Below are 45,888 nucleotides of genomic sequence, written 5' to 3' on the forward strand. Positions count from 1 at the left end.
TCGACGGCGCAGCTCGGCGGGATAGGGAGACTTACCTGGCATGGACTCGATCCTCTCAAGAGATCAAGTCTCCACCGAACCCGGGACGATTCACTGTGGAGTGGACTGCAAGAGACGCGCTCACCCCTGCTACCGGCGTCCCTGCCAGAAGGACTGCACCGGCCACGCGGATAAGTGCCCGAAACGGACGAGCGGCGGCCTGATCTTCCGGCAGCGCAAGGGCAAGAGCAGGCTCACCCTCCAGTGCCCGCCGGCGCTCCTGGCGCTCCTCAAGGCGCACAAGAAGGCCCAAGCCGCGGAACGCTTGAAGGCAGGAGATCAGTGGGTGGATCACGATCTGGTCTTCAACCCAACTGGGCGCCCCGATCGAACGCACAGAGGACTGGAAGCAGTGGAAGTCCATCCTCAAGCAGGCCGGCGTACGGGACGTCCGGGTCCACGACGCCCGGCACACCGCCGCAACGCTGCCTATCGAGCAGGGCGTCCACATCCGCGTCGTCCAAGAGATTCTCTGCCACACGCGGATGACCACACCGAGCGGTACACGCACGTGGCCACCTTCCAGATGAAGGACGCCAGCGACCGCATGGACACCGCGGCTCTGGGGCTGATGGGCCAACTGCACCCCGAACTGCAACCCACAAGCCCGCAGAGATCGAAAAAGGCCCTCCCCCGAAGATCGGGGAAGGGCCTTTGACCTGGCGGAGGATCGGGGATTTGAACCCCGGATGGTGTTGCCACCAAACCGCATTAGCAGCTCGGATCCTGCCCGTCCCGATCGGTTCAACCTGGACCTACGAACGCGGCTGGTCCGCCTGGAACGGCGTGGGACGCTGCTGGATTGCAACTAGAACTGCAACTAGGGACCAGTCACCACGGGCGGCATTACCTCGATGATGCGGGCTGTTCCGCTGGGCGGTCGCATCTCGTGCATAGTGATCACGTCACTCGGTTTGACGTGTCGCCAGTGTTCAGGGGTCAAGGGAACAAGTCGCACAGGTGCACACTCTCCCGGTTCGAGCGGAGTACGACCCTCCATCCAGAGGGAGGCGATACTGACCGACAGCTCACCCTCAGGCGTGCGTCGTCCGATATCCCACATGGGTCGAAGCCCTTTACTGGGAAGTATCGGCACCTTGCGGCCTTCCCTCTCGGTAGGCAAGAGGCAGAGCTCAGCCCGGAGAACACCGTTCCGGGCCTCGCCGCACCGCCACTCGTACCAGGAGACGTACCATTCAAGCCACATCACCCGGGCGGCATCGGCCAGCAGCCCCCAGAACTCGGGCGGCTGAGGGCACGCGTCGCCGAGTTCCTCCAGCACAAGAAGGACTATCTCCCATTCCCCGTGCTCCAGGTACTCCAGCGCATCGGAGACGCCGGCACCGGCCTCGGTTCGGATGTGAGGGGAGCAGAACTGAGCGGCCTTCAACAGCGAGGAGTCCAGGTCCACCCCCTGATTGTCACAGGCTCTCGAACTCTGACCCTACGGTAAAAGATCCAGTCCGAACTGTTCCATGTCGTTCAATGCAGGTCAGAGGGCATGCGCGGTCCATCCTGCACAGCTCTGAACACCTCTGTATTGCAACCCGAACTGCAACCTGGCTCCCTGGCAGCTCAGCTGGGACGCCACAACCATTGTGCCGATCGGACGAGTAGCCAGGCCGAGGAGTGCACCAGTGAGCAGGAAGCTGGCGATGGATCCGACGGCTCTTCGGAGCGCCGTAAATGATCAACTGGCAGGTTCAGCGGGAGCATGGGCCGGCGGGGCTACCTCTGTTGATGGGTTCCTCCGGCGGATCGTCGCTGATCTTGACCGAATGCCGACGTTGAGCGTTCATCATGCTGAGTTCCGGCATTACGGCTCTGGATATGCCTCCTACATTGATGTCTTCATCACCAAGAGCGACGGATCGATGCGCCGCTCCGAGAACGGTTGGACAAACGTTGAGGGGTTGCCCCTTGCACTGTGCCGGCTCGCTCCACTCGCGGCACTTTTCAAGCCCGACATCCAATCTTCGGGGCCGGACGGTACCGGTAGTCGTGGCATGCCGGAATTGTCGCTGGTCATGGATACAGCTCTATTTGGATGGGAGGAGGAGTATCGGCAGATCCGCCAAGTGCTCGATCGACACGACATCGCCCTACTCGATTCCCAGGTCCTCAGCTTGCCATTAGAGGCCGAGCTTCGGCCCGAAACAGTTCTCGGCAGTCCGCCGTACAGCGTGTTCGATGCCTGGTTCCACTGGATGGATTGAGACATCAGTCCATGCCACCAGCTTGGGAAGCTCTCGCGATCTTGGCCGCTGGACTGGGGAAACACTGACCTGGACGGACGGCGGTCGAGTAACCGTGAGTTCCCGCGAGCCACACTTGATCCCTCTTCGAACGGGCATGCAACGGGCACGGCTCAGCGCGCCCGCACATACCTCCCCTGCCTGATCATCCCGTCCGCCGTCGACCCGCCCGCAGGGGAAGCGGGCCAAAGCCAGGAGGGCAAGGTGGAGCGCCCCATTGGACGAACGACCTTGGCCCCCTGGCTTTGGTCTGCTCGGCTTGTCCCGGGTCGATGGTGGGCGGGATGATCAGGCTTCCACCTCAGCCATCTACGGCCACCGCGGCGCGCACTGTGATCACCCCGGAGCCGGAGCCCCCCCGCCGGAGGCTGGTGGGTCGCTTACTGCAGAGAGCAGATGATTGAGAGCCTGTTGCGCCTGGGCTGCAACTGGATCCTGGCCGGAGTTGATCGCCGTCTGATGGGCGGCCTGCGCCGCCTGGACGTCCCCCTGGCCCTTGAGCAGGTTCCCCAGGTTGACCGCCGCCATCGGCGCGTGATCGGGGTGGCCGGAGTCGATCGCCACCTGGTAAGCGCCCTGCGCCGCCTTGACTTCCCCCTGGCCCTTGAACAGGTTCCCCAGGTTGACCGCCGCCATCGGTGCATAGTCGGGATGGCTCGAGTCGATTACCGCTTGGTAAGAGGCCTGCGCCAACTCGACCACCCCCTGCTCGTAAAGCAGAACTCCCAAACTGACCGCCGCCTTCGGTGCCTCGTCGGGGTGGCCGGAGTTGATCGCCGCCAGGTATGCGGCCTGCGCCGCCTGGACGTCCCCCTGGCCCTTGAGCAGGTTCCCCAGGTTGACCGCCGCCATCGGCGCGTGATCGGGGTGGCCGGAGTCGATCGCCACCTGGTAAGCGCCCTGCGCCGCCTTGACTTCCCCCTGCTCGTAGAGCAGAACTCCCAGGTTGACCGCTGCCGCCGGTGCGTAGTTGGGATGGCTCGAGTCGATCGCCGCTTGGTATGAGGCCTGCGCCAACTCGACCTCCCCCTGCTCGTAGAGCAGGACCCCCAGGCCGAACGCCGCCGCGGCGGCTTCATCGGGATCGTTGCTGGTCATGGCCTTGCGGACCGCCGTGGTGGCGTGGTCGAGTCGGTTGCGCTGGTAGGCGGCGTACGTGATGGAGATGGCGTCGCGCGGGGTGGCCAGGTCGATCAGCTGGGGCCAGAGTTCATCGGGGATGGCTCGGGCGGGCTGGCTGGCGAGGGCGCCGTCATCGGCGGACAGTAGGTGGTCGAGTACGTCCCACCCGGCTTCGGCGTTCTCGCCGTCGGCTGCGAGGGGGATGGATGCAGGGTTGAGCAGAGCGACTTGTGAGGCGATGGGTGTGGTGGCCCAGCGGAGCCCATGCTGGTATGTGACCGCTGTGGCGGCTACCCCTGCGCGGATGCGCGGCAGGTACAGCGCGAACAGCCGCTGAAGTTCGGTGTGGGTGAGTGGACGGGTGAGCCCAGCGCGGCGGGCGTCGACGGCGGCTTGAACGATGGCACATCCTGCGGGGTCGTCGTCTTGCCCGGCCCGGTACTTGGCCAGCAGTTCGGAGCCGCCGACCAATGTTTCGGCGATGCTGCCGCGGAAGGTCTCATCCGGGTACGCCTTCGTGGCTTGAGCATGTTCCTCGGGAGTGGGGGCGCGGAAGACGAACTCATGGCCGTCTCCGTCGTTATGAGCGCGGGCCAGGGCGGCGCGGGCGGTCCGGGTGATCTCTCCACCGGAGGTCAGGACCTGACTGCGGCGTTTGGCCGTCATGGTGGCCGCCAGCACTGCCCGCCCGGTGACGATGTCCAGCACACCGGCGGTCAAGGCCTCCAGGTCGGCCACGGTCAGGTCGTCCAGATACACCAGGGCCGGGCCGTCGGTGAAGGGCAGGCCCAGGTGCGCCAGTTCGGCCAGCGCCTGCCCGTTGACAGGGTTAAGCACCTGGGTGTGATCGGGAAGGGTGGCACGCAGGGCTTCGGCCAGGATGCGGGACTTGCCGGCCTTGGTCGGTCCCCAGACCAGTACGAACGGGAACGGTGGACCAGGCGTGGCGAGAGCGGCGCGGATCTTCTCGTCGTCGGGGGAGCGGGGAATGTAGGGGGCGTTGCCGCTGCGTGTGTAGCGGGTGGGGGTGGCGCCGAACTGCTCATCGCCGAGTTCCTTCAGCGCCGGCAGGCGGCCCGGATAGCCGCTGGCGAGAAGAGAGGCGATGCGCTGCTCCTGCTGCCGGCTCTCCTCGGCTAGGCGGTGCCCTTCCTCGACGTGATGCCCGGCCACCGGCAGAAGGACGGAGAACACCGAGCAGAGCAGGACCACGAGGATCGCCGCCGTAATCATCGTGTCCCGCTGTCCGGGGAGCTGCATCAGCATCGTGGTCAGCGCGATCAAGGCGCCGTTGACGCCTGCGGCAGCGATGATCCACAGCAGCAGATGACGGCGCACCCATATCGATAAGCTCCGCCAACCATGTGACAACCGCTGACGCCCCACCCCGCAACACCCCCTCCAGGGCCTCACCCGCTCCAGTCCACTGGTCCCCTCATCATCGTCGCGGAGCGACAAGGCTCCAACGCGTCACCGGAGGAGATCCGGTACCGAACCGCAACGTCGCCATCGCGAACGGCGTTATCGCTGCGGCGGTGCGGCGCTCGGGCGGCGCATCTGGCGGGTACGGTGCGGGGCGGCTACGGCGATGCCCCGCGCGGCGCGCCGCGCGAGAACGGCCCCCAGGCCGCACGCGCAGCGCGGCGGCGCTGGCGCGGGGCGTACGGCGGCGCGCCGCGCCGCCGCTTGATACCTACAAGAACAACTCGGCAGCTATTTAGCGCCGCGTTAGCTGCCGCGCCTCTCCCGCTCCACTCTTTTCGGGCTGGAATGCCTAGACCTCTCAAGCCTCAATAAGGCTTCCTCTGAGGCTGCCCCTTCGCAGACAAACCTAAGGCGAAGCGCTATTGAGCAAGAACGTTAACCTGTCTGCCGCAAAGCGCTCTCCCCTAGCAGTAGCTTCCCATAGGACGGCGATTGCGCTCTCGTACTCGTTTCGGGATATTTGAACGGCAGACAGTTCGATCAAGGCACCATATTCCTGCATAATAACTGCTTGCCTTGCAACCTTGTAAGCTTCTTCAAGTCGCCCCCTTTTTCGCAGGTGGGTCGCAAGATCGGTCCGAGGGTGCCATCCTTGGCGAATAATAGCCCAGCGTAGGAGTGCTTCCGCACTCGATTCGTCCCCAAGGCGGACCAAAAGGTCGGCATGCTCTGTCGCCTTCCACGGGCTTTTAATGGCAAGCAGGCCGTTAAGCACCTTCTTGGCCTTCGATGCATCGCCGGCTTCAATCAACTTCTGGACCGCGTATGGAGAAATAAGGGCGGGCTCGCCATCTAGGTCAGATGGTTCCGTCTCCTCAAAGGCCAAATCAAGTAACTTTTCATCCGCCATCCACTCGTGTCTTCGAACGGCCTCACCAAGCGCTTGCCGAGCTTCACCTTCCCTTCCTTCCGCTTGGAAGATGGACGCTTCCAAAGAGAAGGCGTCAAACAGTCCTCTTTCTTTGTACTTGCCTATTTCTCCCCTTGCTTCGTCAAAGCGCCCCTCCATAACCAGCAGAGACACGAGATGATGCAGGATATAGGTTTCACCTATATCTAGACCCTTCCGAAGAACAGCCTCCGCTTCGCGATACCTTGCATGCTTCATGAAGAAGGTAGCGAGATTTTGATGCGCATTCAGCTCACCTGCCACAATCGCCTCTTGCAATATCTCTTCCACGTCGCCAAGCCGATTCTCATTCTCTAGAAGCTGCGCCAAGTTCTCTCGCGCATGCCAGTCTCCTGTTGCAATTCCTTCACGCCACAGCAGTTGGACGTCCGCAGAGCGGTTCTGTGCCGTCAGAAAGTCCGCAAGGTACTCACGAGCATGAGTCTCACTATGACGAACTGCCTCGCGCAGTACCCGCTCGGCGTCATCGAATCGGCCTTGACCAGCGTAGAAGCCAGCCAAGCCAAAGCGCGCCCTATATTCACCTGTGGCGACCATTCGGAGCCTAATCTGCTCCGCCTCATCATAGGAAGAATGCAATGTAAGCAACGTTGCCAAAATGGAGTCAGCGTCCCGCTCCTTGCGTGTAGCAGCATTACGCAACACCGGAACTGCCGCCAATAGATTCGCTTCAGTGTCTATGAAGAACTCCGCAAGCCGCTTCCAGGCATCCTTTTCGCCAGCCTCGATGGCAGCACCCAGAAGCCCCCGTACGTCGGCAGTGCGGCCCCTTTCTTGGAGAAATACAGCCATTTCCGACCGCGCCCCGGGGAACTCCCGCTCGATCGCTCGATGCAGCAGAGACTCTACCTCTCCTTGCCGCCCCTGCTTCGTATATAGCTCTAGCAGGTCAATCCATGCTTCGCCATCCTCTCTGTCTACCGCCGTCCTCAATACTCTCTCTGCGTCCGCTGCACGCCCTATCTTCAGCAGAAACTCGCCAAGGTTCTGCGCTGAACGCGCCTCCTTCAGAAGGATGCCTTCTTGCCACACCTCCATAACGTCATTGGCGCGGCCCTGTTCTTCAAGTAGGACTGCCAATTGATATCGGGCTCCAGGTTCGCCACTCATCGTAGCTCTGGCTAGATTATCTTCAGCCTCGTCAACCAGACCATGTTCCGTCAGAAGACGCGCCAAATGCTGCCGCGCATAATTTTCATCGGCCTCAACCGCCTCTCTCCAAGTCACTATTGCGTCTTCGTGACGGCCTTGGGATAGAAGTAGATCCGTCAGTTCCGACCTCGGCCCGAATTGGTACACGTTAGTTGAGAAACCGAGAACAGGGCCATAATGCTCTATTCCATACTTAGATACTCGGCCGCTGCTACTTATGGACCACGGAGCTTTCAGCTGAATCGCTCTGCGAAGTGTCCGTTCGGCATCTACTAGCCGCCCCTGGGAGCGTAGCAGTCGAAAATGCGTAAGCCAGGCATTAGTATCCCCATTTTCCACCGCTTCCGACAGGATCAGATCAGCCTCTGTAATCCTGAGTTGAGCGGCGAACATATGCGCTAATTCAACGCTAGCCTCCTTGCTTCCCAGCTTTATTGCCTTTTTGAACAACATTTCGGCCCACTCGAGCTCATTCGTTATTTTCGCCGCTTCACCAAGCTTGAATAGATCGGAAGGGTCGACAATATGCTTCTCGAGTGCCGCCCAGAACTCGCTTCCTATTTCTGCTAAAAGGCGCAGAGATGCTCCATATTCATGGAGATAGTCGGCAATTCTGTATCCCAGCGTCCTGCCTCTCGGCGAAGTGATCTCGTTCAATGCATAAACTGCTCCTTTCAAAGGCGATCGGGCATATTGGAGTGCGGCCTCAAAGATCTGGCCATCGGACAAGAGGCCGGCACGATCGTGCCCGCTCAAATAGGCAGTCGCGCCCGATCGCAGAAAGTTTCGTGTTAACGGGCCATTGACCCCCAGCATTCGAGCATCTATGGCCGCCGTCAGTACAGCGGATGCCTGGGGCGTGGGCGACGTCTCCCAATGGTGGATTAGATCTGGGCCGGCGGCTAGCGATTGCATAATTTTATGTCCGCCATAATCGATTGCCAGCCGCAAACTGCTATCCTGTTGTGCAAGTTCACGCGCAGTCCGCATTTCTGCGGCGGATAGCTGCGTACCTACTGGAACTATGATCGCTGAATGCAGTAGAGAGCGACGCGCAGACTTGGAAACGCCTCCATTATTGCTGATGCCCTCATTGATAAGTTCATGATACTTATCCGGCCACAAAGTTCCCACTACGATGAACGATGTTGCGTCCGCAAGCAATCGTATTAGCTGCGCCGCTAGTTCATTACCCTCACCGGCATCCAGATAATCCTGCGCCTCATTGAGCCATATGATCGTCTTCTTCCAATTGCTTATCTCGGTGAGCACTGCTAGGAGACGTTGCGGAGTGATTGGCTGAACAACTTTCCAATTCGGCATCACACTCTTGAGCGCTTCGTACGCGCTGCGCGTTTTACCTGTGGAAGATGTGCCAACGAGTAGTATTAGGCCACTCGACCTCATGCACCGCGATAAAGCCATCACGAGATCGTCATCGAAATCGCGCTTAATATATGCAGGAAGGACGTCAGGTCTCTTCATTTTGCGACCATCAGAGATGTCTTGAATAGCGCGGTGGACTCCCAACGCAATAGGATCACAGTATTTAATGCGTTGAATGATCGCCTGAGTCTGATTGGAGCGTGACGCTTGGCGTCGAGCGCGATAAGGGATAGACCTCTGCCATGCCCAGCGTGTCAGCGCTGCCGCAGCGGCAAGGACCGCGACGGCGGCCGCGATGATAGACGCCCATTGATCACCGGACTCTAGGTCGATCGGCATATCTAGAGCTTAGGACACCGTAGCTGGTAAGCGCCTTAAAGGGAGGAATCTCTTGCCGTTGCAATTCAGTCATCTTGGCTCGTCTCCGGAAGCCATGTACCGCGAGCGGGCGGGGCGGTAGCTTCGAGGTGTGGGTGAGGATACTGAGCTAACGCGCTGGGTCGTGCATGGGGAGCGGCTGGTCTATGACAACCGGTGGATCCGGTTGGGGCTGGCTGATGTGGAGATCCCGGGCGGGGAGCGGTTCGAGCATCATGTGGTGCACCTGGATCGGGCCGCGATTGCTGTCGTGCTGGATGAGCAAGACCGCGTGTTGCTGATGTGGCGGCATCGGTTCGTGTTTGATCGGTGGGGGTGGGAGCTTCCTGGCGGGCTGGTCGAGGCCAGCGAGGATCCGATGGCGACGGCTGTGCGGGAGGTGGAGGAGGAGACCGGGTATCGGCCGAAGCAGGTTGAGCACCTGGTGAGCTATCAGCCGATGGCCGGCATGGTGGACTCCGAGCACATCCTGTTCCTGGTGCGTGGCGCCGATCTGGTGGGCAAGCCTGAGGGTGAGGTGGAGGCCGATCGGATCGAGTGGGTGCCGATGGCCGAGATCCCCGAGATGATCGCCCGCGGGGACATCTGGACGTCCGGGACGCTGATCGGGTTGCTTCAGGCTCAGCAGCGGCTCAACGGCCGAGAGCGCGGTTGACCGCTCGCGAGAGTTCTTCGATGCGGCGTCGTTGACGACGGCAGCCGGTCATGGTGGCCAACTGCTTGGCGCGCTGGATGTGGGGCTGTGCTGCCTCGGGTTCGCCGGCTGCGAGCAGGGCGTGGCCGAGGTCGCAGCGGACGCCTGCTTCGGCGCGGTTGTAGGTGCCGTCCATTCCGGCGAGTGATGAGCGTAGGTCCTCGACGGTGCTGGGGTCGCCGAAGCGGAGCAGGCAGCTTCCGCGCCAGCGGGCGAAGTGGTGGACGTTGATGGACAGGTAGGGCATGTCCGGGTCACCGTCGCCTTCTGGCAGCACGAGGGCGGCTTGGTCGAGCGCGCGACGGCATTCGTCTTCGTCGCCGAGGATGGCCGCGGCTTCGGCCTCTGCTGCGGCGAGCCATGTTCTGAGGCGGGCGGGGACGCGGTCGCGGTGGGTGGCGTGGATGTGCTGGAGAAGTTCGGCTGCTTCGGCGGGGCGTCCCAGGTCCATGAGGACGTACGCCTGTTCGCCGGAGACGTAGGCCAGGACTGCGGCGTCCTCGGCTTCGCGGGCGGCGGCCTTGGCACGTTCATAGTGGTTCCACGCGTCGTTGAGCGCCACGGTGTTGATGGCCTGCCAGCCGGCCAGCGAAGCTGTTTCGGCAAGTAGATGGGCGAGCTGAGTACGGATGCGCGGGCGGACGGCGTGGCGGTGGGCTCGTTCGATCTGGGCCATCTGGGCGTGCATCTTGTCGGCGATGGCGACGCTGCCGAGTCGGCGGTCCTGGAGGCGGAGGTTGTTCGTGTCCGTCCGCAGGATCATGACCATGGTGTCGTCGACGGCTGCGGCGGCTTCCAGGCGGGCGGTGAGTTCGTCGGTCTGCTCTTGGTGCTCGTCGTCGAGGTCGCCTGTCGGGGACGCGGTGTCGAGCGGGGCCAGGCCGAGGAGCATGCGGGCGTGGTCGGGCAGGCCGAGTCCGGTGGCGATGCGTTCGAAGACGCCCAGTTCTTCGATGGGGCCGGCCGTTCCGTCGAAGATCTTGTTGACGCGGGGCTGGGCGATTTCGGTCGCTGATGCGATGCGGACCTGACTGATTCCGCCGTATTTGGCGACCAGGCGGAACAGTCCCGCGATGTCGCGGTTTTTCAGGCTTTCTCGCATATCGTCGCGTTCCCATACCGATGGCGGAAGTTTGATCGGCTGGAAACCACTCGCGCGCATGCGACCCTCCGGAACTCGTACTCCGAGATTGTGCATTGCTGTGCGGCGGACTCTATATGCCTCGGCGGTATATCGCCGTGGGATATGTATAAACGGTTGGTCCATTCATGCTCTGCCGCATGACAACTCCAGTCAGGTGCGAAGAATGCGAGGGGCGGGGATGGAAGATCGTCACCCGTCGTGGGCATGTGGCGGCATCGAGGTTGGATGCGGCCTCGTCGGTCACCACTGAGTGCCTTCACTGCGATGGGGCCGAGCACGGTCCTGCCGCCAGCGAGGCGTTCGAGTGGGAGGTCCGGGTTCTGTCCGGCCTCGGCGACGAGCTGGGGACGTGCGGGTCGAGTTCGTTCCAGGCGACCGCCATGGATGAGCTGCGTAAGGCCATGCGGGGCATGTCGGTGGACGCCGGCGCGGTGCTGGGGCGGATCGTCCACAGCGTCTACGGGCTCGGGGCCGTGCCGGACGAGGCCACTCGGCGTGAGATCTTCCGGGCCTACCTCGACGCGGCGGGCTCGGTGCGGTTCGAGCGGGTGGCCGAATGACGGCCCCCGTCGTGATCTCGATCGATCCGCGTCGTTCCGCCGAACCGCTCCGGGAAGCGCTGGAGCAGAACGGCGTCAGCGCGGATGTCCATGAGGGGTACGGGCTCGCCCTCGTGTCGGTCTGGGTCGGGCTGGTGGTGTGGTGCGACGGTCGTCACTACTGGTGGCGAAACGGCTGGAATGTCGCCCGTCGTCGCGTCATCTATGCCTGGCATCCGGCGATTGATCCGGTGCGGGCCGCTCGTCGTATCTCCATGCATTATTCGGACCTGCGTAGGACGCAGCCATATTCGGCGTTGATCGCCGATCTTGTTGATGGGGTCGAGTAATGACCGGCCGGCGGGTGTCGTGCGGGGTGGGGACGGAGCGCCGTAATTTCTCGCTCGTGCAGCACGCGGTTGTGCGCGGCGCTGCCAAGGCGTTGTGCGGCGAGACGATTCAGCTCGTGGTGATCGGTGATTGGCAGGTGCCGTTCATGCCGACCGTCGCGAGCGCTTGCGAGGAGTGTGTACGCCTCCTGGCTGGGCCTTCAAAGTCCTAATCATGGCCTGACAAGTCTTGGCTCAGCCGGTACTGTACTTATGCGGACAAGCGCAAGAGTGAACGGACGGCCAACATGAGCATGGACTTCGCCCCGCCGAAATATGCGCAGGTCATGCAGGCGATCCAGGAGCGCATCGAGTCAGGCGAGTACGCCCCCGGCGACATGCTGCCGTCCGAGACGCAGCTTGTTCGCGAGCTGGGCGTGGGGCGCACCACGGTGGTGCGGGCGCTTCAGACGCTCGCCATGCAGGGGTGGATCGAACGCGAGCACGGGCGTGGGTCGTTCGTGAAGGGCCGGCCGGAACGCGAGGCCGAGACCGTTCGTCCGGGCCTGGGTGCTGCCGAGCAGGGAGAGAGCGCCGACAGTCTTGTTGAGGTGGCGCGGGTTCCGGCGCCTCGGCATGTCGCGAAGTTGCTCGGGGTCGCCGAGCGCACGCCGGTGATCGTCCGCAAGCGGGTGGCCCGTCAGGCTGATCTCGTCTCGGCGGTGGAGACTGTATGGGTGCCGCTGGAGATCGCGGTGGGAACCGACCTGGACAAGGCCGAGCCATTGCGGGGCGGCATCCGCAAGCATCTCCAGGCGGTCAAGCATGTGCGGTTCGATCGCATCACCGAGCGGCTGTCCGCGCGCAAGCCTACGAAGGACGAGTCCGAGCTGCTGGGATCGTCCAATCCGGTGCTCGGCGTGACGGCGACGGTACACGACCCTGCGGGGAACGTCCTGTTGGCCATGAGTCTGGCGCTGCCTGGCAGCGTGCATGAGCTTGAGGATGTCTACAAGGTGAGGTAATTCTTACCGCGCCACTCCGGCTCAACCACTTGTGCGGACGAGTGGCCATAGCCTACTCTCAACTCATGCGGACAAGTGGACGAGCGAACGAAGAGCTCTCCACCGCTATCGAGAGGATCCACATGGCAATCCAGGGCCCCATTCCCGTCAGCTACACCATGGTCTTCCCGCACGGCTGCTACATCGTCGGCGAGGTCGAGCCCGTCAAGGACTTCGACGCCTCCGCCGGCGGCCGGTTCGTGCAGGCCCGCGACAAGCAGACCGCCGAACTGGTCTGGCAGGTCGCGGTCATGGACGGTGACCCGACCCTCAAGCCCGCCCAGAAGACCGTCGCGGTCAAGATCCTCGCGCCGGTCCAGCCGATCCCCCCGCAACCCATGCCGGGGCTGCCGTTCACGCCGGTCGAGTTCAACGGCATGTCCGTCACGCCGTACGTCAACGCCGCCGGCCGACTCGCGTACTCGATCAAGGTTCGCGAGATGTACGCGCCTCGCCAGACTGCCCAGCCCGCTCAGAACAAGGCTTCGGCCGGGAAGGACGCCGCCTGATGACCCGACGCCGTACCCCGCGCAACAGCGTGATCCGGCTGACCACCGGGCACGCCGCCCGCACCCTCAACCACTCGTTCGCCCGCCGTGAGCCCGTCCTGGCGCTCGACTTCGGCGCCACCTCCGTCCTGGTCACCACCAACGGGCCGGTGACGGTGGAGGACCTGCAGTTCGCCCGCCAGCTCGCCCACGCAGCCCACCGCTTCGCCCGCTCCGTCGAGCGCAGCTTCTACGGCCTGCCCGACGGCAAGGGGGTCGCGGCATGAGTCTGCGCCCGTACACCTACGTCACCCTGTCTCTGCGGCCGGAGTCCACGCCGCACGTCGGCGTCTCCTTCCACACGCCCGACCTCAAGGTTGGCGCTGGTCTCCTGCTCAGTGGCCCGCGCCCGTACCTGGAGCTCTACTCCCACGAGGCGAACGTGCACATCTCCACCACGGGGGCCGGGCCGGTCACCGACGCCGACCTGAGCACCGCCCGCGAGATCTTCACCGCCGCTGCCCGCTACCTGGCCGACTGCGAGCAGTTGCACGCCGAACAGACGGCCAACGACCAGGACGCCACCGACCCGGCGGCCTGACATGAGGCGGGGCCGCTGGAAGCGGCAACTTCCGGCGGCCCCTCGGTTCTCCCCTGACTCCACATCACGAGAGGTTCCCAGCTTATGTTCAAGCGGCTGCCTGGCGACGAGGCGCGCAACCTCGTCTCCACCACGCCCGACACGGCCGTCGTCTTCCGCCCGGCCGTCGTCAAGACACCCGCAATCCTGACCATCATCATCCTCATCGGTCGCACGGTCGCCAGACTCGTCCGTACGATCTGGCGTCACCCCATCGCGACCGCCGTCCTCGTCGCCCTCGGTGCCCTCTGGTACGTCTACGGCTGGCCAGTCGCGGCGTCTCTGGCCGGGACAGTCGTCATGACCCTGGCCTCCTGGGCGTTCCTCGACCGACCGTCCTTCGCCCGTCTCGTCGGCTACCGGCTGCTGGCCTGGTGGCGACTCGTCTGGATCTACCGGCGACACTGGCAACCCGTCATGATCGTCTCCGGTCTCGGCCGTCACATCCGAGGCCGTGACTACCTGCCCCGGCTGGGCAAGGTCACCTGTACCTCGTGGGCCGACGTGGTCACCGTGCGCATGCTCAAGGGCCAAGCCGTCAAGGACTGGGCCGATCGCACCGACCACCTGGCCCATGGCTTCGGCGCGAAGTCGTGCCGCGTGGCGCTGTCTCACGCCGGGCGGCTGACGCTGACCTTCCCACGCAGCGATCCACTCGCCTCTCCCCTGCCGGCGCTCGCCATACCGCAGGAGCCGACCGTGGGGCCGGTCGAGATCGGCAAGGGCGAGGACGGGCGGCCATGGCGACTCAAGGTGCACGGCACCCATGTCCTCGTCGCAGGCGCGACCGGGGCCGGCAAGGGGTCGATCATCTGGTCCGTCATCCGCTCCCTACTCCCTGCTGCCAGCGCGGGCCTGGTCGAGTTGTGGGCGCTGGATCCCAAACTCATGGAGCTGTCCTACGGCCGCGCCTTGTTCGGCGATCGGTACGCGGCTACTCCCGAGGAGTGCGCAGACCTCCTGGACGAGGCCGTGGCCGTCATGCAGAAGCGGGCTGCCCGGTTCGCCGGACTCCAGCGCTCCCACACGCCCACCGTCGTTGATCCGTTCGTCCTGGTCGTCGTTGACGAGGTGGCGTTCCTGACCGCCTACCAGTCCGACCGGCAACTCCGGCAACGCATCTCCGCAGCCCTGGCCACCCTGACCACCCAAGGCCGCGCGGTCGGTGTCGGCGTCCTTGCCGCGCTCCAGGACCCGCGCAAAGAGGTCATGAACATCCGCAATCTGTTCCCCGACAAGATCGCCCTCCGGCTCGATGAGTCCGAGCAGGTGGACATGGTCCTCGGCGACGGCTCACGTGACCGGGGTGCCCTGGCCGACCGCATCTCACCCGTCCCGGAGCTGGGCGCGGGCGTCGGCTACGTCCGACTGGAAGCCAGCCCCGAACCTGTCCGGGTCCGCGCCGCCTACGTCTCCGATCACGACATCCGCGCCATGGTCGACGCCTACGCCCAGCGTGGGGAGGCCGCGTGAAGATCTGCTTCCACGGCACCGCCGACGAAATCAGCCGGGTCGCCGGTCGCTCCCTCCTGGTCCTGCTGACCGCCCGTGACCTGCCCCGCATGCGGGTCTTCGAGCTCTACCAGCCCCACGTCCACGCCTCCCCCTCCCACGAGCACTACCGGCTCTGCGCCGTGATGACCGAGACCACCGACGAAGGGAGGACCGCGTGACCCATCCGCACGACCGCGCACTACCTCGGGCCATCCGCCAAGCCATGCCGATGGCCCGGGATGTCCTCGTAGAGGTCGCCAAGCTCCATGGCGTCTGCATCCGGCCTATCCCGCTGCGGCGGCTCGACATCGTCACCGGCACGTCCGAGATCATCGACGTCCCGTGCGGGGCTGTCCTCGCCAGCAAGTGCCCGCCGTGTGCCAAGCGCAACCGGCAGCTCCGCATGGCCCAATGCCGCGAGGGCTGGCACCTCGACACCGAACCCACGATCACACCCGACGAGCCGAACGAAGAACAGCGCTGGCTGATCGAGTTCCGCGCCGACACGCAGGCCAGACGGGATGCCGCCGAGCAGGCCGGCGACGACACCACCGACCTGGACGCCGTCCTGTCCGGCCTCGATGACGAGATCAACGCCGCTGGCATGCGTGGCAGCGTCACCGGATCCGCGGTGCCCAAGCGCACCCGATCAACCCGCCGGCGGCAGGACGCCCCCGATCTGCCCAAGCGCAAGATGACCAACACAACCCTTGGACGCACCTTCACCAGCACCGACGGCAAGACCTACCGGCCATCGCTGTTCGTCACGCTCACCCTTCCCAGCTACGGCAAGGTCCGCGACGGCGTCCCGATCGACCCCGACACCTACGACTACCGGCGCGCCGGTCGGGACGCACTGCACTTCTCTAAGCTCGTGGATCGCTTCGTGCAGAACCTACGCCGGGTCGCGGGCTATGACGTGCAGTACTTCGCGGCTGTAGAGCCGCAGAAGCGGCTCGCGCCGCACCTGCACATGGCTATCCGGGGGACCCTGCCGCGCGCGGAGATCAGGCAGATAGCTGCGGCCACGTATCACCAGGTGTGGTGGCCACAGGCTGACGAAGTCGTCTTCGACGGCGATCATCCGCCTGTTTGGGACGAGGAGGCCGGCTACCTCGACCCCGCTACCGGCGAGGTACTGCCCACCTGGGACGAGGCCCTTGACGCTCTGGACGAGGACGCCGAACCCCTCCACGTTCTGCGCTTCGGCGATCAGGTGGACGTGCAAGGTGTTCTCGCCGGTACACCGGACGCCGATCAGTGCATCCGGTATCTGTCCAAGTACCTGACCAAGTCCATCGGCGACGGCCTCGACGGCGGCCAGGCCCAGCGCGAGCATGCCGCGCGCATGGTCGATGCCCTGCGCTACGAACCCTGCTCGCCGACCTGCCCGAACTGGCTGCGCTACGGCGTCCAGCCCAAGAACGCCAAGGCGGGGATGGCTCCGGGACAGTGCCGTAGCAAGGCACACAAGCCTGAACACCTCGGCTACGCCGGCCGCCGGGTCTTGGTCTCCAGGAAGTGGTCCAACAAGACGCTGGCCGAGCACAAGCGGGACCGCCGTACCTGGGTCCTGGAAGCCCTCGGCCAGGCCGACGAACCCGCCGACCCACACCGCTACATCTGGCGCCCCGTCCCGGCCGGAGACGCCAACGTGCCACCACTCGCCATACGCCTCCTGCGCACCGTCGCCGAACGCCAACGGTGGCGAGCCCACATGGCCAGGCTCCAAGACCAGGCAGACGGTCAAGATCCATCAGAGATCCGAGAGGAGGCGGCATAGATGGAGCCCCTGTTCTATCGCCCAAAGGATGCGGCCGTACTGCTCGGCATGAGCCGGACCGCAGTCTTTCGCCTCATCAAGAGCGGCGAACTCAAGTCCATCAAGGACGACGGCTACCGCCTCGTTCCTCGTTGGGCGCTGATCGAATTCGCTCGGGTTCTGGAGCTCAAGGCCGGACTCGTACGACAGGAGGGCGCGGCATGATGGCGAAGAAGCCAAACGGGCGCTCCTCCATCTACCTCGGCCAGGACGGCTACTGGCACGGCTGGGTCACCATCGGCATCAAGCCCGACGGCTCGCCTGACCGTCGTCACCGGATGGCCAAGACGGAGGCCGAGGTAACCCGCAAGGTCGCCGAGTTGGAGGGCAACCGCGAGACCGGGCAGGTCACCAAGCCGGGCCGAGTTCCCACGGTCGCCGAGTGGATGACCGAGTACCTGGACGTGATCTGTGAACGACTCGTCGCCTCGGGGAAGATGGCTCCGCGCACGCTGGCGGACTACCGATCCAAGACCCGCCACTGGATCATCCCGCTTCTCGGCCGGCACCGACTGAACCGGCTTGCCCCGGAGCACCTCGACACGGCGTACACGACCATGCTCGACAAGGGCCTGTCCACAAGCACAGTCCTCAAGGTGCATCGCATCCTTTCTCGCGCCCTCAAAGTGGCGGTCCGGCGGGACAAGGTCACCCGGAACGTGGCGACCCTCGTGGAGGCACCCACGGCCGCGGAAACCGAGATCGAGCCGCTGACGCGTGAAGAGGCTCGCCGCATCCTCGACGTCGCCAGAACCAAGAGGAACGGCACCCGCTGGTCGGTCGCTCTGGCGCTCGGCATCCGCCAGGGCGAGGCGCTTGGACTGCGCTGGTCGTACATCGACATGGACACAGGCGAGATCCGCGCCTGGTTCCAGGTACAGCGCCAGGAGTGGCGGCACGGCTGCGACGACCCGCACGCCTGCGGCGAGAAGTGGCACCGCCGGCCGTGCCACAAGAAGTGCAAGATCCACGGCCATCGGCCGGGCTGTAAACCGGACTGCACCCAAGCAGGCCACGTCTGTTACAAGCGGCCCTGCCTCAAGGACTGCACCGGTCACGCGGACAAGTGCCCCAAGCGGGCGGGCGGCGGCCTGGTCTTCCGGCAACGCAAGGGCAAGAGCAAGCTCACTCTCCAGTGCCCGCCTGAACTCCTCGCCCAGCTCAAGGCGCACCACGAAATGCAAGACGCCGAGCAGGAGCGGGCGGGAGACCGTTGGGAGGATCACGACCTGGTGTTCACGACCAAGCACGGCACACCGATCGAGCGCACCGAGGACTGGAAAGCGTGGAAGGCCATCCTCAAGCAGGCCGGCGTCCGCGACGTACGAGTCCACGATGCCCGCCACACCGCCGCGACACTCCTCATCGAGCAGGGTGTGAACATCCGCGTCGTACAGCAGGTCCTCGGCCACACGAGGGTCACGACGACCGAACGGTACACCCACGTATCCACACCCCTGATGCGCGACGCAGGCGAACGCCTGGCCGCCGCGCTCTGGGGAAATCCGTAGCCGTTGCAACTAGGACTGCAACTATGACGCCCCGGAAGATCGAAAGGCCCTCCCCCCGTACTCGGGGAGAGGGCCTTTCACCTGCGGAGGATCGGGGATTTGAACCCCGGATGGTGTTGCCACCAAACCGCATTAGCAGTGCGGCGCCATAGACCTGACTAGGCGAATCCTCCTGGAAGCCATCGCGGCTCAGCACAGCGTACCGGCCTTCTGCCGAGGCGGCAAAGCGGTTGCGCGTCGTGCCTTCACCAAGAGTTATCAACAGCCTGTGGGTAACCACCTGTGGATGAAGCCCGCCCCATGTCAGGGCGGGCTTCCGGGGTGTGGACAACCCAGCTCAGGCGGGGTTCGCCTCGCCCTCGATCTCGATCTTGACCTTCTTGCCCACGAGCACACCGCCGGCCTCCAGGGTCTGGTTCCAGGTCAGGCCGAACTCCTCGCGGTCGAACTCGGTGTTGATGGAGAAGCCCCAGACCGAGTTGCCCCAGGGGTTGGTGCCGGCGCCGCCGTACTCGACCGTGAGCTCGACCTCCTTGGTGACGTCGCGGATGGTCAGGTCGCCGACGACGGTGAACTCGTCGCCGGAGTGGCCGACCACGCGGGTGCTGCGGAAGGTGATCTCGGGGAACTTGTCCACGGCGAGGAAGTCGTCGCTGCGCAGGTGGCCGTCGCGGTCGCCGACGCCGGTGTCGATGCTGGCGGTCTTGATCGTCAGCTCGGCCGTGGACTCCAGCGGGTTCTCCGCGATCGTCACGGTGCCACTGAAGTCGCCGAAGCGGCCGCGGACCTTGCTCACCATCATGTGCTTGACCACGAACCCGATGCGGGTGTGGGCCACGTCGAGGTTGTACGTGCCGGCGGCGGGGATGGTCAGGGACTCCCAGGTGCGGGTGCTCATCGGGTTCTCCTTGGGAACGTTGCTGTGCGGATGTCTGCGGCAACAAATGTCTACACGAGGAATATTCCGCAAGTCAACTAACGTCGGTTAAGGTATGGACGTGAAGCACATCGATGACCCCAGGCTGACGGCGATGGGCCTGCTCGCCGAGGTTCACGCAGGTCTGACGGCCCGGATGCAGCCCGTCTTCAGCGCGGCGGGGCTGTCGGGCATCGACTTCGAGACCGTCATCCGCCTGGCACGATCACCGCGGCAGGCGCTGCGGATGACCGACCTGGCCGCCCAGACGGGCCTGTCCACGAGCGGCGTGACCAGGGTCGTCGACCGGCTCGAACGCGAGGGCCTGGTGACCAGGCAGGCGTGCGCCACCGACCGCAGGGCCTCCTACGCCGCGCTCACGGACGAGGGACGCGACCGGCTGGCGAGCGTCCTCCCCCAGCACCTTCAGGACATTGAGGACACCTTCACCGGCCTCCTGAGCCTGGACGAGCTCGCCGCGTTCCTGCAGACGCTCCGCAAGATCAGAGACGTCGTCCGCCCCTGCGCGACCGCCGGCGCCGAGGAGACCACCCCCTCGCTCAACTGATCCTTGGAGCGGTCCTACGAGGACGTCTCCGGAACCCCCGGGCCCCCCGCCTCCGAGGGGATCCCCAAGGCGCTCCTGAGCTTGCCCATCGCCCGCGACACCGTGCTCTTGACCGTGCCGACGCTGATCCCGAGCGTCCTGGCGATCTCCGGCTCGGTCATGTCCTCGTAGTACCGCAGCACGATCGCGGCCCGCATGCGTTCGGGCAGCCCCTCCAGCGCCTGTTCCAGCAGCTCGTGCACCTCCCCGCAGGCCGGCGGGTCCGCCGTGGCCACCTCGGGCAGCTCGTCCGACGGGTACTCCTCCAGCTTGCGCCGCCGCCACTGCGAGATGTTGATGTTGACCATCGCCCGGCGGACGTACCCGTCCAGCGCCCCCCGGTCCTCGATCTTGCCCCACGCCAGGTACGTCTTGGCCAGGGCGCTCTGCAACAGGTCCTCCGCGTCCAGCGGATGCCCGGTGAGCTGACGGGCGGCGCGCAGCAGTGCGGGACCGCGGGCCATGACGTACTCGCGGAACTCCTCTTCCCACCCGGTGGTCTGCATCGTGGCCAGAATCGCAGCCTGATGCCCTTTTGCGACTGAGCCACAATTCAGGTTTCGGCCCGACGAAGACAAAGGTCAGTCAAGGTCGGTGGCAGATTGTTCGAAGGCGGGTGTCAACTACCTTCCCCGGGGATGCGTATTTTGCTCCCATCTGTTCGCCGCGGCACGAGCCGCTCCGGAGTCATGTGAACCTAGTACCTGACGAGGGAGGGCGGATGGGCTATCCGAACGTCGAGCGCCGCAGACTGCTCGCGGCCGCCGCGCTGGGCCGCGCCCCGGGCATCGCCGGCCCCGATCCGGCCGGCGGCCCGCCTTTATGCGCCGTCACCGGCGAGATCCTTGACGTGAGCCCGCATCTCATCGCCATCGAAACCTCCGAAGGCGCCGAGGAGCGGCTGGTGATCGCCCCCTGGGCCACGGCCTGGCACGGCTCGGAGATCGCGCCCGCCGACCTCCCGGTGGGCTCCATGGTGCTCATGCGCACGTTGCGCGAAGGCCGCGTGGTCGAGCGCATCTGGGCCGACACCACCCGCCTCACCGGCACGATCGTCTCGATCGAGGGGCGCAGGGAGCTGACGGTCCAGCTCGACTGCGGCCCCCACCGCGGCCCCCGCACCATCGTCATCCCCTACCCGGCCACCGGACGGCTGCAGGTGCGGCATCCGAAGTTCGAGCCGGGTTACCTGTTCGACGCGATCGGGATCAGGCGCGACGGCTCCGCCCTGGCGCTGCTGCCGGCGACCTCGCAGCCGGCCCACCGGTCGGGCAGCGTCCCGGCTCCGCCGCCGTCCTACGCCGGGGCGCAGGCGCGCATCTCCGGCACCGCCACCTGGTCCGACGCGTTCGACGAGGAGGAGCGCGGCGCGGCGTACCCGATGCTGGAACGCGTGGACGCCGGCTGCCCCGACGCCGGGCTCTCCTGCGCCGGCCTGCCCTACCTCGCCATCGGCTCGCTGCTGCAGATCAGGAACACGTGCGCCGGCCGCACGGCCAACCTGCCGGTGGTCGCCTGCGGATGCCTGGCCGGGCGGTTCTGCGACCGTTGCGTCGAGTGCGAGACCTCGCCGCGCGGCCGGGTCGCCGAGTTGTCGCCGGCCTCGTTCGTGGAGCTGGGCGGCGAGTTGGTCAAGGGCTGCTTCAACGCTCAGCTCGGATGGGGGTGACAGGCGTGCTGGAGACGGGCGTGCTGGAATCGCAGCTGCCGATCCTGATCGTGCTGCTGGTCATGGGCACCGGCGCGAAGGTGGTCACGGTCCGCGGGGGCGGGGAGCCGGGCGCCCTGTCCAGGCTGGGCCCGGCCGTGCTCATGCCCGGCCGGATGCAGGCGCCCTCGCTGCTGGTCTGCGCGGCGGGCGAGCTGGTGCTCGCCGCCGGGCTGCTGGCCGGCACCGCGCCGATCTTCAGGTGGGGGACGGTCTGCTTCTTCGCTCTGTCCACGTACGTGCTGATCGAGCTGCGCAGGCGACGTCCGGACGCGGGCTGCGGCTGCTTCGGCGAGGTCAGCTCGGCGCCGGTCGGCATGCGCTCGATCGGCCGGACGGTCGTGCTGACCGGGATGTCGGCGTTGTCGGTGGCCGCGCCGGCGTCGGGATGGGCGGCGATGACCCATCCGACCTGGTTCACGGCCGCGGGGGTGGCGGTGATCGCGCTGCTCTCCCCCGAGATCGAGGAGCTGATCGATCGGGTACGGTACCGCGCCCCCTGCGAGCAGCGCCCCGGCCCCGCCGAGCAGGTGATGCTCGCCAGGCTCAGGTCGAGCGGCCCGTGGCGGACGTACCGGGAGGCGCTGGCCTCGTCCGACCCGTACGACAGCTGGCGTGAGCTGTGCTGGCGCTTCTTCGTCTTCACCGGCCGCGACCACGACGACGTGGTCTTCGCGATCTACCTGAGCGGACGGCGTCCGGCGGTGCGCGTGGCGGTCGTGAGCAGCGACGACAGCGACTCTCTGCCGGAATATACGTCAGTATCGGCGTAACGCTAGAGAGCCCTAGATTTCTCTATCCGGGCATGGCGATACAGCTCTATTGGGCTGTCTAGCTTCCCCACTAGACAGCCCAATAGAGGTCTAGGGGCGGCGCTCAAATGGGTTGAGCCCGCAGGAACCTTCCGAAGTGCGGCACCGTGAACGCGATCAGACCGCGTTCGGCGCTGTAGATGAGCCCTTTCTTGATCAGACTGTCGCGGGCGGGCGAGAGGCTGGACGGCTTCCGCCCGAGGGCGTCGGCCACGTCGGCGGTGGCGACCGGCTCGTCGCCGATCTGGGCCATGGCGTGCATGTAGTCGCGCTCGGCGGGGGTGGCCCGCTCGTAGCGGCTGCCGAAGAAGCCCACGGCGAGCTCCTCCTCGGCCTCGGGCGCGGACACCTTGACGTCGTCGAGGGTGATCGGGCTGCGCAGCGCGAGGTCCCAGGCGACCTTGCCGTACGCCTGGACGAAGTAGGGGTAGCCGTCGGCGGCCTCGTAGAGCGCGTCGAGGGCCTCCTGGGTGAACTCGACCTTCTCCTCCCGCGCGGGCAGGATCAGCGCCAGGTCGGCCGCCTCACGGTCGAGCTTGTCGATGCGCGCGTAGCGGAAGAGCCGTTCGGAATAGCTCTTGCTGGCCGACAGCACGCTCGGCAGGTGCGGCAGCCCCGCGCCCACCACGATCAGCGGCCCGCCCGACTGGGACAGCTCGTGGCAGGCGGCGCAGAGCGCGGAGACGTCGGCGGACTGCACGTCCTGCATCTCGTCGATGAACAGCGCGATGCCCACGCCGAGGTCGGTCGCCACGCCGGCGGCGTCGACGAACAGCTCGGTGAGGTCGATCTCCAGATCGCCCGAGTCGGCGCGCCCGCGGCTGGCGGGCACCTCGATGCCGGGCGACCAGTGGGAGGTGCCCTTGGCCGCGGACGGGTCGCGCATCGCGAACGCCTTCAGCACACCGAGGAACTCCTCGATGCGTTCGGGCGCGCGGTGGCGCGGAGCCAGCTCGCGGATGGCCATGTGCAGGGCGGCCGCCACGGGACGCCGGATCGACTGGTCGGGCCGGGCCTCGATCTTGCCCGTGCCCCACAGCCGCTGCATGGCCATGGACTTGAACGTGTTGAGCAGGACGGTCTTGCCGACGCCGCGCAGGCCGGTGACGACCATGCTCCGCTCCGGGCGGCCTCGGGCGACTCGCTCCAGCACCACTTCGAACTGCTGCAGCTCACGGTCGCGCCCGGCCAGCTCCGGCGGACGCTGCCCGGCGCCGGGGGCGTAGGGATTGCGCACAGGGTCCACGCTCTCGGACTTTATTGCCGGATATAGCGGCCGTCTTAGATTTGGGAAGAAAGTGCTACGGCGTGTCCGAGCAGGAGCTGTGGCGAGCATCGTCATCGGACACACCCCCTCTCACCAGGCCGAACCCTTGTTCGATTTCGATACCCAGAACTGTAGCGCGGACTCGAACATGCATGCGATGGTTTCGAGTAAAAGATCTTTGCAACAGTCCGGGACGCCCGTGCGTCTGGGTGTTGTGGAGTTCGAGGAGTTCGTGCAAGCGCGTGGCGCCGCCCTGCTCCGGTACGGATACGTGCTCACCGGAAACCCCGACGACGCCGCCGACCTCGTCCAGGAGGCGCTGCTCAAGCTCGGCGACACCTGGCGCAAGGTGCGCAACAAGGACAACCCGGAGTCCTACGTCCGCACGATCATGGCGCGGCAGCACGTGAGCTGGTGGCGCAGGCGGCGCAGGGAGCAGTTGACGGCCGAGGTGCCCGAGGGAGGCTACGACGACAGCCACTCCTCCGGCGAGCTGTGGCGGGAGCTCGCCACGCTGCCGCGCAGGCAGCGGGTCGTCCTGGTGCTGCGGTACTACGAGGACCTGTCGGACCAGGAGATCGCCGACATCCTCGGTATCTCCCGGGGAACCGTCCGCAGCCAGGCGTTCCGGGCGCTCCAGACGTTGCGCATCAGGCCAGGGCTGTTCGAGAAGGGACGAACATGAGGAGCGAGGACGACCTGGCGGAGGCCCTGCGGGCGGCGGCGGACCGTGCGCCGGAACCGTCCAGGCTGCTCGGCGGGGTGGCGGCGCGCAGACGGCGACGGCGCAGGCGGCGTACACAGGGGCTAGCCGCCGCGACGGCGATGGCGGCGGTGATCGCGGCCGTCACGCTCACCACCGGGAACGGACGGGAGGAGGCGACGCGGCCCGTCGCCGCCCCGCAGGTCGTGCCCCTGGAACGGGCGTGGCCGCAGGCGGTCACCACGATGCCCGCGCAAGGGCCGGACGGATGGCGGCGCTTCCCGCTCACCGCGTTCGACGCCACGCGGGTCCTGGTCGCCACCGGCCCCAGGGAGGACACGTTCCGCCTGTTCGAGGTGTACGACACGGTCACCCGGACGTTCCGCGAGCTCGCCGGCCTGACGGTCCCTCCCGGCATGAGGACGTACCTGCCACAGCCGCCGGCGTTCGACGGGACGAACCTCGCCTGGTACGTGAAAGCCCTCCGCGACGACGGCACCCCCGTACGCGAGATCTGGACGGCCCCGCTCGCGGGCGGCGCGCCCCGGCGGGTCGCCGCGATGACGGGCGAGCACCTCCGGATCGAGCGCATCGCCGTCAACGGTGACCGGATCATCTGGTCGGAGGGCGGCGGAGGCGTGTGGTGGATGCCGCTCGCAGGCGGCGAAGCGCCGCGGCTGATCCCCGGCAGCGAGGGCCTGCACCTCATCAGGTGGCCGTGGGCCACGGACGCGGACGACTCGCAGAAGGTCCAGACCAAGGTCGTGGACCTGTCCGGCGACCCCTACACCGTGCGCGTCGTCATCCCCCGGGACGTCGTGACGCTGCGGTGCGGGCCGTTCTGGTGCTGGGGAGCCCAGGGCGGGCGCTCGTACCTGCAGCGGGCCGACGGGACCGGCGCGATCGAGCCCCAGGGGCTCGGCCTCGCGCCCCGGCTCGCCGACTACCCGGCTCTCGACCGCTTCGCGGTGTCCAACGGCGAGGTGTACGACCTCGCGACCGGCGCGCTGGTGACGTTCGAGCGGGTGGGGATCTGGTGGGGCGACGATCGGTCCGCCGAGCCCAGCACGATCGTCTACTGGGCGGTCTCGGGGAAGGAGTACCGGTTGCTCAACTTGGCAGCCGTCCCGCCCGCGCAATAGCGTTCGTGGCCATGCGGACCTTCGCGAACGTACAGGAACTCAAGGCGGCCGTGGGCGAGACGTTCAGCCCGACCGAGTGGCGCACCGTCACCCAGGAGCAGGTCGGCCTCTTCGCCGACGCCACCGACGACCACCAGTGGATCCACGTGGACGTGGAGCGCGCCAAGGAGGGGCCCTTCGGCGGCACGATCGCCCACGGCTTCCTGACCCTGTCGCTGCTGCCGACGTTCATGTTCGAGATGGTGCGCGTCGAGGGCATCGCGATGGGCGTCAACTACGGGCTGAACAAGGTCCGCTTTCCCCGGCCGGTGCCCGTGGGCGCGCGGGTCAGGGCCGTGGGCGAGCTCACCGACGTCAAGGGCACCCCGGCCGGCTATCTGGCCAACCTGAAGATGACGATCGAGATCGAGGGCGAGCGCCGTCCCGCCTGCATCGCCGAGTCGCTCATCCTGTACGTCCCCGCGAGCTGATCACCGCAGCGACAGGACGATTCCCACCACCGCGGCGAGCCCGATCAGCCCGAGATAGGCCAGCACGAGCCGGGTGTCCCTGAGCAGGCATTTGCTCCGGGTCAGCCCGGCCCGCCGCGCCTTCCAGTACCCGGCGAACCCCAGCGCCGCGAAGCCGAGCACCGCCCACGGCCCGAGCAGCCAGGCCAGCAGCGCCACGGTCGCGTACACGCACAACCGGAGCGGGTCGTACGGCCGGCTCTTCAGAGGATCACCAGCCCCGGCTTGGCGGCCACCGCGGACAGCCGCTGCCGCGAGAGCTGCGGCCAGGCCTGCACGGCGCAGAACGGCGCGCACTGGTCCTGCTCGGCACGCGTGCCGACGTGCACGCAGCACTGCGTGAGCCGCTCCTCGATCATGGTCGAGATGTCCATGAACGGCTTGATCGTGATCCGCACCACCCGCTCGCCCAGCATCCTGCGCAGCTTCTTCCGCCGGCCGGGCAGCGCCGAGGAGGCGAGGGTGAGCAGCGTGGCGACGCCGAGGTCGCAGTTCTCGCAGATGTCCCGCCACAGGTCGCCGATCTGCGGATGCGACAGCGACGACTGCTCCGACAGCAGCCCGAGCAGCGATTCCTGGACCGCCATCCGCAGCTCGCGCGGCAGCTCGGAGTCGGCGATGCGGTTGGAGACCAGGCCCAGGTTCTCCTTGAGGCGGTCGTGGCCGATCAGGGCGACCAGCGAGCGCCACTGCTGGGCGTCGTCGCGGATCAGGTAGCCGACCGAGCAGCAGTGGGGGTGCGAGCAGGGCAGTGCGGTCAGGTCGCGCCAGGTAACCAGGCCGCCGGTCTGCGGGCCGAGCCGCTTGAGCACGCCGGTGTGGGTGAGCCGGTCGGACGGGTCGATGACGCCCGATCTCCCCGAGCCGAACTGGGGCTGCAGCGACACGCCGCCGACGAACGGCGTGTCGAGCGCGAGGCGCACGACGTCGCCGATCTCGCCGTCGTTGACGCCCAGGGCCGCGGTCATGACCAGGGTCGTGAAGATCTCCCGCCCCGACAGCCGCCGTACGGCCTCCGCCTTGATCCGGCGCAGGTCGCCGCCACGGTGGTGCTTGGACGCCTCGGCCGACGAGCCGTCGTACTGGAGGTAGACCTCCACCCGGTCGCGGTGCTCGGTGAGCAGGTCGAGCAGGGCGTCGTCCCTGGCGATGAGCACGCCGTTGGTGTTGATCAGGATGCGCGTGACCGGCCGGCTCACCAGCTCGGCGAGGAGAGTCTTCAGCTCGGGGTGGAGCGTGGGCTCGCCGCCGCTCAGCATCAGGACGTCGAGCTTGCCGTTCTCCCTGGCCAGACGCTGGTCCACGTTCGCCAGCACGTCAGCCACCGGGACGACGCCGGTCAGGTCGGGCGAGCTGTCGGCGAAGCAGGTGGGGCAGCGCAGGTTGCACGCCTCGGCGATGTCCTCCAGGAGGATGCAGGTGTGCTGGGTCTGCATCTCGGGCAGGCCGTCGAGGTACGCGCCGGGGATCGGGGCGAAGTTTCCGGACACGTCGGGGATGTGCTGCTTGGTGGGAGCGGTCCACTCCTCCAGGTAGGAGAGGATCTCCGGGTCCTCGTCGTACAGCGTGCGGATCAGGCCGTGTTCGCGGCAGCCGCGTTCCAGCCACACCTTGCCGTCGCGTTCGGCCAGCCAGCCGCTCAGCCGTTCGACCTGGTCGAGGTCCCGGCCGTGGCATTTCGGGCAGAACGCGTTGACGTACCGGAGGATGCGGTCTCCCCGTAGCCCCATCCCTGCGCTCATGTCGTGACCTTCCGTTTGAAAAGGGCATCGTAGTGGCCTCGACGCCAGCCGTACGCGAGCCTGAGCGCGAGCAGCGTCAGGCCGGGCACCAGGAACCATTGCGGCCCGGTCAGGTCGAGCCACAACGTCTCGTTCGCCCTGGTGAACTCGACCAGGAACCGGAAGGCCGCGTATCCGGCGAGATAGAGCGTGAACAGCTCCCCGGGCTCGGTCAGCCGCTTGCGCGCCCAGCGCAGCGCGACGAACGCGGCCAGCTGGAAGACGATCTCGTACACGAACGACGGGTGCATGGCCTGGCCCGTCAGACATCCCGGGCATTCCGGGGTGGACGGCGGCGCGTGCACCCCCCAGGGCAGGTCCGTGGGCCTGCCGGGAGCCTCGGTCAGGTGACAGCCGATGCGGCCGATCGCCATGCCGATCGCCACCGCCGGGGCGAACAGGTCACCAGTGCGCTCCTTGTAGCCGATGACCTTCTTGGCGACCAGCACGCCCACGTACGCGCCGGTCAGGCCGCCGAGGATGCTGCGGGAGCCGTACAGCCAGAGGTCGGCGAGGTCGAGCGTCTCCAGCCAGCCCGCCAGACGCATGCCGATCGCACCCCCGACCAGGGCTCCGGTGACGGCGACCAGTGACTGCTCGTTGAGCGCGCCCCTGGCCCTGGCCTCGCGGACGAAGACCACAGCGGCCACCAGGACGCCCAGGCCGACGAATATCTCGTGAAAAGGCATGGTTCAGCCGTACAGGCTGGGGTTGAGGCCGGTGCAGACTCCGGCCGTCAGCATGGACCACAGTGCCCAGCCGATCGCGAGCCCCAGCCCCAGCCCTCGGGACCACGACTTGCGGACCAGGCCGAACCCCAGACCGCCGCCCAGGCCGACGAGGGCCAGCAGCACCGCGGCGGCGATCACGACCCCTTTGTTCGTGCCGTTGATGGCGGAGAAGAAGGCGAAGAAACCCACGATGCCGTTGACGACGGTGTAGGTGAACACGCCTACGACCAGCATCGCGCCCAGAAGCGTCGCGGAGTTGCGACTGCTGGGTGGTGGTGGCGGTGGGGGCGTTGACTGCGGCGGTCGCGGCGATCGCGGCGGGGGCGGCGGGGGCGGCGGGAAGTTCCCCGCCCGCGATTGCCGCGGTGGAGGTGGCGGTGGTGGCGATCCCGGCTGTGACGACGGCGGTTGCAACGGTGCTGGCTGTGACGACGGCGGGGGCAGCGGCCCCGGCCGTGACGACGGCAGGGGCATCGGCCCCGGCCGTGACGACGGCAGGGGCATCGGCCCCGGCCGTGACGACGGCAGGGGCATCGGCCCCGGCCGTGACGACGGCAGGGGCGACGATGGTGGCGAGGGTGGTGGTGGGGGCCAGTTCTGGTGCGGCCCCGGCGCGCCCTGCGGCGGTGGTGTCGTCATCCCGCTACCTCTGGCCGGCAGGGGATGGTACGTGCCGAACGATCAATGCCTTCACCTACGTGTACAGGCCGGGGTTCAGCCCCGTGCAATACCCGGCCGAGACGATCGACGCCAACGACCATCCGATCAACAACCCGAGCCCCAGGCCGAACGACCACGGCTTGCGCAGGACGACCAGCACGATGCCCACCCCGAGCCCCAGAAGCAAGAGGAACCCCGCCGCGACGCCGATCGCCGCCGAGGACTCCATGCTCAACGCGAGCAGCCCGACCACCAGGTTGATCACCAGGTAGGCGAAACTCCCGGCCAGCGCCAACGCAACGGTCAGCCCAGCCTGCCGCCGCGGCTGCAACGCCCCTGCCGGCGGCCCCGCTGGCGGCCCGTACGGAGGCCCGGGTGGCGGCCCGAACGGAGGCTGCCCGGGAGGAGGAGGCCCAGGTGGACGCTGCCCGGACCAAGGCTGCCCAGGAGCCCCGGACGGAGACTGCCCGAACGGCGGCTGCCCGAACGGCGGCTGCCCAGACGCCCCGGCCGGACGCTGCCCAGACGGCGGCTGCCCAGACGGCGGCTGTCCAGAAGCCCCGGGTGAACGCTGCCCGGAGGGAGACTGCCCATGTGAAGGCTGGCCACCCGGCGGTGCCGGCGGACGCTGTCCGAGCGGAGGCCGCTCAGGGGATGGCGCCGCCGGTGGAGGCTGGCTGCCAGGCGGCCCGGGCGGACGCTGCCCGAACGGAGGCCCCTCGGGGGGCGGCTCCCCTGCTGGAGGGGGCGGCGGCGTGGTCACGGCGTTCACCCTACGGGGCTAAAGCGACTCTGAGTAGTAAATCGCCGCCTGCACGCGGCTCTTCAGACCCAGTTTGTTCAGCAGCCGGCTGACGTGCGTCTTCGTGGTGGCCTCGGCCATGTCGAGCTCCTTGGCGATCTCGGCGTTGGACAGGCCGCGACCGATGCAGGCCAGCACCTCACGCTCGCGCGGGGTCAGCGCCTCCGGCTCGGGAGACTCACGGCGGGGCGGCTGGTCGGCGAAGGCGGCGATCAACCGTCTGGTGACGCCCGGCGCGATCATCCCCTCGCCGCCCGCCACCAGCCTCACCGCTTCCACCAGGGCATCGGCCTCGGTGTTCTTGAGCAGGAAACCGGCCGCCCCCGCCCGGAGAGCGCCGAAGACGTACTCGTCGACGTCGAACGTCGTGAGGATCAGGACGTCACTCACCCCCGCCAGCTCCCTGGTGGCGGAGATGCCGTCGAGACGAGGCATGCGGATGTCCATGAGGACGACGTCCGGGCGCAGATCGTGAGCCAACCGAACCGCCTGCTCACCATCGGCGGCCTCCCCCACGACCTCGACGTCGTCGACGCCGTCCAGAATCATCACAATCCCGGCCCGTACAGCCGCATGATCGTCAGCCACCAACACCCTGATGCTCATGCCACGTCCGTTCCGCCATCACCATTCCCGGGACACTCGCCGCCCCTGGGACGTTCACCCTCCCTGAGGTGTTCACCGTCGTCACCAGCGCCCTCGTCCACCGGCGCCAACGCCGCCCCTCCGACCGCTCGCCACCGCACCGCCCGTCCATCCACAGCCCCAGCCTCCGGCACCGGCACACCCACAGCCCTCCCTTGCGGCGAAGCCCGCCCCCCAGAGGCACGCACCTCCCCAAGACGATCACCCGAGGCACGCCCACCCAAGGCACGCCCCCCCACAGGACGCCCGCCTGACGCGCGACCATCCGACAGGCGGGCATCCGACAGGCGGGCATCGAGCGACGGTGTGTCCGGGTTGAGCGACGTCGGAAAGGCCGCCGCGATGCGCCACCCATCCCCCGACCGTCCCGCCTCGAAGAACCCTCCGACCAGCGAAGCCCGTTCGCGCATGCCGATCAGCCCCGCCCCCGAACCCGGCAGCCGCGCCCCCCGCCGCCCGACCCGGTTCTCGACCGTCAGGAGAACCTCCCGAGGTTCGTACGTCAGCGAGACGACAACCGGCGCCTCACCATGCTTGAGCGCGTTCGTCAGCCCCTCCTGAAGGATGCGATAACCGGCCAGATCCACCGAAGCCGGCACCTCACGCACCTCCCCGTCGACCCGCAGCTCGACCGTCATCCCAGCCCGCCGCGTACGCTCGACCAGGCTCTCCACATCGGCCAGCCGCGGCCGGGTGGCCTCAAGCTCCGGCCCCTCCCCCTCGCGCCCGCCGTTGGCCTCCCGCAGCAGCCCGATCATGTCCCGCATCTCGGCCATGCCTTTGACGCTGTTCTCCCGTACGGACTCCATGACCTTGCGAACCGTCTCCCGATCCAGGTCCTTACGGGACAGAGCGGCCGTCGACTGGATGGCGATGGCGCTGAAATGGTTCGCGATCATGTCATGCAGCTCACGAGCCATCCGCGTACGTTCGGCAGCGATCGCGGCCTGCCGGTCGAGCTCGGCCAGATGCGCGACCTGCTCGGCCCGCGCGCGTTCCGCGGCTGCCCGGTCGCGTTGCTCCCGCAGCACCCAGGCCGTGGTGACCGGCGTGACCAGCACCAGCCCCGCCTGGATCCCCATGACGGCCAGCAACCGCCAGTCCGCCGCGATGAACGCCGCCACCGCCCCGGCCACCACGGCCAGCACCGTCGTGATCCCGAGCAGCCACCGAGCGAGCCGCGCCGGCCCGTAGAGGGCCGCGGAGTAAAGATTGTCAGTGAACACCAGCACGGTCGCCAGCGACGGCCCCACCAGCCCGTCGATCGTGACGGCCACCACCCCCAGCGCCAGCGACCACAACGGGGCCCGCTGCCGCAGCAACACGGCCGAACAGGTGATCGCCAACGGCACCAGCAACACCCACACCGGCACGCCGCGACGCAGGTACCCGCCGGCCAGAATCAGCAGCGTCCCTAGAACGAAGGCCACCCCGGCCGCCACCCCAGGCGGCACCCTGCCCTTCTCCTGACCGCCGCCCCCGGAGGCCCCTCGCGCCTCGAACCGCCTCAACCACCGCGAACCCGCCCGCACCCCGGCCACCCAAGGCAGCGGCATCGACCGCCACCACCGGGAAACCGACCGCGTCAAGGCCGACGAACGGTCAGCGACCCTACGCACCCGGACCACCCGGCCTACTCCGACCCCGCCCACAACCACCGGCGCAGGCCCTCAGCGACGCCCCGGACAGTGTCGCCCGACCCGCCACCCCCCGCGCCCCGGCGCCACAGCCTCTCACCGCCGCTCGTGTCATGTCCTCATCTCACCACTCCCGGACGCCGCCGCCGTCCTCCGAGGGTCAGCCTGTGGATACACCTTTCGATGTATCCACAGGCTCGTTTTCGCCGACGATGTACTGGGCCGCAAATCCCCGCAAGCTGGATTACGTGATTGTCGCCATCCTCATCGGCTGCGAAATCGGCTTCTGGCTCCTCCTGGGCCTCGGCCTGGCCTGCCGCTACCTCTGGAACCGCCGACGACTGAGCACGGCCCTCCTGCTCTGCGTCCCGCTCCTCGACGTGGTCCTCCTGGCCGCGGCGGTCATCGACATGCGCGGCGGCGCCACGGCGGACCTGCGCCACGGCCTGGCTGCGGCCTACCTGGCCTACTCGATCGTCTTCGGCCACCGGACGATGCGCTGGGCCGACGCCCGCTTCCACCACCGCTTCGCCGGCGGCCCCCCGCCCTGGAAGCCTCCAGCAGGCGGCCCCGCCCGGACACGCTACGAGTGGGCGTTCTGGCTGAAACTGCTCCTGGCGTACGGAATCTCGTGCCTGATCCTCTTCGGCCTCATCCGGCTCGTGAACGACCCCTCGCGCACAAAAGCCCTGGTGGACTTCATGCTCAACCTCCTCAAGGTCCCCCTGATCGCCCTGATCTGGCCCGTGAGCCACACCCTCTGGCCCAAGAAGGAGGAGCCGGCTCGCCGGTGATCGCGGTATTCGGTTCGATGCACTGCACAGAACCCGCTATGCTTGCTTACGCAGCGAGCGGCCGTAGCTCAATGGATAGAGCATCTGACTACGGATCAGAAGGTTGGGGTTTCGAGTACCTCCGGCCGCACACATGCGAAAGGCCCGCAACCAGGGGTTCCTGGGAGCGGGCCTTTCGGTTTGTCAGGACAATCTCCGGATCTTGCTAACGCCTCTGCTAACACGGGTCCTTCTCACTCACCGATCGCTTCGGCGAAGATGTCGGCCGCTGACGCTTCGGCCGCGCGAATCACGTGGGCGTAGACCCTGAGCGTGATCGACGGGTCCGCATGGCCGAGGCGAGCCGCGACGACATGGACGGGGACGCCGGCCAGGAGCAAGATCGTGGCGTGGATATGGCGTAGGTCGTGGAGCCGTGCGTGAGGCAAGGGCGTGCTGGTGTTCGTTTGGTTGTGCCGCTTGATCAAGATTGGGAAGAGCGAGCTGAGCGTGTCGGGATGGACGGGCTCGCCCCATCCCGTGGTGAACACATAGTCGCCGCCACCCCGCCACTCAGGGCCGAGCTGGAGCTTGTCCGCGGCTTGCTGGGAGCGCTGTGCACGGAAGACCTGGACCGTCCGTGCGTCGAGGCTGACGACGCGCTTGCGACCGCTCTTGGTAGTGCCCTCGACGCGCTTGCCGTCGATGAACGAGGCCGAGCCTCGGATAGTGATCTGCTTGCCCTCAAGGTCGACATCGGACCAGCGCAGATGAAGCAGCTCACCGCGCCGAGCACCCGTGTAGGCCGCGATGTGGAAGAAGGGCCAGAGGCGGTGGTCACGGGCAGCGAAGAGGAACACCTTGAGCTGGTCCGTGGTCCAGACCGTGCCAGGCTCGCTGATCTCCCGTCGCGGGCGCTTGGCCTTCTCGACGGGGCTGGATGCAAGGATCTCATCGACGTTCACAGCGTCGCGGAAGGCCTTCCGAAGCACGGCGTGGACGTAATCGACTGTGCGTGCGGAGAGCGGCCGCCCGTTCTTGCCGCCGCCGGCCCTCAGATCCCGGTACAGCTTGGTGATCGCGGTAGCCCGAACGGCCTGCAACCGCAGCGTGCCGATGTTGGGCTTGATGTAGCGCTCGATGATGTGCCGGTAGTCGGCGAGGGTCTTGGGCTTGATCTCGACGGCGTGCGCCTCGATCCACTCATCGAGGTACTCGCGGACGGTGATCGTATTGCGGTCGACGTACTCGCCACGGCGGGCCTTGACCCGTGCTTCGTCACGAGCCGCCTTGGCATCGTCCTCGCAGGTGAAGCCGCCCACCCATCGCGGCTTGCTCTCCCCTGTCTCAGGGTCGCGGACCCTGATCACGTACGACCAGGTGGTGCCGCGCTTCATGACGCCGTCGCGCAGCTTGGGTGCCTTCTTCTTGCGCGGCTGCTCGTCCGGCGTGCCGATGAAGGTCTTGGTCATACGGCGACCTCCTTCCTGGTCAGGTGGGTGATGTACTCGTTGAGGGCCGTGACGGGGATACGGCGAGAGCCGTCGATGCGGATAGAAGCGACGGCGCCGGTAGCGAGCAGTTGGTAGAGCTTGCTTCGTGAGATGGCCAGGGCTTCGGCGGCTTCGGGGACAGTGAGAAGGAGTCGGGTCATGGATGGCCTCCCGAAGAGGTGCCGGTGATGGCTGCGGCGAGAAGCGCGTCGCCGGCCGATTGGCCCTGCCCGGCGTACTCCCAGTGGGCGACGACGAGAATGGTGTCCTCGTCGAACAGGGGCAGGCGTCCGTGCGTCACCTCTTCGGTGAGAACGAAGCGTTCTCTCGCTGCCCGGAGTTCGCCGAGGGTGGTGGAGTAGTGGCGGCTCTTGGTGGAGAAGTGGCCGCGGAAGCCGAGCATGTGGGCCCATTGGGTGAGCCGCAGGTTGGCCAGGTCGGCGTTCTCGCCAAGGCACATGGCGGAGGCGATCAGCCGGCGGGCGTGGTCGCGAACGGGTAGGGCGTCGAGGTTGTCGAGTGGTTGGATGCGGCGGTCCAGAGTGCCGACGCACTCGGCGGCCTTGGTGGCGTACTTGGCGATGTAGGCGGCGACGGCTTGTTCGGTGAGGTCGCCGTTCATGGTGATGCGGCGGACGTCAAGCTGAGTGCCCCATCGGAACGTGCGACCCAGCGGCTTGATCTCGGCGGTCACGACGGCTGCTGCGTGCTGGACGGCGTCGGCCAGGGCGTCGGCGGTGGCCCAGGCCGGTGGCGGCGAGTTGGGGCCGTCGGGTCCGTCGAGGCGGATGACGGCGTGGAAGTGGACGACGCCGCGTCGCTGGTACTCGGCGACCTTGGCGAAGGCGATGGTCACCTGCTCGCGTAGGGCTTTGACGGTCAGGCCGTTGAGGCGGGCGAAGCGGCGGCGTAGGGCGAGGGTGAAGCGGCGCCAGAGTTCGGGGCTGATGGCGTTGAACAGGACGGAGCCGTCGTAGTCGTAGCAGTCGGGGCACAGCGGTTCACCGAGACGCGGGTCGTCGGCGTGGTGCCGGTCGGTGCAGGACATGAGCTGTCCGTGCGGGCAGGTCTGGGCGTTGCGGCGGGCGTGGCAGGGCTGGACCTTGCCGTTCTTCTCCCGTCGCACGTGGACGGCGCCGAAGGAGGGTGCGGTGAGGGTGATGAATAGGCACGGGTGCGAGCTGACAGTCTCCGGGACGCCCTTGCCACCGACGAGGCCGGCGCGGACGAGTTGGTAGGTGTCGGCGCGGTAGACCTCGGCGCAGGCCGGGCAACGGGAGGCGCGGCGAGTCTTGCACGGAACACGCAGGACGCCGCCCGGTTCCCGGTTGGTGCTGTAGCGGTGGAGCAGCTGGCCGGTGGCCTGGTCGAAGTGCTCGACCTTGCCACGCAGGTGAATGGGCTGACGGCACCCCCCGGTGCGCTTGATCTGATGCGCCCAGCGGTCGTAGTCGGGTTGGTGGAGCCGGTCGATCATCCCGGCTATGGCGTGTGAGTGGTGCAAGATGGATCCGTCCTGTCCGGATGCGTTCTGGAGTGGGATGGCCCCTCACCTGGCGCGGAACTTGGCGGTTGTGTGGCCAGGTGAGGGGATCTCGGCTATGCGCCGTGGTTGTCGATGCCCCTGCCGTCGCAGTCGCGGCAGGTCTCGCTGTTGCCGTCGAGGCCCGTTCCGTTGCAGGTGCAGCAGCGGCCGTTGGCGAGCGGGACGGCGGCGAGGATGTCGGGCCAGTCGGTCCAGGGTTCTTCGGTCGTCATGGGCGGTGGTCCTTGCGCGGGGTGATGGTGACGTAGAGGCGGTAGTTCCGCGGCCGGCTCCTGTTGGGGAAGGCCCGCGACATGCTGGTGACGGTGAAGATCTGGCGAAGGTAGATCACGCCGAGGGCGAGTTCGGCGCGGTTGCCTTCGAGGCGGATGCGCATGGTCAGGGCTCCCGGGTGGTGTCGATCTGGATGCAGCCGCGGTAGCTGTCATCGGCGGCGTGACGGGCGCGGGCGGCGGCGAGGATGGCGATGAACTCGTATCGGACCGGTCCGAAGCCGATGCCGGTCATGTAGTGGTCATGGGGCAGGTGGTGGGGGTCGATCTCCGTGCCGAGCAGGGCGGCGACCTTGTCGACCTCGGCGCGCATGTCGTCGTCGGAGCCGTTGTCGGGGAAGGCCCGCAGGGTGACGGGTGCCATCGAGGTCGGGATCTGAGGGTGGGCCTTGAGGAAGCCCGCCATGGAGATGAGTCCGGCGATAAGGGCGTCTCGGTCGTTGTTCATGGTGGTGCGCCTTTCAGGTGGTTACTGGGACGGTGCGCAAGGTGTGGAGCAGGTCGGAGGCGAGTTGTTCGGACACGCCCAGGCGGGCGCGGAGAACGTCGTGGGTGATGGGCTTGCCGTGTCGGGTGTGGTGTTCGTCCGCGACGCGGCGGGCGTAGTCGACGAGTGCCGGGGACGGTCCGGGGTGTTCGTCCTGGCGGTCCTGGGCGGGGACGAGGGCGGGACGGTCTACGGACGGGACAGCTACGGGTGCGTCGGGACGCGGCGGGGACGTAGGGACGTCTTCCGGGGACGTCCCGAAGACGTCCGGGGACGAGTCGGGACGCGGGCCGGACGTCCGGCGTTCGAGCATGGAGACGGCGACGAGGAAGGCGGCGGCCGGGGTGGCGGCGGTGATCCAGCCCCAGGCGGTCGGGTCGGCTTGTTGGAGGTTGGCGGCCAGGGACAGGACAATGCCTCCGGTCAGGACGAGGACGGGCCAGGAGATCAGGCCGCGTCGTACACGGGCGGTCTTCTTGTCGCGTTGCCGCTCGCGGGCGGCCATGACGCAGGTGAGGTCGATGCAGACGGCGATCGCCCAGGCCATCCAGCCGGACTGTCCGTGGTCGCTGGCGGTGTCGCGGATGTGGGTGAAGGACCCGGCTCCGGCGATGAGGGCCAGGACGAGGACGGGGCCGGTGTCGAGCAGCCAGTGGGCGAGGCGTCGCATCGGAGTTCAGGCCTCTCGTGGGTCAGGGATGGAGTTGAGGAACTCGGCGAGATCGGTGTCGCTCACCTGGGCGGCGTGGCCGGCGACGACGTCGGCCCAGACGGGTGAGCGGTCGGCGTAGGTCGAGGCGGCGAGTTCGGCGGCTTGTTCGCTGACGTAGTAGGAGCGGGCGCGGTACCACTGGCCGTCCTGTGAGGCGACGATGGCGACGCCCGGTGTCTCGGCGGGGATGGCACGAGCCGAGGCAAGGGCCGCCGGGTCGAGGTCGCCGAGGGTCATGGTGGCGGTCTCGGGGTCGTTGACGCGGTGGCAGATGCGGCCGGAGCACTGGGCGCGCAGAGCGGTGACGCCAGGCCCGAGGTCGGAGCCGATGCGCTGGCCGCAGCAGAACAGGTAGATGCCGAACGCCCTACCGAGCTGAGCGACCCGAAGCAGCGCCGTCGAGGTCTTGGCGATCTCGTCCTTCTCCGACTTGTCGGCCATCAGGTACAGCTCGGCCAGTTCGTCGACCAGAACCACGACGGGCACAGGCCGCTGATCGTCCGGGAGTTGCCAGATGTTGCGGGCGCCGGCCTCCCGGCACTGGGCCATGCGGCCGGTCATCAGGCCGATGAGGTCGTCCAGCAGGGCGACGCATTCACCTCGTGTGGTGCCCAGCGCTGACAGGCGAGGGCTGTACGGGGTGAACTCCACGCCGCCCTTGAGGTCGAAGCCGACCAGAGCGACCGGTTGCGGAGCCAGCCCTTGAACCAGGGCATTGGCGAGGTTGGACTTGCCGGACTGGGTGGCTCCGGCATTGAGCCAGTGCGGGACGGTCCTGAAGTCGATGGTCCAGGGGCCGCCGGTCTCCAGGCGTCCCACGGTGACCTTGAGCAGTTCGGGCGAGGTCGGCAGGGTCTCGACCCGGACGAGTGGGTCACGGACGGTGGCGCACAGGACGACCCGTCCAGGGCGAGGCGAGGAGACGCGGATCGCGTGCACGCCCCACGAGTGGGCGAGCCGTTCGGCGGCGTCGGCGTAGTCGGCGGGGATCTGTCCTTCCAGGGTGTGGAGGGTGACCCGCCAGCCGTAGCGGGTGGGCTTGGGCAGCCACATGAACGGCTTGGTGTCCACGGCGATGCGCTGCCACTTGCGCCGGACGCGGACGACGCCGGTCGAGGCGACCAGGCCGGGGACGGTGGTGAACCAGAAGCGCTGCCGCTTCTTGGTGAGGTGGCAGCCGAGGGCGACCTTGCGCCAGCTCGCCCGTACGCTGATCGCGACCAGCGGGAAGGCTGCCACGAGCCAGAACGACGGGTAGTGCCAGCGGCGCCAGGCCCAGAGCCCGGCCGCCGCAGCGGCCAGGACCCCGAGCACGAGGAGCGTGGTGTCAGACACGGAGCGGCTCCGCGTCTGCCGGTAGGAGGGTGGCGGCGCGGTAGGAGATGCCCCACCGGCCCGCGATCTCCCAGACGTAGCCGACCATGCCGGACGGGTTGACCTGCTGACCGGCGGCGATCGGGGGTTCCCCCGAAGTGCCGATCTTGACGAGTTCGATCCGGCCGAACTCGTCTTCCACCGAGACAGTGATCTCGTAGACGGTGTTGCCGTTCTTATCGGTCTTGATCTCGCCGGTGTCCTTGTTGACCAGGCGCGGCTTCGGTGCCTTCACGCAGGTGATGACGAGCTTGGAGGTGTCGACGGGGATCGGGATGGTGCGCATGAGAGCTGGTCTCCTTCAGAGTGACTGTGCTAGTTACAAAGATACCTAGGTAACTAGCTCTGTAAACCGAGATAGCTGAATCGCTTCGAGATTCCTTACAGGTTGCCCAGAGACCTAGGCATCTAGAACCGCTAAAATTGAGTCATGGCAACCACTGACCGGCGCCGGCCGTACCTGCGGATTGCCGAGGACATCCGGCGCGACATCGCCTCAGGCCGGTATGCAGTGGGAGAGCAGCTCCCCGTAGCGCGTGAGCTGTCCGAGAAGTACGGCGTGGCCATGATGACCATCGGCAACGCCCTGGCCGTACTCCGTGATGAAGGGCTCATCGAGACCCGCCAGGGGGCGGGCAGCTTCGTCACCCGCACCCCTGACGACGTCGAGGCCGTCCCCGCCCCTGGCGAGCACAGCGAAGAGTTCCGCATCATCTCCGAGCAGTTGCGCGAGATCCGTCAGCACATGAACAAGCTGACGGTCAGGCTGGACGAGCTGGACGCTCGGACTCGCCCTGATCAAGCCGAGTAGAGACCCTCATCGCACGCCGCTGGAGTTCGGCCAGATCGACCGCGATCTCCGCCAGCTCGCGAAGCAGGATCTGTCGTTCAGTCTCGCTAAGACCCACGTATCACCCCATCGTGTAGGCAGAACGCCGAAGCGCCCCCGGGTTACCTGCTGGGTGAGGAGCCATTGCGCGGATAGCCCTCCGTTCGTCGTGCTCAGAGCAGCCGCATCACCTTGGCGAGGTTGAGAATCTCGCGCTGACGATGCAGCTTGCCGCTGTCTCGCAGGTCGCGCACGATGTTGCGGACCAACGGACGGTTCCGGACGTGCTGAGGCGCGATCCGGTCGGCACGCAGCAGAGCGTCTGCGGCTTCGTTGTCCTTTCTGTTCATGTGGTAGCCCGCCGCGGTGCAGGTCCAGTAGTGAGCCTGGCGTTCGGACGAGGCGATCTCAGCGATCTCGACGTGTTCGGCCCGCGAGATGACCTCACGAGGCCGGCCCAGCTCCATGCTGACCTCGACGGCATGAATGGTGGTATTGACCCGGTTGAACTGCGTCTGGAACGCGTTGCCGTCCCGCGGCAGGACCTCGGCGACGCGGCGGGCCTCGTCCAGGTGGCTCTCCGCCTCTCTCTGGTCCCACAGCCGGGAATACGCCACGGCGGCCCGTAGATGCAGGGCACCCCACATCGCCTTGATCGTGTCGTCTCCGCTCACGTACGGCTCGATCTGGTCCAGCGCCGACAGGGCCGCGTCCTTGGCCGGGTCGAGCTGCGCTTCGTGCAGCCACACCCCGCACAGGTCCCAGCTTGCCGCCGCGATCAGATCGGGTGAGCCCACGCGCTGTGCGGCCACGAGTTCGCGCTGTACCGCCGTCCAGCCGAGATCATGGTGACCCAGCAGGTTCGACGACACCCGCGCCATATGGCAGGCCCGCAGCATCAGCTCCTCGGCCCGGTCGCGATCGGCCGAGGAGCCGTTGATGATCGCGATCAGGTCGGTGAGGATCCTGGGCAACACCTCACCGAGGGCGGTGAACTTGGCGTCCTGGCGCAGCTGCTCCGCCAGGCGGACGTTCGCCTCCAGCTCCTGCAGCGTCCGCGGCTCCCCGCGCGCCGGCAGCCCGATCCCGCTGGGCAACGACGCCTGCTGGAGCGCGAGCCGAAGCCCCGGAACGGCCGCGTGCCCGGAGTCGAGCTCCGTCGTCTCGTGCTGGTACGGCTGGCCGGTCAGCTCGCCGACCTCCACCCCGAGTGCCTCGGCGAGTTGCCCGACGACGCTCATCCGGTCCAGTGGCATTCGGCCGTTCTCCACCTTCGACAGCCATGAGACAGATCGGCCGACCTTCTCGGCGAGGGTTGCCTGATCCCAGCCCTTGCGGTGACGAGCCCGCGCGATCCGCTGGCCCTGCGTCACGTACTCTGTTGCCACGTCGCCGCCCCTCCTTCGTCGTCGCCTGCTTCGACGATAAGTCGGGTGACCTGCGTCACTGGCAGAAAAACTGCCAGTCGGAGGGCATGCGAAACCGCAGGTCGGCCTTCGACCTGCGGAAACGCTCGTCACTGATCGGTTTCAGAAAGTGACGCTACGTGTGCATGGCTCGCCGGATCCGCGCGTCGTTACCTCGCTTCCCCTCGCATGAGCTGTCGCCACAGCGTCATGGCATCGGCGACCCGCATGCGCGGGCTCTCCACGACGTTCGGGGAGGGGGCGGACCGGTCGTAGCGCCGGATGAAGCTCTGCCCGCCGGCCATGCAATGCTCGAAGACGGGCGACCGGCATTCGCAGGTGTAGTTCAGGACCCGAGTGCGATCGGGGCGTTGCTCGGCTGGGAGCCACCTCACCGACACCGCGTGCGGTCGAGGCGAGGCGGGGTGCGTACTGTGAAGGTCTCCGACTTCTATCACTGGGCTCACCGTCCTTCGTAACGCGCGATCGCCGGCGCAGTGCCTTCGGTGCTCGTGGATGTCGCGATCGATGGACAGACGTTGGTGAGCGGGGAGCCGTCTCCAGTCGCACAACGCATCTTCGCGGAGCAACAGACCGAAGCGTCCGAACGGAGCCCCACTCGGAGGGGCTTGGAACAGCCGCTCACCTTCGCCATGCCCGCAACCTATCCCAGCCTGTCTTAACCTGTCTATAGCATTCCTAGCAATGCCTGTTCTATGCCGTTAGGTGCGGGGATACCTAGAGTCGTCCCGTGATCGAATGGGACCCGCGGCTCTACAAGTGGGAGCAGATAGCCAACGTCGTGGCCGAGCGCATCGGCGACGGCACCTACCCGCCCCTCACCCTCATCTCCGAGGTGAAGCTGCAGGAGGAGTTCGACGTCGCACGAGTGACCATCCGCAAGGCGATGGAAGCACTCAGAGAACGAGGGCTGATCACCACAAAGCCCGGCAAGGGCTCCATCGTTTCCCCACAGTAGTCAGGCCTGCCCATCTCGGCCGACACCTGATGGGGATCTTTCCACGACACCTTCAAAGGCGCCGGCCTCTCTGTCGTTCGACGAGGATGGGTCTGGAGAGCTTCAGTCCTAGACTCGGGCCATGGACAGGACTGACCGCGCCAGCCGGATGATCGCGGCGCCACCGGCGACTGTCTACGACGCCCTTCTCGACCGGGAGTCCCTCGAAGCCTGGTTGCCGCCGGACGGCATGCGCGGGCGGATCGAGCGGTGGGATCCCCGGCCTGGTGGCGGGTTCCGGATGGTCCTCACGTACCTCGACCCCACCGACAGCCCAGGCAAGACGTCAGACGCGACGGACGTTGTCGACGTCGCGTTCGCCGAACTGGTTCCACCGGAGTGCGTGGTGCAGCGGGCAGTGTTCGAGGCCGACGACCCGTCGTACGCGGGCACCATGACGATGACCTGGCACCTAACTGCCGCCAGCGAAGGAACCGAAGTAACCGTCACCGCCATGGACGTACCAACCGGCATCGACCAGGCGGTGCACGAAGCCGGGCTCGCCTCCTCGCTGGCCAACCTGGCGTCGTACGTCGAAGGGGCCGGCTGACTCAGTCTGGACTGCACCCGAAGGCGCTACCCCCAGCCCGAACAGCATCGCCAGCGCCGGAGAAGTCGACGAAACAGCAGGTCAGACGGAGTGCTTCACGACCGGATGAGAACTTTCCCTACGGTTTCAAGGGCAGCCCACCTGCGGCGGCCTGCCGCGCGTCGGGCGGTCGTCGGCCGCGCTGCGGCACTTCGGCCGGTCGCGGCCACGCCGCCCACGCAAGCGTTCACACCGTAGCTTCTCGCCAGGATGTTCCTTCGCTCCGTCTGTCTGTTGCGATGCTACCCGATCTGATGAAGTAATCCGTTGACTATTTGCCGCCATTTCCTTCGCACTTCAATATGCAGACCGGGAAATCGCCACGAAGATCGTCCTGGGCATGAACTCTTTGCGGCAAGGTGCTAGGCGGGTGGCTTAGGGGCCTCTCCCGATATTCTTACGACGGCTCCCGAAATGACTTCCTGATATTGGATTCAAATGTCGCCCTGACCAGCTCAGCCATTTCGTCTATGAGCACATAGGGAAGCCCGCGTTTGATGAGACCGTCGGGTCCAGTTAGCAACATTACCTGCATCAAGGCTGCATCTTTTATGGCCTCATCAACATCATTCCAGCCTAATAGCTTAACGTCTTTCAGTCTATCCTTCCGGGCGGACAGCGATTTCTGGAAAAGGTCAACCACTTTCCTTAGTGTCTCGTTCGTCAATCTTATTTCCTCGCTTATGTCGGGTTCGATAATTCCGAGATCTGCCATAACATCGAGAACGATCCCTACGGCCTCTTGGTCAGCACTCTTTGCCGCATCCGGACTGTGATGCAAGTGCTCTGACTCGAAATTTCGGCATATGCTAACTAGGTTACTTGCGTGAGTTAGTCGAGCTTCCCAGGCGAGAGCATGTGCTGCCTCAACATCAAAGACATTATCTTTGTCAAAGCTGATCGAAACCTTGTCGCCATCTTTGATGTTGCGTAGGTCTACCTCCTGAAACTCGTCACGCGGTATTGCGTACCAGCCGATATCAGTTGCAGTATCCCATAATGTTACTACTACGAGATCGGCACTTCGCACCCACCTCAACAACGTTCCCTTAGGGACGTATGCTTTGGGGAGGGTGCGGTCAGATGTAGTTTTCTTGCTGCCACAAAATCCTTTCACTTGCACCCAGAGGCGTGATGCGTCCATCTTTCCATTCAAGCACGTTTGAACCAATAGATCCTCGCCATAGTCACGCCTAACTTCTTCTACAGCAAACCCGGATAGTGCCCACATTCTCCGAACTGAAGCTATGGCTTGTTCTGCTATCTGGTGCTGCACCGGACGATTCGGCAATTGTTCTCCTTAATTGACTGGAAACGTCCTGAAAAGTCCTTGATAGGAGCATCATGTCATGGGTGCATGTCGGTTTGACAGGTGTAGCGTGGAATCCACGGGATGAGCTGCCGCGCGGCTTCCGTTCCTAATGACGGTCGCGAGCACGTCCCAGCCACCCAAGCCAGCGGACGCAGCCGCGCCGTGGTTACACCGCCGCCTCAAGAACCAGCGCCCGGCCGCGTCGGCTACATGTGGGCGTTCGCCGTTCGCCGCCTAACCGCCTCACCTGGAGCACGAGCCCACTACGACCGGCGCAAGATCAGGTGTTCCTAGTCAGAAGGCGGCGTGGCTGAGGCCGTGACGATCGCAGACTTCGGTCCCCCTCGTATGGGGCTGGGGCGATCGCCGGCAAGGCCCTCCTTCGTCGGGCCTTGCCACCGGATGACCACGGCTTAGGTGCCAGCAGCACTGACAGCAACGTTGCCACACGCCGACGCATCCACGCCACCGTCCGCACGCGCCTGACCACGGTCTCGATCAGCCGAGCAGGGAGATTGTTCCGCCTGAAAAGCGGAAGGTCAGCCTGGCGTCGGTATGAACACGCGGAACGCAGCGGGCCCGTGTCGGAGCGCTCAAGGACACCATGGCGCCTCTCGGAGTGCTGCTTTACCCTCTGAAAGGTGTTCCTGGATGACTGGCGTGAATGTGAACCTGAGCTCAGCGAGGCACAATGCGCCTTCATGGCTCAGATCGAAATACGGGCGGTCGAATGGTCAGCGGGCATATGGCTGGAACGCACAGACGATGGCTCGTTCCCCGTCCTCTTCATCGATCTCAACTCGACGGACGAGAACCTCACCCTGCTCACAGCGGGCGTCCGGGTAGAGGATGGCCGCATCCACGGCGACAAGCTTCACAATCAGCTATTCACCCTGCCTAATGAGCCCACCGGCCTCGCCCTCATTGCTTCGGGTTCTCCTGAAGAACTGGCGGACCGCGCCGCGGAGTGGTTCGACGCCCTGATGCGCCGCCATGTCGTCCGCTACGAGTGGGTTCACCGGGGGCAGATCTACGCGAGCAGGTACCTCTTCTCTGACACTGGAGAAGGTCTGTGTCAGATGTACAACGACACCCTGGCGCCGCCAGGACAGCGGGTTCGGCTGGTGGCCGCCGGACTCACGCGGGGCCGAGGCTGGATCGACACAAGAGGACTTAGGCAACCAGATCGAATCATCACTGTCCGTGGTGACGCGGCTGAGGCAGGTTCTACTGACCGGCCGGGTAGGCGGTAGAACGATGAGCGCGGGACATGTACAGGATGCTCACATGAGCGCCACTGGCTAGTCGCGGCGTTCGCGCAGATCAGGCAGCTCGACGCCCAACGCGCGACCACTGCTCTCCTAATGCGGTTGCTGAAATGCCCTGCCGCGTGGCTTCCGTTCCTCGGGCCTGGCGGCCCTGCGGTACGGGTCCCCTTGCCACCGGATAAGCGGGCTGGCCGCCTGCCCCACTGCTGTACAGCAGCGAAATACAGCAACGCCATCGCACATGGGCACGCGCGACCGGCCCGCACCTGCGGCTTGACCAGGGAAAAGTCCGCTCGACGTTGCGACTGGCTCCCGTTTGCAAGTAGGCGCTCACGTGGCACTCTGAATCGCCCCGAATTTGATGGAGACCTCAGCGGTTGATTGCGATGGGTTCGTTGGGGTGGTGTTGAGCGTAGTAGAGACCCTCGAACTCCTCT

At 66.4% G+C, this 45,888-nt stretch carries 50 protein-coding genes and 2 tRNA genes; 26 read left to right on the forward strand and 26 right to left on the reverse strand.

What is annotated here, in order from left to right; genetic code table 11:
- Positions 1-365 precede the first annotated feature (365 nt).
- Positions 366-569: a tyrosine-type recombinase/integrase gene (locus ABT158_RS48220; protein ID WP_352365814.1), complete on the forward strand. Its 204-nt coding sequence runs from the start codon at positions 366-368 to the stop codon at positions 567-569.
- A gap of 290 nt (positions 570-859) precedes the next feature.
- On the opposite strand, the gene ABT158_RS48225 is transcribed toward ABT158_RS48220, so the two are convergent.
- On the reverse strand, positions 860-1,450 hold the full coding sequence (locus tag ABT158_RS48225) for a hypothetical protein (RefSeq protein ID WP_352365722.1): 591 nt from the start codon (positions 1,448-1,450) through the stop codon (positions 860-862).
- 226 nt (positions 1,451-1,676) lie between these two features.
- Between ABT158_RS48225 and ABT158_RS48230 the strand changes: the two genes are divergently transcribed.
- On the forward strand, positions 1,677-2,255 hold the full coding sequence (locus tag ABT158_RS48230; protein WP_352365724.1) for a hypothetical protein: 579 nt from the start codon (positions 1,677-1,679) through the stop codon (positions 2,253-2,255).
- A gap of 375 nt (positions 2,256-2,630) precedes the next feature.
- Here ABT158_RS48230 and ABT158_RS48235 read toward each other — a convergent pair whose 3' ends face one another.
- Together ABT158_RS48235 and ABT158_RS48240 are read right to left on the reverse strand one after the other, a co-directional pair.
- Positions 2,631-4,754: a tetratricopeptide repeat protein gene (locus ABT158_RS48235; protein ID WP_352365726.1), complete on the reverse strand. Its 2,124-nt coding sequence runs from the start codon at positions 4,752-4,754 to the stop codon at positions 2,631-2,633.
- A 493-nt stretch (positions 4,755-5,247) separates the two neighbouring features.
- The gene (locus ABT158_RS48240; protein ID WP_352365728.1) at positions 5,248-8,688 is read right to left on the reverse strand and encodes a tetratricopeptide repeat protein; all 3,441 of its coding nucleotides are present in this window, start codon (positions 8,686-8,688) and stop codon (positions 5,248-5,250) included.
- 130 nt (positions 8,689-8,818) lie between these two features.
- Between ABT158_RS48240 and ABT158_RS48245 the strand changes: the two genes are divergently transcribed.
- Positions 8,819-9,382 carry an NUDIX hydrolase gene (locus tag ABT158_RS48245; protein WP_352365730.1) on the forward strand — a complete coding sequence of 188 codons (564 nt, stop codon included), beginning with the start codon at positions 8,819-8,821 and terminating at the stop codon, positions 9,380-9,382.
- Here the strand turns inward: ABT158_RS48245 and ABT158_RS48250 are convergent.
- Entirely contained in the window at positions 9,360-10,583 is a 1,224-nt protein-coding gene (locus ABT158_RS48250; protein ID WP_352365732.1) for an NsdA family TPR-like regulatory protein, read from the reverse strand. The two genes, ABT158_RS48245 and ABT158_RS48250, sit on opposite strands and share 23 nt — an antisense overlap.
- Before the next feature lie 362 nt (positions 10,584-10,945).
- Here ABT158_RS48250 and ABT158_RS48255 point away from each other — a divergent pair, with 362 nt between their 5' ends.
- The 11 genes from ABT158_RS48255 to ABT158_RS48305 all read left to right on the forward strand — a co-directional run bounded on the left by ABT158_RS48255 (position 10,946) and on the right by ABT158_RS48305 (position 18,452).
- The gene (locus tag ABT158_RS48255) at positions 10,946-11,125 is read left to right on the forward strand and encodes a hypothetical protein (RefSeq protein WP_352365734.1); all 180 of its coding nucleotides are present in this window, start codon (positions 10,946-10,948) and stop codon (positions 11,123-11,125) included.
- Positions 11,122-11,454, forward strand: a complete 333-nt coding sequence (locus ABT158_RS48260) for a hypothetical protein (RefSeq protein ID WP_352365736.1) — start codon at positions 11,122-11,124, stop codon at positions 11,452-11,454. Before ABT158_RS48255 ends, ABT158_RS48260 begins: the two co-directional genes overlap by 4 nt.
- A 287-nt stretch (positions 11,455-11,741) precedes the next feature.
- Complete coding sequence (locus ABT158_RS48265) at positions 11,742-12,458, forward strand: GntR family transcriptional regulator (protein ID WP_352365738.1); 717 nt, start codon at positions 11,742-11,744, stop codon at positions 12,456-12,458.
- A 122-nt stretch (positions 12,459-12,580) separates the two neighbouring features.
- On the forward strand, positions 12,581-13,006 hold the full coding sequence (locus ABT158_RS48270) for a plasmid replication, integration and excision activator (protein WP_352365740.1): 426 nt from the start codon (positions 12,581-12,583) through the stop codon (positions 13,004-13,006).
- Positions 13,006-13,272, forward strand: coding sequence for a hypothetical protein (locus ABT158_RS48275; RefSeq protein WP_352365742.1), 267 nt, complete (start codon positions 13,006-13,008; stop codon positions 13,270-13,272). The genes ABT158_RS48270 and ABT158_RS48275 overlap by 1 nt, the downstream gene beginning before the upstream one ends.
- Positions 13,269-13,586 (forward strand): hypothetical protein, encoded by a 318-nt coding sequence (locus tag ABT158_RS48280; protein WP_352365744.1) that lies wholly within the window; start codon positions 13,269-13,271, stop codon positions 13,584-13,586. Before ABT158_RS48275 ends, ABT158_RS48280 begins: the two co-directional genes overlap by 4 nt.
- Positions 13,587-13,670: 84 nt before the next feature.
- Positions 13,671-15,098, forward strand: a complete 1,428-nt coding sequence (locus tag ABT158_RS48285) for an FtsK/SpoIIIE domain-containing protein (RefSeq protein ID WP_352365746.1) — start codon at positions 13,671-13,673, stop codon at positions 15,096-15,098.
- Entirely contained in the window at positions 15,095-15,298 is a 204-nt protein-coding gene (locus ABT158_RS48290; RefSeq protein ID WP_352365748.1) for a hypothetical protein, read from the forward strand. The genes ABT158_RS48285 and ABT158_RS48290 overlap by 4 nt, the downstream gene beginning before the upstream one ends.
- A gap of 44 nt (positions 15,299-15,342) precedes the next feature.
- Positions 15,343-16,902: a replication initiator gene (locus ABT158_RS48295; RefSeq protein WP_352365816.1), complete on the forward strand. Its 1,560-nt coding sequence runs from the start codon at positions 15,343-15,345 to the stop codon at positions 16,900-16,902.
- A complete protein-coding gene (locus ABT158_RS48300; protein WP_352365750.1) occupies positions 16,903-17,106 on the forward strand; it encodes a helix-turn-helix domain-containing protein in 204 nt (67 codons plus the stop codon). It begins immediately after the preceding gene.
- Complete coding sequence (locus ABT158_RS48305; protein ID WP_352365752.1) at positions 17,103-18,452, forward strand: tyrosine-type recombinase/integrase; 1,350 nt, start codon at positions 17,103-17,105, stop codon at positions 18,450-18,452. Before ABT158_RS48300 ends, ABT158_RS48305 begins: the two co-directional genes overlap by 4 nt.
- 84 nt (positions 18,453-18,536) lie before the next feature.
- Here the strand turns inward: ABT158_RS48305 and ABT158_RS48310 are convergent.
- Both ABT158_RS48310 and ABT158_RS48315 read right to left on the reverse strand, forming a co-directional pair.
- A tRNA-Ser gene (locus tag ABT158_RS48310) sits at positions 18,537-18,625 on the reverse strand.
- Between the two features lie 164 nt (positions 18,626-18,789).
- The gene (locus ABT158_RS48315; RefSeq protein ID WP_352318104.1) at positions 18,790-19,350 is read right to left on the reverse strand and encodes a YceI family protein; all 561 of its coding nucleotides are present in this window, start codon (positions 19,348-19,350) and stop codon (positions 18,790-18,792) included.
- Between the two features lie 94 nt (positions 19,351-19,444).
- Here ABT158_RS48315 and ABT158_RS48320 point away from each other — a divergent pair, with 94 nt between their 5' ends.
- On the forward strand, positions 19,445-19,936 hold the full coding sequence (locus ABT158_RS48320; protein ID WP_352365754.1) for a MarR family winged helix-turn-helix transcriptional regulator: 492 nt from the start codon (positions 19,445-19,447) through the stop codon (positions 19,934-19,936).
- 14 nt (positions 19,937-19,950) lie between these two features.
- Here the strand turns inward: ABT158_RS48320 and ABT158_RS48325 are convergent, their stop codons facing one another.
- Positions 19,951-20,481 (reverse strand): SigE family RNA polymerase sigma factor, encoded by a 531-nt coding sequence (locus tag ABT158_RS48325; protein WP_352365756.1) that lies wholly within the window; start codon positions 20,479-20,481, stop codon positions 19,951-19,953.
- Between the two features lie 215 nt (positions 20,482-20,696).
- On the opposite strand from ABT158_RS48325, the gene ABT158_RS48330 reads away from it, so the two are divergent.
- Positions 20,697-21,644: a hypothetical protein gene (locus ABT158_RS48330; RefSeq protein WP_352365758.1), complete on the forward strand. Its 948-nt coding sequence runs from the start codon at positions 20,697-20,699 to the stop codon at positions 21,642-21,644.
- Complete coding sequence (locus ABT158_RS48335) at positions 21,635-22,456, forward strand: MauE/DoxX family redox-associated membrane protein (RefSeq protein WP_352365760.1); 822 nt, start codon at positions 21,635-21,637, stop codon at positions 22,454-22,456. The genes ABT158_RS48330 and ABT158_RS48335 overlap by 10 nt, the downstream gene beginning before the upstream one ends.
- A 103-nt stretch (positions 22,457-22,559) precedes the next feature.
- On the opposite strand, the gene ABT158_RS48340 is transcribed toward ABT158_RS48335, so the two are convergent.
- On the reverse strand, positions 22,560-23,732 hold the full coding sequence (locus ABT158_RS48340; RefSeq protein WP_502911631.1) for a DUF8462 domain-containing protein: 1,173 nt from the start codon (positions 23,730-23,732) through the stop codon (positions 22,560-22,562).
- Positions 23,733-23,961: 229 nt separating this feature from the next.
- Between ABT158_RS48340 and ABT158_RS48345 the strand changes: the two genes are divergently transcribed.
- From ABT158_RS48345 to ABT158_RS48355, 3 genes are read left to right on the forward strand one after another with little or no spacing between them, the layout of a single operon-like run.
- The gene (locus ABT158_RS48345) at positions 23,962-24,447 is read left to right on the forward strand and encodes a SigE family RNA polymerase sigma factor (protein WP_352365762.1); all 486 of its coding nucleotides are present in this window, start codon (positions 23,962-23,964) and stop codon (positions 24,445-24,447) included.
- Positions 24,444-25,607 carry a TolB family protein gene (locus tag ABT158_RS48350; RefSeq protein WP_352365764.1) on the forward strand — a complete coding sequence of 388 codons (1,164 nt, stop codon included), beginning with the start codon at positions 24,444-24,446 and terminating at the stop codon, positions 25,605-25,607. Before ABT158_RS48345 ends, ABT158_RS48350 begins: the two co-directional genes overlap by 4 nt.
- A gap of 11 nt (positions 25,608-25,618) precedes the next feature.
- A complete protein-coding gene (locus tag ABT158_RS48355) occupies positions 25,619-26,077 on the forward strand; it encodes a MaoC family dehydratase (protein ID WP_352365766.1) in 459 nt (152 codons plus the stop codon).
- Here the strand turns inward: ABT158_RS48355 and ABT158_RS48360 are convergent, their stop codons facing one another.
- The 7 genes from ABT158_RS48360 to ABT158_RS48390 all read right to left on the reverse strand — a co-directional run bounded on the left by ABT158_RS48360 (position 26,078) and on the right by ABT158_RS48390 (position 32,177).
- Positions 26,078-26,287, reverse strand: a complete 210-nt coding sequence (locus ABT158_RS48360) for a hypothetical protein (RefSeq protein WP_352365768.1) — start codon at positions 26,285-26,287, stop codon at positions 26,078-26,080. It abuts the gene before it with no gap.
- A gap of 32 nt (positions 26,288-26,319) precedes the next feature.
- On the reverse strand, positions 26,320-27,858 hold the full coding sequence (locus tag ABT158_RS48365; RefSeq protein ID WP_352365770.1) for a radical SAM protein: 1,539 nt from the start codon (positions 27,856-27,858) through the stop codon (positions 26,320-26,322).
- Positions 27,855-28,586, reverse strand: coding sequence for a prolipoprotein diacylglyceryl transferase (locus tag ABT158_RS48370; RefSeq protein WP_352365772.1), 732 nt, complete (start codon positions 28,584-28,586; stop codon positions 27,855-27,857). The genes ABT158_RS48365 and ABT158_RS48370 overlap by 4 nt, the downstream gene beginning before the upstream one ends.
- Before the next feature lie 3 nt (positions 28,587-28,589).
- Complete coding sequence (locus tag ABT158_RS48375; RefSeq protein ID WP_352365774.1) at positions 28,590-28,862, reverse strand: hypothetical protein; 273 nt, start codon at positions 28,860-28,862, stop codon at positions 28,590-28,592.
- A gap of 460 nt (positions 28,863-29,322) precedes the next feature.
- Positions 29,323-29,553 carry a hypothetical protein gene (locus ABT158_RS48380; RefSeq protein ID WP_352365776.1) on the reverse strand — a complete coding sequence of 77 codons (231 nt, stop codon included), beginning with the start codon at positions 29,551-29,553 and terminating at the stop codon, positions 29,323-29,325.
- A gap of 516 nt (positions 29,554-30,069) precedes the next feature.
- Positions 30,070-30,696, reverse strand: a complete 627-nt coding sequence (locus ABT158_RS48385; protein ID WP_352365778.1) for a response regulator — start codon at positions 30,694-30,696, stop codon at positions 30,070-30,072.
- Positions 30,693-32,177, reverse strand: a complete 1,485-nt coding sequence (locus ABT158_RS48390) for a sensor histidine kinase (RefSeq protein ID WP_352365780.1) — start codon at positions 32,175-32,177, stop codon at positions 30,693-30,695. Before ABT158_RS48390 ends, ABT158_RS48385 begins: the two co-directional genes overlap by 4 nt.
- A gap of 443 nt (positions 32,178-32,620) precedes the next feature.
- Between ABT158_RS48390 and ABT158_RS48395 the strand changes: the two genes are divergently transcribed.
- Positions 32,621-33,166 carry a hypothetical protein gene (locus ABT158_RS48395; protein ID WP_352365782.1) on the forward strand — a complete coding sequence of 182 codons (546 nt, stop codon included), beginning with the start codon at positions 32,621-32,623 and terminating at the stop codon, positions 33,164-33,166.
- A gap of 57 nt (positions 33,167-33,223) precedes the next feature.
- Positions 33,224-33,296: transfer RNA gene (locus ABT158_RS48400), tRNA-Arg, on the forward strand.
- Between the two features lie 103 nt (positions 33,297-33,399).
- On the opposite strand, the gene ABT158_RS48405 is transcribed toward ABT158_RS48400, so the two are convergent.
- From ABT158_RS48405 to ABT158_RS48445, 9 genes are all read right to left on the reverse strand, one after another.
- Positions 33,400-34,617, reverse strand: coding sequence for a tyrosine-type recombinase/integrase (locus ABT158_RS48405; protein ID WP_352365784.1), 1,218 nt, complete (start codon positions 34,615-34,617; stop codon positions 33,400-33,402).
- Positions 34,614-34,799: a helix-turn-helix domain-containing protein gene (locus tag ABT158_RS48410; RefSeq protein ID WP_352365786.1), complete on the reverse strand. Its 186-nt coding sequence runs from the start codon at positions 34,797-34,799 to the stop codon at positions 34,614-34,616. Before ABT158_RS48410 ends, ABT158_RS48405 begins: the two co-directional genes overlap by 4 nt.
- Positions 34,796-36,115 carry a replication initiator gene (locus ABT158_RS48415; protein ID WP_352365788.1) on the reverse strand — a complete coding sequence of 440 codons (1,320 nt, stop codon included), beginning with the start codon at positions 36,113-36,115 and terminating at the stop codon, positions 34,796-34,798. Before ABT158_RS48415 ends, ABT158_RS48410 begins: the two co-directional genes overlap by 4 nt.
- A gap of 122 nt (positions 36,116-36,237) precedes the next feature.
- Positions 36,238-36,396, reverse strand: coding sequence for a hypothetical protein (locus ABT158_RS48420; protein ID WP_352365790.1), 159 nt, complete (start codon positions 36,394-36,396; stop codon positions 36,238-36,240).
- Positions 36,393-36,560, reverse strand: a complete 168-nt coding sequence (locus ABT158_RS48425; protein ID WP_352365792.1) for a hypothetical protein — start codon at positions 36,558-36,560, stop codon at positions 36,393-36,395. Before ABT158_RS48425 ends, ABT158_RS48420 begins: the two co-directional genes overlap by 4 nt.
- Positions 36,561-36,562: 2 nt before the next feature.
- Positions 36,563-36,904 (reverse strand): hypothetical protein, encoded by a 342-nt coding sequence (locus ABT158_RS48430; RefSeq protein WP_352365794.1) that lies wholly within the window; start codon positions 36,902-36,904, stop codon positions 36,563-36,565.
- Between the two features lie 13 nt (positions 36,905-36,917).
- Complete coding sequence (locus ABT158_RS48435; protein WP_352365796.1) at positions 36,918-37,613, reverse strand: DUF2637 domain-containing protein; 696 nt, start codon at positions 37,611-37,613, stop codon at positions 36,918-36,920.
- Positions 37,614-37,619: 6 nt separating this feature from the next.
- Positions 37,620-38,990 (reverse strand): FtsK/SpoIIIE domain-containing protein, encoded by a 1,371-nt coding sequence (locus tag ABT158_RS48440; RefSeq protein ID WP_352365798.1) that lies wholly within the window; start codon positions 38,988-38,990, stop codon positions 37,620-37,622.
- Positions 38,983-39,315 carry an SCO3933 family regulatory protein gene (locus tag ABT158_RS48445; RefSeq protein ID WP_352365800.1) on the reverse strand — a complete coding sequence of 111 codons (333 nt, stop codon included), beginning with the start codon at positions 39,313-39,315 and terminating at the stop codon, positions 38,983-38,985. The genes ABT158_RS48440 and ABT158_RS48445 overlap by 8 nt, the downstream gene beginning before the upstream one ends.
- Positions 39,316-39,459: 144 nt before the next feature.
- Between ABT158_RS48445 and ABT158_RS48450 the strand changes: the two genes are divergently transcribed.
- Positions 39,460-39,840, forward strand: coding sequence for a GntR family transcriptional regulator (locus ABT158_RS48450; RefSeq protein WP_352365802.1), 381 nt, complete (start codon positions 39,460-39,462; stop codon positions 39,838-39,840).
- Between the two features lie 191 nt (positions 39,841-40,031).
- Here ABT158_RS48450 and ABT158_RS48455 read toward each other — a convergent pair whose 3' ends face one another.
- Positions 40,032-41,246 (reverse strand): helix-turn-helix domain-containing protein, encoded by a 1,215-nt coding sequence (locus ABT158_RS48455; protein WP_352365804.1) that lies wholly within the window; start codon positions 41,244-41,246, stop codon positions 40,032-40,034.
- A 769-nt stretch (positions 41,247-42,015) separates the two neighbouring features.
- On the opposite strand from ABT158_RS48455, the gene ABT158_RS48460 reads away from it, so the two are divergent.
- Together ABT158_RS48460 and ABT158_RS48465 are read left to right on the forward strand one after the other, a co-directional pair.
- Positions 42,016-42,243 carry a GntR family transcriptional regulator gene (locus ABT158_RS48460; RefSeq protein ID WP_352365806.1) on the forward strand — a complete coding sequence of 76 codons (228 nt, stop codon included), beginning with the start codon at positions 42,016-42,018 and terminating at the stop codon, positions 42,241-42,243.
- 121 nt (positions 42,244-42,364) lie between these two features.
- The gene (locus ABT158_RS48465; protein ID WP_352365808.1) at positions 42,365-42,832 is read left to right on the forward strand and encodes an SRPBCC family protein; all 468 of its coding nucleotides are present in this window, start codon (positions 42,365-42,367) and stop codon (positions 42,830-42,832) included.
- Between the two features lie 436 nt (positions 42,833-43,268).
- On the opposite strand, the gene ABT158_RS48470 is transcribed toward ABT158_RS48465, so the two are convergent.
- On the reverse strand, positions 43,269-44,147 hold the full coding sequence (locus ABT158_RS48470; RefSeq protein ID WP_352365810.1) for a DUF4365 domain-containing protein: 879 nt from the start codon (positions 44,145-44,147) through the stop codon (positions 43,269-43,271).
- A 677-nt stretch (positions 44,148-44,824) separates the two neighbouring features.
- On the opposite strand from ABT158_RS48470, the gene ABT158_RS48475 reads away from it, so the two are divergent.
- Complete coding sequence (locus tag ABT158_RS48475; RefSeq protein WP_352365812.1) at positions 44,825-45,436, forward strand: hypothetical protein; 612 nt, start codon at positions 44,825-44,827, stop codon at positions 45,434-45,436.
- Positions 45,437-45,888: the final 452 nt, after the last annotated feature.

The sequence above is a fragment of the Nonomuraea sp. NPDC001636 genome, from assembly GCF_040298265.1.
In the GTDB taxonomy this organism is placed as follows: Bacteria; Actinomycetota; Actinomycetes; order Streptosporangiales; family Streptosporangiaceae; genus Nonomuraea.

Excerpts from the sequence above, each read along its gene's own strand:
- ABT158_RS48300 (WP_352365750.1), top strand. The coding sequence starts at position 16,903 with ATGGAGCCCCTGTTCTATCGCCCAAAGGATGCGGCCGTACTGCTCGGC.
- ABT158_RS48315 (WP_352318104.1), bottom strand. The coding sequence starts at position 19,350 with ATGAGCACCCGCACCTGGGAGTCCCTGACCATCCCCGCCGCCGGCACG.
- ABT158_RS48405 (WP_352365784.1), bottom strand. The coding sequence starts at position 34,617 with ATGACCAAGACCTTCATCGGCACGCCGGACGAGCAGCCGCGCAAGAAG.
- ABT158_RS48240 (WP_352365728.1), bottom strand. The coding sequence starts at position 8,688 with ATGCCGATCGACCTAGAGTCCGGTGATCAATGGGCGTCTATCATCGCG.
- ABT158_RS48420 (WP_352365790.1), bottom strand. The coding sequence starts at position 36,396 with ATGACGACCGAAGAACCCTGGACCGACTGGCCCGACATCCTCGCCGCC.
- ABT158_RS48280 (WP_352365744.1), top strand. The coding sequence starts at position 13,269 with ATGAGTCTGCGCCCGTACACCTACGTCACCCTGTCTCTGCGGCCGGAG.
- ABT158_RS48255 (WP_352365734.1), top strand. The coding sequence starts at position 10,946 with ATGGATGAGCTGCGTAAGGCCATGCGGGGCATGTCGGTGGACGCCGGC.
- ABT158_RS48320 (WP_352365754.1), top strand. The coding sequence starts at position 19,445 with ATGGACGTGAAGCACATCGATGACCCCAGGCTGACGGCGATGGGCCTG.
- ABT158_RS48410 (WP_352365786.1), bottom strand. The coding sequence starts at position 34,799 with ATGACCCGACTCCTTCTCACTGTCCCCGAAGCCGCCGAAGCCCTGGCC.
- ABT158_RS48370 (WP_352365772.1), bottom strand. The coding sequence starts at position 28,586 with ATGCCTTTTCACGAGATATTCGTCGGCCTGGGCGTCCTGGTGGCCGCT.
- ABT158_RS48250 (WP_352365732.1), bottom strand. The coding sequence starts at position 10,583 with ATGCGCGCGAGTGGTTTCCAGCCGATCAAACTTCCGCCATCGGTATGG.
- ABT158_RS48325 (WP_352365756.1), bottom strand. The coding sequence starts at position 20,481 with ATGCAGACCACCGGGTGGGAAGAGGAGTTCCGCGAGTACGTCATGGCC.
- ABT158_RS48275 (WP_352365742.1), top strand. The coding sequence starts at position 13,006 with ATGACCCGACGCCGTACCCCGCGCAACAGCGTGATCCGGCTGACCACC.
- ABT158_RS48285 (WP_352365746.1), top strand. The coding sequence starts at position 13,671 with ATGTTCAAGCGGCTGCCTGGCGACGAGGCGCGCAACCTCGTCTCCACC.
- ABT158_RS48270 (WP_352365740.1), top strand. The coding sequence starts at position 12,581 with ATGGCAATCCAGGGCCCCATTCCCGTCAGCTACACCATGGTCTTCCCG.
- ABT158_RS48260 (WP_352365736.1), top strand. The coding sequence starts at position 11,122 with ATGACGGCCCCCGTCGTGATCTCGATCGATCCGCGTCGTTCCGCCGAA.
- ABT158_RS48295 (WP_352365816.1), top strand. The coding sequence starts at position 15,343 with ATGCCGATGGCCCGGGATGTCCTCGTAGAGGTCGCCAAGCTCCATGGC.
- ABT158_RS48355 (WP_352365766.1), top strand. The coding sequence starts at position 25,619 with ATGCGGACCTTCGCGAACGTACAGGAACTCAAGGCGGCCGTGGGCGAG.
- ABT158_RS48425 (WP_352365792.1), bottom strand. The coding sequence starts at position 36,560 with ATGCGCATCCGCCTCGAAGGCAACCGCGCCGAACTCGCCCTCGGCGTG.
- ABT158_RS48335 (WP_352365760.1), top strand. The coding sequence starts at position 21,635 with ATGGGGGTGACAGGCGTGCTGGAGACGGGCGTGCTGGAATCGCAGCTG.
- ABT158_RS48465 (WP_352365808.1), top strand. The coding sequence starts at position 42,365 with ATGGACAGGACTGACCGCGCCAGCCGGATGATCGCGGCGCCACCGGCG.
- ABT158_RS48305 (WP_352365752.1), top strand. The coding sequence starts at position 17,103 with ATGATGGCGAAGAAGCCAAACGGGCGCTCCTCCATCTACCTCGGCCAG.
- ABT158_RS48385 (WP_352365778.1), bottom strand. The coding sequence starts at position 30,696 with ATGAGCATCAGGGTGTTGGTGGCTGACGATCATGCGGCTGTACGGGCC.
- ABT158_RS48265 (WP_352365738.1), top strand. The coding sequence starts at position 11,742 with ATGAGCATGGACTTCGCCCCGCCGAAATATGCGCAGGTCATGCAGGCG.
- ABT158_RS48330 (WP_352365758.1), top strand. The coding sequence starts at position 20,697 with ATGGGCTATCCGAACGTCGAGCGCCGCAGACTGCTCGCGGCCGCCGCG.
- ABT158_RS48445 (WP_352365800.1), bottom strand. The coding sequence starts at position 39,315 with ATGCGCACCATCCCGATCCCCGTCGACACCTCCAAGCTCGTCATCACC.
- ABT158_RS48430 (WP_352365794.1), bottom strand. The coding sequence starts at position 36,904 with ATGAACAACGACCGAGACGCCCTTATCGCCGGACTCATCTCCATGGCG.
- ABT158_RS48450 (WP_352365802.1), top strand. The coding sequence starts at position 39,460 with ATGGCAACCACTGACCGGCGCCGGCCGTACCTGCGGATTGCCGAGGAC.
- ABT158_RS48375 (WP_352365774.1), bottom strand. The coding sequence starts at position 28,862 with ATGCTGGTCGTAGGCGTGTTCACCTACACCGTCGTCAACGGCATCGTG.
- ABT158_RS48350 (WP_352365764.1), top strand. The coding sequence starts at position 24,444 with ATGAGGAGCGAGGACGACCTGGCGGAGGCCCTGCGGGCGGCGGCGGAC.
- ABT158_RS48365 (WP_352365770.1), bottom strand. The coding sequence starts at position 27,858 with ATGAGCGCAGGGATGGGGCTACGGGGAGACCGCATCCTCCGGTACGTC.
- ABT158_RS48435 (WP_352365796.1), bottom strand. The coding sequence starts at position 37,613 with ATGCGACGCCTCGCCCACTGGCTGCTCGACACCGGCCCCGTCCTCGTC.
- ABT158_RS48415 (WP_352365788.1), bottom strand. The coding sequence starts at position 36,115 with ATGATCGACCGGCTCCACCAACCCGACTACGACCGCTGGGCGCATCAG.